56 protein-coding genes, 2 tRNA genes, 1 other RNA gene and 2 pseudogenes (1 of these 61 only partly in view) are annotated in these 55873 nt (G+C 69.7%); 35 read left to right on the forward strand and 26 right to left on the reverse strand.

Translation table 11 applies throughout. The features are described from left to right. Positions 1 to 159 precede the first annotated feature (159 nt). A complete protein-coding gene (locus AC08OO_RS03490) occupies positions 160 to 1593 on the reverse strand; it encodes an FAD-dependent oxidoreductase (protein WP_476608903.1) in 1434 nt (477 codons plus the stop codon). Positions 1594 to 2016: 423 nt separating this feature from the next. Between AC08OO_RS03490 and AC08OO_RS03495 the strand changes: the two genes are divergently transcribed. The 10 genes from AC08OO_RS03495 to AC08OO_RS03540 all read left to right on the forward strand — a co-directional run bounded on the left by AC08OO_RS03495 (position 2017) and on the right by AC08OO_RS03540 (position 9808). Continuing rightward, positions 2017 to 2976 (forward strand): COG4705 family protein, encoded by a 960-nt coding sequence (locus tag AC08OO_RS03495; RefSeq protein ID WP_476608904.1) that lies wholly within the window; start codon positions 2017 to 2019, stop codon positions 2974 to 2976. A gap of 228 nt (positions 2977 to 3204) precedes the next feature. After that, on the forward strand, positions 3205 to 3843 hold the full coding sequence (locus AC08OO_RS03500; RefSeq protein WP_476618231.1) for a hypothetical protein: 639 nt from the start codon (positions 3205 to 3207) through the stop codon (positions 3841 to 3843). A 106-nt stretch (positions 3844 to 3949) separates the two neighbouring features. Then, a complete protein-coding gene (locus AC08OO_RS03505; protein ID WP_476608905.1) occupies positions 3950 to 4663 on the forward strand; it encodes a YcnI family copper-binding membrane protein in 714 nt (237 codons plus the stop codon). Positions 4664 to 4668: 5 nt separating this feature from the next. Continuing rightward, positions 4669 to 6348 carry a copper resistance CopC/CopD family protein gene (locus AC08OO_RS03510; RefSeq protein WP_476608906.1) on the forward strand — a complete coding sequence of 560 codons (1680 nt, stop codon included), beginning with the start codon at positions 4669 to 4671 and terminating at the stop codon, positions 6346 to 6348. Positions 6349 to 6547: 199 nt separating this feature from the next. Beyond that, complete coding sequence (locus AC08OO_RS03515) at positions 6548 to 7360, forward strand: ferritin-like domain-containing protein (protein ID WP_011438535.1); 813 nt, start codon at positions 6548 to 6550, stop codon at positions 7358 to 7360. A 107-nt stretch (positions 7361 to 7467) separates the two neighbouring features. After that, entirely contained in the window at positions 7468 to 8118 is a 651-nt protein-coding gene (locus AC08OO_RS03520) for a PaaI family thioesterase (RefSeq protein WP_476608907.1), read from the forward strand. 53 nt (positions 8119 to 8171) lie between these two features. Next, positions 8172 to 8429 (forward strand): acyl carrier protein, encoded by a 258-nt coding sequence (locus tag AC08OO_RS03525; protein WP_476608908.1) that lies wholly within the window; start codon positions 8172 to 8174, stop codon positions 8427 to 8429. A 16-nt stretch (positions 8430 to 8445) separates the two neighbouring features. Further along, complete coding sequence (locus tag AC08OO_RS03530) at positions 8446 to 9414, forward strand: acyl-ACP desaturase (protein WP_476618232.1); 969 nt, start codon at positions 8446 to 8448, stop codon at positions 9412 to 9414. Between the two features lie 21 nt (positions 9415 to 9435). Then, on the forward strand, positions 9436 to 9555 hold the full coding sequence (locus AC08OO_RS03535) for a type II toxin-antitoxin system Phd/YefM family antitoxin (protein WP_476608136.1): 120 nt from the start codon (positions 9436 to 9438) through the stop codon (positions 9553 to 9555). Positions 9556 to 9676: 121 nt separating this feature from the next. Then, entirely contained in the window at positions 9677 to 9808 is a 132-nt protein-coding gene (locus tag AC08OO_RS03540; RefSeq protein ID WP_476608138.1) for a hypothetical protein, read from the forward strand. Positions 9809 to 9858: 50 nt separating this feature from the next. Here AC08OO_RS03540 and AC08OO_RS03545 read toward each other — a convergent pair whose 3' ends face one another. Continuing rightward, complete coding sequence (locus AC08OO_RS03545; RefSeq protein WP_476608910.1) at positions 9859 to 10584, reverse strand: IS66 family transposase; 726 nt, start codon at positions 10582 to 10584, stop codon at positions 9859 to 9861. Beyond that, positions 10565 to 10987, reverse strand: coding sequence for a hypothetical protein (locus AC08OO_RS03550; RefSeq protein WP_476608911.1), 423 nt, complete (start codon positions 10985 to 10987; stop codon positions 10565 to 10567). Before AC08OO_RS03550 ends, AC08OO_RS03545 begins: the two co-directional genes overlap by 20 nt. 433 nt (positions 10988 to 11420) lie before the next feature. Here AC08OO_RS03550 and AC08OO_RS03555 point away from each other — a divergent pair, with 433 nt between their 5' ends. From AC08OO_RS03555 to tmk, 3 genes and pseudogenes are all read left to right on the forward strand, one after another. Next, positions 11421 to 11633: a hypothetical protein gene (locus AC08OO_RS03555; protein ID WP_476608141.1), complete on the forward strand. Its 213-nt coding sequence runs from the start codon at positions 11421 to 11423 to the stop codon at positions 11631 to 11633. After that, the gene (locus AC08OO_RS03560; protein ID WP_476608912.1) at positions 11630 to 12223 is read left to right on the forward strand and encodes a 3'-5' exonuclease; all 594 of its coding nucleotides are present in this window, start codon (positions 11630 to 11632) and stop codon (positions 12221 to 12223) included. Before AC08OO_RS03555 ends, AC08OO_RS03560 begins: the two co-directional genes overlap by 4 nt. Next, positions 12198 to 12587 (forward strand): annotated as a pseudogene (gene tmk, locus AC08OO_RS03565) (dTMP kinase); the annotation flags it as partial. The gene AC08OO_RS03560 and the pseudogene tmk, both read left to right, overlap by 26 nt. A gap of 34 nt (positions 12588 to 12621) precedes the next feature. Here the strand turns inward: tmk and AC08OO_RS03570 are convergent. Next, positions 12622 to 12951 carry a hypothetical protein gene (locus AC08OO_RS03570; RefSeq protein WP_476608147.1) on the reverse strand — a complete coding sequence of 110 codons (330 nt, stop codon included), beginning with the start codon at positions 12949 to 12951 and terminating at the stop codon, positions 12622 to 12624. Between the two features lie 71 nt (positions 12952 to 13022). On the opposite strand from AC08OO_RS03570, the gene AC08OO_RS03575 reads away from it, so the two are divergent. The 4 genes from AC08OO_RS03575 to AC08OO_RS03590 all read left to right on the forward strand — a co-directional run bounded on the left by AC08OO_RS03575 (position 13023) and on the right by AC08OO_RS03590 (position 15546). Then, complete coding sequence (locus tag AC08OO_RS03575) at positions 13023 to 13784, forward strand: recombinase family protein (RefSeq protein WP_476608913.1); 762 nt, start codon at positions 13023 to 13025, stop codon at positions 13782 to 13784. A gap of 53 nt (positions 13785 to 13837) precedes the next feature. Further along, positions 13838 to 13981: a hypothetical protein gene (locus AC08OO_RS03580; RefSeq protein WP_476608914.1), complete on the forward strand. Its 144-nt coding sequence runs from the start codon at positions 13838 to 13840 to the stop codon at positions 13979 to 13981. A 62-nt stretch (positions 13982 to 14043) separates the two neighbouring features. Further along, a complete protein-coding gene (locus AC08OO_RS03585; RefSeq protein ID WP_476608945.1) occupies positions 14044 to 14619 on the forward strand; it encodes an HhH-GPD-type base excision DNA repair protein in 576 nt (191 codons plus the stop codon). Between the two features lie 708 nt (positions 14620 to 15327). Continuing rightward, positions 15328 to 15546, forward strand: coding sequence for a hypothetical protein (locus AC08OO_RS03590; protein WP_476608915.1), 219 nt, complete (start codon positions 15328 to 15330; stop codon positions 15544 to 15546). 160 nt (positions 15547 to 15706) lie between these two features. Here AC08OO_RS03590 and AC08OO_RS03595 read toward each other — a convergent pair whose 3' ends face one another. From AC08OO_RS03595 to AC08OO_RS03625, 7 genes are all read right to left on the reverse strand, one after another. Beyond that, entirely contained in the window at positions 15707 to 16612 is a 906-nt protein-coding gene (locus AC08OO_RS03595) for an ABC transporter ATP-binding protein (RefSeq protein WP_476608916.1), read from the reverse strand. Then, positions 16585 to 17427, reverse strand: a complete 843-nt coding sequence (locus AC08OO_RS03600; RefSeq protein ID WP_476608917.1) for an ABC transporter permease — start codon at positions 17425 to 17427, stop codon at positions 16585 to 16587. Before AC08OO_RS03600 ends, AC08OO_RS03595 begins: the two co-directional genes overlap by 28 nt. 42 nt (positions 17428 to 17469) lie before the next feature. Then, on the reverse strand, positions 17470 to 18510 hold the full coding sequence (locus AC08OO_RS03605) for an ABC transporter substrate-binding protein (RefSeq protein ID WP_476608918.1): 1041 nt from the start codon (positions 18508 to 18510) through the stop codon (positions 17470 to 17472). A gap of 223 nt (positions 18511 to 18733) precedes the next feature. Further along, positions 18734 to 19660, reverse strand: coding sequence for a TauD/TfdA dioxygenase family protein (locus tag AC08OO_RS03610; protein ID WP_476608919.1), 927 nt, complete (start codon positions 19658 to 19660; stop codon positions 18734 to 18736). A gap of 310 nt (positions 19661 to 19970) precedes the next feature. Then, on the reverse strand, positions 19971 to 21350 hold the full coding sequence (locus AC08OO_RS03615; RefSeq protein ID WP_476618236.1) for an ROK family transcriptional regulator: 1380 nt from the start codon (positions 21348 to 21350) through the stop codon (positions 19971 to 19973). A 471-nt stretch (positions 21351 to 21821) separates the two neighbouring features. Beyond that, positions 21822 to 23060, reverse strand: coding sequence for a M56 family metallopeptidase (locus tag AC08OO_RS03620; protein ID WP_476608920.1), 1239 nt, complete (start codon positions 23058 to 23060; stop codon positions 21822 to 21824). 13 nt (positions 23061 to 23073) lie between these two features. Then, the gene (locus AC08OO_RS03625) at positions 23074 to 23631 is read right to left on the reverse strand and encodes a BlaI/MecI/CopY family transcriptional regulator (protein WP_476608921.1); all 558 of its coding nucleotides are present in this window, start codon (positions 23629 to 23631) and stop codon (positions 23074 to 23076) included. A 580-nt stretch (positions 23632 to 24211) separates the two neighbouring features. On the opposite strand from AC08OO_RS03625, the gene AC08OO_RS03630 reads away from it, so the two are divergent. From AC08OO_RS03630 to AC08OO_RS03650, 5 genes are all read left to right on the forward strand, one after another. Next, on the forward strand, positions 24212 to 25855 hold the full coding sequence (locus AC08OO_RS03630; protein WP_476608922.1) for a cytochrome ubiquinol oxidase subunit I: 1644 nt from the start codon (positions 24212 to 24214) through the stop codon (positions 25853 to 25855). Beyond that, positions 25855 to 26847: a cytochrome d ubiquinol oxidase subunit II gene (locus AC08OO_RS03635; RefSeq protein ID WP_011434725.1), complete on the forward strand. Its 993-nt coding sequence runs from the start codon at positions 25855 to 25857 to the stop codon at positions 26845 to 26847. Before AC08OO_RS03630 ends, AC08OO_RS03635 begins: the two co-directional genes overlap by 1 nt. Positions 26848 to 26903: 56 nt before the next feature. Next, entirely contained in the window at positions 26904 to 27704 is an 801-nt protein-coding gene (locus AC08OO_RS03640; RefSeq protein WP_476607151.1) for a CPBP family intramembrane glutamic endopeptidase, read from the forward strand. A 186-nt stretch (positions 27705 to 27890) separates the two neighbouring features. Beyond that, positions 27891 to 29453 carry a CYTH and CHAD domain-containing protein gene (locus AC08OO_RS03645; protein ID WP_476608923.1) on the forward strand — a complete coding sequence of 521 codons (1563 nt, stop codon included), beginning with the start codon at positions 27891 to 27893 and terminating at the stop codon, positions 29451 to 29453. Positions 29454 to 29859: 406 nt separating this feature from the next. Next, positions 29860 to 30063 carry a cold-shock protein gene (locus AC08OO_RS03650; protein ID WP_009740954.1) on the forward strand — a complete coding sequence of 68 codons (204 nt, stop codon included), beginning with the start codon at positions 29860 to 29862 and terminating at the stop codon, positions 30061 to 30063. A gap of 209 nt (positions 30064 to 30272) precedes the next feature. Here AC08OO_RS03650 and AC08OO_RS03655 read toward each other — a convergent pair whose 3' ends face one another. Beyond that, positions 30273 to 31352, reverse strand: a complete 1080-nt coding sequence (locus AC08OO_RS03655) for an aspartate-semialdehyde dehydrogenase (protein WP_476608924.1) — start codon at positions 31350 to 31352, stop codon at positions 30273 to 30275. Positions 31353 to 31443: 91 nt separating this feature from the next. After that, entirely contained in the window at positions 31444 to 32712 is a 1269-nt protein-coding gene (locus AC08OO_RS03660) for an aspartate kinase (RefSeq protein ID WP_476608925.1), read from the reverse strand. 265 nt (positions 32713 to 32977) lie between these two features. Between AC08OO_RS03660 and AC08OO_RS03665 the strand changes: the two genes are divergently transcribed. After that, positions 32978 to 33562, forward strand: a complete 585-nt coding sequence (locus AC08OO_RS03665) for a TerD family protein (protein ID WP_011434730.1) — start codon at positions 32978 to 32980, stop codon at positions 33560 to 33562. A gap of 27 nt (positions 33563 to 33589) precedes the next feature. Continuing rightward, a complete protein-coding gene (locus AC08OO_RS03670) occupies positions 33590 to 34588 on the forward strand; it encodes a zinc-dependent alcohol dehydrogenase family protein (protein WP_476608926.1) in 999 nt (332 codons plus the stop codon). A 145-nt stretch (positions 34589 to 34733) separates the two neighbouring features. Here AC08OO_RS03670 and AC08OO_RS03675 read toward each other — a convergent pair whose 3' ends face one another. Next, a complete protein-coding gene (locus tag AC08OO_RS03675) occupies positions 34734 to 35186 on the reverse strand; it encodes a hypothetical protein (protein WP_476608927.1) in 453 nt (150 codons plus the stop codon). Positions 35187 to 35820: 634 nt separating this feature from the next. Here AC08OO_RS03675 and AC08OO_RS03680 point away from each other — a divergent pair. Then, complete coding sequence (locus tag AC08OO_RS03680) at positions 35821 to 36402, forward strand: hypothetical protein (protein ID WP_476618233.1); 582 nt, start codon at positions 35821 to 35823, stop codon at positions 36400 to 36402. Between the two features lie 88 nt (positions 36403 to 36490). On the opposite strand, the gene recR is transcribed toward AC08OO_RS03680, so the two are convergent. The 4 genes from recR to ffs all read right to left on the reverse strand — a co-directional run bounded on the left by recR (position 36491) and on the right by ffs (position 40139). After that, a complete protein-coding gene (gene recR / locus AC08OO_RS03685; protein WP_011434735.1) occupies positions 36491 to 37090 on the reverse strand; it encodes a recombination mediator RecR in 600 nt (199 codons plus the stop codon). Between the two features lie 15 nt (positions 37091 to 37105). Further along, complete coding sequence (locus tag AC08OO_RS03690) at positions 37106 to 37564, reverse strand: YbaB/EbfC family nucleoid-associated protein (RefSeq protein ID WP_476608929.1); 459 nt, start codon at positions 37562 to 37564, stop codon at positions 37106 to 37108. A 58-nt stretch (positions 37565 to 37622) separates the two neighbouring features. After that, positions 37623 to 40004, reverse strand: coding sequence for a DNA polymerase III subunit gamma and tau (locus AC08OO_RS03695; protein WP_476618234.1), 2382 nt, complete (start codon positions 40002 to 40004; stop codon positions 37623 to 37625). 38 nt (positions 40005 to 40042) lie between these two features. Continuing rightward, positions 40043 to 40139: signal recognition particle sRNA small type (ffs, locus tag AC08OO_RS03700), an RNA gene on the reverse strand. Positions 40140 to 40245: 106 nt separating this feature from the next. Here ffs and AC08OO_RS03705 point away from each other — a divergent pair. Continuing rightward, a tRNA-Ser gene (locus AC08OO_RS03705) sits at positions 40246 to 40330 on the forward strand. 411 nt (positions 40331 to 40741) lie between these two features. Here AC08OO_RS03705 and AC08OO_RS03710 read toward each other — a convergent pair. The 4 genes and pseudogenes from AC08OO_RS03710 to AC08OO_RS03725 form a co-directional block, all read right to left on the reverse strand. Continuing rightward, a complete protein-coding gene (locus AC08OO_RS03710; RefSeq protein ID WP_476608932.1) occupies positions 40742 to 40918 on the reverse strand; it encodes a hypothetical protein in 177 nt (58 codons plus the stop codon). Positions 40919 to 41667: 749 nt separating this feature from the next. After that, on the reverse strand, positions 41668 to 41943 hold the full coding sequence (locus AC08OO_RS03715; protein WP_476608934.1) for a hypothetical protein: 276 nt from the start codon (positions 41941 to 41943) through the stop codon (positions 41668 to 41670). Between the two features lie 336 nt (positions 41944 to 42279). Further along, positions 42280 to 42825 carry a hypothetical protein gene (locus AC08OO_RS03720; protein ID WP_476608947.1) on the reverse strand — a complete coding sequence of 182 codons (546 nt, stop codon included), beginning with the start codon at positions 42823 to 42825 and terminating at the stop codon, positions 42280 to 42282. A 279-nt stretch (positions 42826 to 43104) separates the two neighbouring features. Continuing rightward, positions 43105 to 43308 (reverse strand): annotated as a pseudogene (locus AC08OO_RS03725) (hypothetical protein); the annotation flags it as partial. Between the two features lie 245 nt (positions 43309 to 43553). Between AC08OO_RS03725 and AC08OO_RS03730 the strand changes: the two are divergent. The 6 genes from AC08OO_RS03730 to AC08OO_RS03755 all read left to right on the forward strand — a co-directional run bounded on the left by AC08OO_RS03730 (position 43554) and on the right by AC08OO_RS03755 (position 48114). Further along, positions 43554 to 43967: a hypothetical protein gene (locus AC08OO_RS03730; RefSeq protein ID WP_476608935.1), complete on the forward strand. Its 414-nt coding sequence runs from the start codon at positions 43554 to 43556 to the stop codon at positions 43965 to 43967. 31 nt (positions 43968 to 43998) lie between these two features. Next, positions 43999 to 44835 carry a radical SAM/SPASM domain-containing protein gene (locus AC08OO_RS03735; RefSeq protein WP_476607945.1) on the forward strand — a complete coding sequence of 279 codons (837 nt, stop codon included), beginning with the start codon at positions 43999 to 44001 and terminating at the stop codon, positions 44833 to 44835. Next, the gene (locus AC08OO_RS03740) at positions 44835 to 45962 is read left to right on the forward strand and encodes a methyltransferase domain-containing protein (RefSeq protein WP_476608936.1); all 1128 of its coding nucleotides are present in this window, start codon (positions 44835 to 44837) and stop codon (positions 45960 to 45962) included. Before AC08OO_RS03735 ends, AC08OO_RS03740 begins: the two co-directional genes overlap by 1 nt. A 303-nt stretch (positions 45963 to 46265) precedes the next feature. Beyond that, a complete protein-coding gene (locus AC08OO_RS03745; RefSeq protein ID WP_476608937.1) occupies positions 46266 to 46577 on the forward strand; it encodes a glycosyltransferase in 312 nt (103 codons plus the stop codon). A gap of 21 nt (positions 46578 to 46598) precedes the next feature. Then, complete coding sequence (locus AC08OO_RS03750) at positions 46599 to 47000, forward strand: hypothetical protein (RefSeq protein ID WP_476608938.1); 402 nt, start codon at positions 46599 to 46601, stop codon at positions 46998 to 47000. Positions 47001 to 47085: 85 nt separating this feature from the next. Then, complete coding sequence (locus AC08OO_RS03755; RefSeq protein WP_476618235.1) at positions 47086 to 48114, forward strand: hypothetical protein; 1029 nt, start codon at positions 47086 to 47088, stop codon at positions 48112 to 48114. 19 nt (positions 48115 to 48133) lie between these two features. On the opposite strand, the gene AC08OO_RS03760 is transcribed toward AC08OO_RS03755, so the two are convergent. Then, positions 48134 to 51100 carry an nSTAND1 domain-containing NTPase gene (locus tag AC08OO_RS03760; protein WP_476608939.1) on the reverse strand — a complete coding sequence of 989 codons (2967 nt, stop codon included), beginning with the start codon at positions 51098 to 51100 and terminating at the stop codon, positions 48134 to 48136. 631 nt (positions 51101 to 51731) lie between these two features. Here AC08OO_RS03760 and AC08OO_RS03765 point away from each other — a divergent pair. Both AC08OO_RS03765 and AC08OO_RS03770 read left to right on the forward strand, forming a co-directional pair. Further along, the gene (locus AC08OO_RS03765) at positions 51732 to 52067 is read left to right on the forward strand and encodes a DUF4326 domain-containing protein (protein WP_476608940.1); all 336 of its coding nucleotides are present in this window, start codon (positions 51732 to 51734) and stop codon (positions 52065 to 52067) included. 534 nt (positions 52068 to 52601) lie between these two features. Beyond that, complete coding sequence (locus tag AC08OO_RS03770) at positions 52602 to 53987, forward strand: pyridoxal phosphate-dependent decarboxylase family protein (protein ID WP_476608633.1); 1386 nt, start codon at positions 52602 to 52604, stop codon at positions 53985 to 53987. Between the two features lie 188 nt (positions 53988 to 54175). Here the strand turns inward: AC08OO_RS03770 and AC08OO_RS03775 are convergent. From AC08OO_RS03775 to AC08OO_RS03785, 3 genes are all read right to left on the reverse strand, one after another. Continuing rightward, positions 54176 to 54262 (reverse strand) — tRNA-Ser (locus tag AC08OO_RS03775). Between the two features lie 119 nt (positions 54263 to 54381). Beyond that, positions 54382 to 54828, reverse strand: coding sequence for a tRNA adenosine(34) deaminase TadA (tadA, locus tag AC08OO_RS03780; RefSeq protein WP_462187576.1), 447 nt, complete (start codon positions 54826 to 54828; stop codon positions 54382 to 54384). A 126-nt stretch (positions 54829 to 54954) separates the two neighbouring features. Further along, the gene (locus AC08OO_RS03785; RefSeq protein ID WP_476608941.1) at positions 54955 to 55446 is read right to left on the reverse strand and encodes a tRNA adenosine deaminase-associated protein; all 492 of its coding nucleotides are present in this window, start codon (positions 55444 to 55446) and stop codon (positions 54955 to 54957) included. A 420-nt stretch (positions 55447 to 55866) separates the two neighbouring features. On the opposite strand from AC08OO_RS03785, the gene AC08OO_RS03790 reads away from it, so the two are divergent. Then, positions 55867 to 55873 carry the 5' end (the start) of a MurT ligase domain-containing protein gene (locus AC08OO_RS03790; RefSeq protein WP_476608942.1) on the forward strand. It continues 1244 nt past the right edge of the window, so 7 of the gene's 1251 nt are visible here — the first part of the coding sequence; it begins with the start codon at positions 55867 to 55869; its stop codon lies off the right edge, out of view.

Genomic DNA, 55873 nt, shown 5'->3' on the forward strand with positions numbered 1-55873 from the left:
CGCCGGGGCGTAGCCGCCGAGGCGGACCGGAGGGTGGGGTGCCGTCCAACGATGGAAAGCACCCCACCCTCGGGATGCCCGCGGTATGAGGAGTACTCGAAGGCGCCTTCGAGTGGCTGGGGGTGCTCTCCTGCCCGGGATCCGCCGCCCGTCATTACCTCAGTGCCCGACGGCGGCAGTGCCCGACGGCGGCCGACTCCGTATCGGTGGATCGGCATCGGCCCACGCAGGCGGGCGCGACAGGTCGTCGGTCGGAGTCGGCGGGTCCGCCAACCACCGTTCGACTCGGGTGCGGACCTCGTCAGCGAGGAGGAACTCGGGCCGGATCAAGCCCAGCGCCCGGTAGAATTCGCCCGCGACGTAAGCGTCGTCGACGGCGGTGGCGCGCACCATGCCCAGGTATTGTGCGCCCGCCCGCTCTTCGGGTGTCGGGGCGGGCATATTACGGCTTTCCGTCACGGGAAAGACCAGGTCGGATGCGGTCGCGGCCTGCCAGGCGAACGACGTGACGGCCATGACGTCGTCGTGGAGACGCTCGACGGCCGTGTCCAGATCGTCCGTCTGACGCAGGCGGTCGCGCAAGGCCACCGCCTGCAGGACGGCCGCAGTCATGCCTTGGCCGTACACCGGGTTGTATACGGCCACCGCGTCGCCGACCGCGATGAACCCCTGTGGCCGCCGAGCCAGCTCGTTCCAGCGGCGGAGCCGATTCACTGACATCCTCGTCGTCCTGATGTCGCTGACGGGCTCGGCACGTTGCCACATCTCGTGCAGGACTGGGGTGACGGCGGTCCGGAGAAACTTGTCGAAGCCCGCCGGGTCGCCGGGCGGGAAGTCACGGCTGGTCCCGACGGCCATGAGGCCATAGAGGTTGTTCTCCTCCGGCAGGAGGAACGCACCTCTGGTGTTGTGCGGTGCCGGTGGCGCGCACACTGCCCGCAGGTCTCCCGGTAGGGCATCCTCGGGCAAGTAGCAGTGCACGGTGGCGTAACCGAGGAACGGTTGCACCGTCGACTCCGGCGGGGCGTCGAACCCGGCGTCGGCGAGCCAGTGCGGGGAGCGGGATGCGCGGCCGCCGGCGTCCACCACAAGATCGGCCTCGATCAGTCCGCCCAGACCGTCGAGGTCGTCACACACGACCGCGTCTACCCGGTCGCCGCCGGCCCTGCGCAGGCCGATGGTCTCGGCGTGGCGGAACCGGACGTTCGGTAGCCGGCGGGTCAGCGTCCGGATGGTGTGCTCGGTCAGGGCCCGCGTGCCGAACACGGACCGCATGTCGGATGGCGCACGCCGGATCCAGCCTTCGGGAAAGAAGTAGGCGACGTCGCGTTGCGGGTCATACGGCGGCGCGCCCTGGTCGGTCATCGCGACCGTGAAGCCGCCGTGGAGTCCGTCGAGCGCCGATGCGCCGCCGAACAGCAGGCCGTGCAGATGAGGCGCCTGCGGGACGTTGCGCCGTTCTTCGACGGTTGTCGGCAGGGCGTCTCGGTCGAGAATGGTGACCGCGGCGAAGTGTTCGCTCAGCACGCGCGCCGCGGTGAGTTCCGCAATACTTCCGCCGACGATGACGGCATGGTCCCGCTGTACAGGCATTCCTACCTCCACTCCCGATCTTTCGATTGGGAATCGTAACAGGCGAGGGAGGTCCCGGGCGTGGAATTCCGCCCCGGCAGGAAAGATGTGCGTCCACGGCATTGCCGGTTCCGCGACGTCGGAGTTGAGGAAGCCCTCCACCACTCGCAGCGGCACGTGCAGAAGCGGGTCATCTCCGTCTGCCGGTAACCATGGAGATGATCCTGGACCCGGACCAGCCGGCCCCCGTCCAGGCGGGCGGGTCTGGTTGGAGCAGTGGGATCGATCCCGTGTGCCAGTGGCGGGTTCCTGGCGGGAGGTGAGTGGCTTTTTCTGTGCTAGGCGAGACCGCTCGACGTCGGGACACTGCCTCACACCCTCTTCACATCGGCGGGATGGCAGCGTGGGCTCGACGCAGGTCCCCGACGTGTGGCCGGGAGCCCCGTGTCCACCGTGCCTGCTCTAAACTTCCTCGATCCGGCACCCATCGAGTCAGAAAGCATATCGATGCCGCCTTCATCGCACAGTCGGACCCGCGCCCGGGAGCCCCTTGCGCCTAAAGTGCCGGAAATCACGGCGCTGTTCTGGGTGGTGAAGATTCTGACCACCGGCATGGGTGAGGCGACCGCAGACTACCTTGCGCATGTCAACTTGCTACTCGCAGCTGTCATCGGTACCGTCGGGTTCACGGTCGCGCTATGGCTGCAGTTCCGCGTTCGGCGCTATTTCGCCCCCGTCTACTGGTTCGCCGTGATGATGGTGGCGGTCTTCGGCACCATGGCCGCCGACGGCCCGCCCATCGGCCATGTCGGCTCGGCGATCTTCTATACCATGCTCCTCGCAACCGTCTTCTTTCTCTGGCGTCGCGCTGAGGGAACGCTGTCGATTCACAGCATCGTGACCCGCCGCCGGGAGACTTACTACTGGCTGGCGGTGCTCGCGACCTTCGCCCTGGGCACCGCGGCCGGCGATGTGACCGCGACCACCATGCACCTGGGCTTTCTGGCCTCGGGCATCGTGTTCACGGCGATCATCGCGGTGCCCGCGGTTGCCTGGTGGCGGTTCGGGTTGAACGAGGTCGTCGCCTTCTGGCTCGCCTACATCGTCACGCGGCCGCTCGGTGCGTCCTTCGCCGACTGGCTTGGTAAGCCTCACTCGCACAGCGGTGTCGGCTTCGGCGACGGACCGGTCAGTGGTGGCACCACTGTAATGATCGTTATATTGGTCGCCTACCTGGCCGTTACCCGCAGGGACGTCCAGCCCAATACAATTCGGTCCGCCGACCTCCTCGTTCCTGGTATTCAGCGAAGCAACACCGGAAGTAATATCGAGAGCGGCAACGCCCGGTCCGCGACGATCCCAGGTCCTGCCCGTCCGCCGGGCCAGCAGGCCCAGGTCGACTAACCCGCCCCGACCATCCCGGCCCGACCGTCATGGATCGAAGCGATCGGCGTCTCCGCTCTTCGGCCGGCCATGGCTGGCGCCGAGAAGCGACTGAGCGAGCTCTCCATAAGGCCTATTACGACCCGCGGCGTACCCCCGGGGCGAAGTTCATGGTCACCCTGCCCACGAGACGCCCAGGACCGCCAGTCAGATCATCAACCCCAATCGCACGGTTCCGGGGGTGTGGCCATGACCGCGGCGGGCATGGCAAGCTTGCTCGCTGTGGCAGCAGAGTGCGAGGTGGACAGCGGGACGGCCCGGTTGGGCCGAGCCGTCGTGTTCGCCTCGTCCTCGGTGTGTCTGGCCTGGGCCGCGCACGTCTCTGGCGGGGCGCCGCGGCCAGCCGCTGGGATCATGCTGGTTGCGGTCCTCCTCCTCACCCGGGTGGCGTTCGGGCTCGCGGACCGCGAGCGAGGAGTCGCTGCGCTGCTCGCGGGTCTGGGGGTGACGCAGATCGCCCTCCATGTCACCTTCGTACTTGCGCATCCGCACACCCACCTGGCCAGCGGTCCGAGCCTGGATGTTCCGATGACGGCGGCCCATGGCATTGCCGTGGGCTGTGTGGGGCTGATGCTTCGTCACTCCGAGCGGGCTGTGTGGTGCGCGGCCGGACTGAGGCCGCGCACCGTCGTGGCCCTGTTGCTGTATCCGGTGACCGTCGCCGTCGTTCCGCCTGTCCCACCCACCGTGAAGATCAACCTTCGGAAGCGGGTGTCGAGACCGCACGCTCGCCCCCTTGGCCGTGGCGCACGGCGTCGGGGACCACCCGCTTCCCCTTTTCCGGGGTTGACGTCACGGCGAGCGTTGACGTCACGGCGAGCCTGGTAGACGAGTTCCGCTGGCGGGCTCATCTGCCCGACGAACGACCCCGGCGCGAGCAAGGCAAGGCATCTTCAGGTGGTCCCACGCGCCGTGGGACGTTCGAAGGGATCTTATGTACCGCAACGTTCGGCGTGCCGGCATGCTTGCCGGCACTGCCGCGGCAGCGATGTTCCTCCTAGCTGGACCGGCGTCCGCCCATGTCACGGTGCAGCCGCCGACGGCTGCCGCGGGCAGCTACGCCACCTTGTCGTTCAAGGTCCCCACGGAGAAGGACACCGCGTCCACGACCGGGTTGGACGTCCAGCTTCCTACCGACACCCCGATCGCGTCCGTGTCGGTCCAGCCCAAGGCGGGGTGGACATACAAGATCACCAAAGCGGCCCCGTCGAAGCCGCTCATGACGGACGACGGAGAGGTCAAGGAGATCGTTACCAGGATTGCCTGGACGGCGCAGGGGGATGGCGGGATCAAGCCCGGGGAGTTCGACACCTTCACCGTCTCCGCCGGGCCGCTGCCCGAAAACACCGACCACGTTGTGTTCAAGGCATTGCAGACATACTCTGACGGTTCGGTCGTGCGGTGGGTCGATGTCGCAGCCCCAGGCGCCCAGGAGCCTGAGAAGCCGGCGCCGGTCCTCACGCTGACGGCATCCTCCCCGGGGTCCGGTGGGCCTGGCGCGGCCGCGGCGCGGTCGGACGAAGCCTCATCGGCCTCCGACGATTCCGACGGGACGGCGCGTGGCCTGGGGATTGCCGGCCTTGTCCTTGGCGCACTCGGGTTGCTGGCCGGTGGATTCGCGCTGATCTCTTTGCGACGGCGCGCCTAACCGTCGTGCGCCGCATCCTGGTGGTGGCCGTGACGTTCCTGGTCATGGCCACCACCTCCATCGGTTTTGGCCTCGGGGTCCCGCCGGCCTCGGCGCATGCCCTTTTGACGGGTAGCGACCCCGTGGACGGCGCGGCACTTGATGTCGCACCCACACAGGTAACCCTTGACTACAGCGAGTCAGTACGGGTCTCGCGCGATTCGATCCGGGTGCTCGATTCCGCGGGTAGGCGGGTCGATGATGGTCGTGCCGGATCTGGTCCCAAGGCGTCGCAGGCGACGGTCGCGCTCCGGCCGGGGCTGCCGAACGGCACGTACGTGGCGAGCTGGCGTGTCATCTCGGCGGATAGTCATCCTGTTTCCGGTGCGCTCGCCTTCGGTGTGGGCGGGCCGCCGGATGCCGCCGCCGCGGCGGTCTCCGGCACATCGGGCTCCTCGACGGTGGGCGTCGTCTTCGCCATGGCGCGATTTCTCGGATACGCCGCGACGGCCCTGTTGCTGGGCGTCTGTTTCTTTCTGATCGTGCTCTGGCCGACAGGTCTTCGTGCGGCCGGTCCCGGCCGGCTGTTGATGGCAGCGTGGGGATTATCCGTTTTTGCGGCATTCGCGCAGCTGCTGCTGCAAGGCCCCTACGCTGCCGGGCTCGGCCTCGGGGGACTCGGGCAGTGGTCGGTTCTGTCGACCACCCTGGCGGATCGGTTCGGTCACCTGCTGCTGATCCGTCTGCTCGCTCTTGCTTTGATGGTGCCTCTCGTGCGGCGGCTGTTGCGAACCGGGTCGGTGGATCCGCGGGGGAACGGGGAGCTCGCCGGTCTCGGTGTCGTGGTGGCCGTGACGCTTGCCATGATCGGTCATGCCAGTGCCGGCGATCTGGCTTGGCTGGCTACCACCAGCACGACAGCGCATGTGATCGCCATGTCGGTATGGATCGGTGGTCTGGTGATGATTGCCGGTTTCCTGGTGCGCCGCGCATCGGCCACCGAGCTGGCGGAGATCCTTCCCCGGTGGTCGAAGATCGCGGTTGTGGCCGTTGTCGCCGTGATGGTCAGCGGGGTCTTCCAGAGCTGGCGTGAGGTCGGCCCGCCACGGGCCCTGATTGATACCAGCTATGGTCGACTGCTGGTGTACAAGGTGTGGTTGGTCCTTGGAATGATCGCTCTCGGCGCTCTGGCGCGGCGGTGGGTCCGCCGGCAGTACAGTACGAACAGAAATCAGCCGGCCGGCCGGCCGGACCGCTCGTCGCATGCCGTTCTGCTTGCCGGGCTGCGCCGGGGTGTCATGGCGGAAATCGTGCTCGGGGCTGTCGTGCTGGGGATCACGGCTGGGTTGGTGAACATGGTACCGGGACGTACCAGCTATTCACCGCCGTTCTCCGACACCACCTTCGCGGGTCCGATGACGGTGAAGGTGAGGGTCTCGCCGACGCGAGTGGGCGCCCAGACCCTGGACGTCCAGGCCACGGACCCGAGCGGCAAACCGCAGAAACTGGTGGAGGCCAGTGCGGCGTTGTCGTTGCCGGCCGCCGATCTCGGCCCCTTCACTGTTCCGCTGAGCCTGGCCGCGCCGGGCCATGCGCGGAGCGACGGGATCCGGGCGCCGTTGCCCGGTGAATGGCAACTTCGGCTCACGCTCCGAGTGAACGACTTCGACCAGTACGTGACAACCGTGTTCTACCAGGTCCGATGAAGGGACTCGTGAACGATGAAGGGCTGGTGAACGCTGGGCGGCGGTACGTGGACCGTCCCGCACGGAGGCAGTAAGCGCTTCCGTGATAGCTGATCGGAATGGTTCGATTGGCGTGTGATATCAGGGTTGTAATGATCGGCCAGGCAACCCATGGTAGAGCGGAAAAGGCCTGCGAGGGAAGCTCAGAAGGAGTCCATCCATGCCGACCGCCACCGCTGACAAGTCCCATAGCTTCGATGTTTTCCAGCACTACGAGCGCCTCCAGTGGAAGGTTTCCGACCTCGGGCTGGAAAACGTCCGGAGTGACCTCGTTCATCCCGTCTACATCTCGCTTGTCAAGGGCGTTGTCATGGGCGAGGCGACGTCTCTCCCCGGGCTGCACGGTTTTCTCAGCGAGTTCCACGACGACTACGACTGCTCGGCCTTCGTGGCCATCTGGGCCTACCAGGAGCTTCAGCATCACTACGCCTTCCGGGCCTGGCTCAAGGCGGTGGGCGTCCACATCGACCAGGACAAGATCGAGGCTTTGCGTGAGCCGTACGAAGCCGGTATCACGCCGAGTGCGACCCTGACCACGAACGTGATCTCTGAGATCATCGTCAACACGGTCTACCGGGCGATGTCGGAGTGGGTGGAGGAGCCCGTGCTGGCCGACCTGTTTCTCCGCGCGAGCCGCGACGAAGCAGGGCACGCCCGCGAGTTCCTCTTCTACTTGAAGCGTCGCCTGGAACTCCACCCGCACGAGCTGAGGTCAGTCCTGGAAAGGATTCATTTCTACGTTACGAGTCCGCGGCTCAACCACCCGGTCGGTGTCTACAAGCATCAGCGCGTCGAGGAGATGCAGGGGCACGAGACCGTCGACGACGTGATCGATGTCTATCTCCAGTTCTCTCCGCCGGATGCGCTGGAAAAGCTCCAGGCCAAGCTCCGGCGCATGCTCGGAACAGCGGTCGGCCGGGACCTGAGCCGAAACTCCGGAATCCGCCACGCGATGGCCGAAATAGTGGCCTGAGGCATCGAATCTGAGAACGTCGTTCCCAGACCCGATCGGATGCGGGGGCGACGCGCGACGACGGCGGCGCCCCGGATCACGTGTGACGCCGTCGGCAGGGGCGCGCCGTGACCAATTCCCTGCCGGAGGAACCGATGCACATTCACCCGACCGCTCCCTCCCAATCCTCGGCCGACGAGGAATATCTGCCGGTGCCTTGGGCGGTCCTGGAGAGCTACCGCTGCTTCGGCTGCTCACCGCACAACGCAAACGGCCTGCGCCTCCGCTTCACCTTCCGTCCCGACGGGATCGCCACCCGCTTCAGGCTGGACCGCACTCACGAGTCGTACCCGGGGGTCGTGCACGGCGGTCTCATCGGAGTCATCTGCGACGAAACCATGGGAAACCTGATCGTTCTGCGAACAGGCCTCACCTCCTTCACCACCGGGATGCGGCTGCGGTACGTCACCGCGATGCGGGTGAACACCGACTACCAGTGCGTCGCCCGCCTACAGGCCGACGCGGCTGAGCCGGTCTCCAACCCGACGGGCGGTCCGACGGGTGCGGGCGGCCTGGTGCGTGCCGAGGCCGAGATCCTCGACGCCGCGGACGGTCTGGTGGCTGCGGCGAGCGCGACCTACCGCCCGACATCGATGAACATCGCGCGGCAACGCCTGGACCTGCGACCGGACGAGTTCGACCGCGTCGCGGAAGCCATCACCGCGGCCCAGGCTGCCCAGGCTGCTAACGCGGCCCAGGCCGTCGGCGGCCAGGGCTGAATAGTCCCTCTCACGCGCCTCAACCGACACGGCGAATGACCGAAGGAGTCATGATGACACCCTCCCGCGCCGAGATTGTCAGTACTGTCACCGCCATCCTCGCTCGCGAGCTCGGGATGTCAGCCGACGCGCTCACTCCCGACCTCGACCTGCGGGCCGTCGAAGGCGCGGACTCGGTGAAGGTTCTGGTCATGATCTCCCACATAGAGCGCACGTACGATATCGAGATCGAGGATGAGGACGTCTTCGCCCTGAGCTCTATCAACGACGTCGTTCGTATCGTGCTCGCGGCGCTCGAGACGGCGGTCTGACAACAGGAGAATCATCGTGACCGTATCGAACACCGTTACGTCAGCTACCTCTGCTCCGGAAGCGGGGCAACGCCGCCCTGTCCGGTCCGACCGCTCTTTTGCCCGTCCGGTGCTGCCGCCGCTGCTGCCCGCCTCCGACCTGGCGGCGGCGGTCACCGCGTTTCACTCTGCCGGGTCCGCCGCCCGCCGCTGGGACGTCGAATCGGCCTTCCGGTGGGACGAGGCCGAGGCCGACCGGCTCACCGAAGGCCAGCGCTCAGCGGTCCGCTTCATCACCCTGATCGAGGACCATCTCCCCGGCTATTTCGATCTCTACGAGCGTGCGTTCCCGCTCAACTCCGACGTTGACCTGGAAACCTTTATCCATAACCGTGAGCTCTACCATTTCACGGTACGGTGGGCCCAGGAAGAGGACAGTCACGCCCGGGCCCTGTTCCGCTACCAGGTCGCCGCCGGTATCGCCGAACCGGAGGAACTGCGTCGGGAACTGGCGGCCGAGGGCCGCAAGAAATTCGATCTGCCACTTGACCACGCGGTCTCGTTGTTCGCCTACGCACTCGTGCAGGAGAAGGCGACGCAGCTCTATTATCAGCAGCTACGCACCGTGGCCGGCGATCCGGTCCTGGCCGGCGTCCTCACTCGACTCGCCCGCGACGAGTCGCGCCACTTCGCGTTCATGGCGGATGTGGTCGAGCGGTACCTGCGCCGGGAGGGCGACGCCGTGGTGGAGCCAATCCGCGAGGTCATTGCGACCTTCCGGATGCCACTGGCCGACACCATCCGCGGCTACTGGCGATGGGCACTGCGGATCAGGGAAGTCGCCCACTACGATCACACGGATGCCTACGCTCACCTTATCCGGGTCGTGAACCGCGCCGTCAACGCCCGGTCCGACCGGGTGAATGAACTGGTCACCTTTATCGACGCATGCCGGACCGCCCCCGGGCCACCCGACCCGGCTCATCTTCGCGACGGCCGAGAGTAGCACAAGTGCTACTCTCGGGGGGTGGCCGGGATAGGGCTTCGAGAGGTCCGGCAGAACGCCAGCGACCTGGTACGCCGCGCTCAGGCCGGTGAACGGTTCACCATCACCGTGGCCGGCCAGCAGCCGTCCTCGGCCCGGTGAGTCCGCGTACGTGGCGGCGCTGGGACGATCTGGCTGATCTCTTCGCGCAGCCGGAGGACACCGACTGGCCGCAGGACCGCAACCTCGTCGACGGTTCCCTCACGGATCCCTGGGAAGGCCGATGAATCGCGGCGTCCTCGACACCAGTGTCCTGGTCGCCACAGACGTCACCCCCATCTCCGGCGAGTTGGCAGTCAGTGTCATCAGCATCGCCGAACTGCAGTTCGGTGGTATGTATTCGGAAGTGGTGTGAGGGCACGGCGGCGGGTGGCGTGACGGTGTGTCACGCCGTGCCGGGGTGGGTTAGTGGAGGGGTTGTTTCCACGCTTCGAGGTCGTCGGGGTTGGCGCGCCAGGGCAGGAACCGGTCGAGGTCGGCGCCGTCTGGGGGTTTGCCGCCGCGCCGGCCGCAGGTGTCGAGGTAGTCGGTGAGGTAGGTCAGGGCGTTGAGGCCGTGTTTCTCGGCGGTGCCGATGACGGTCCAGAACGCGGCGGCGCGTTCGGCGGCGGTCTCGGTGCGCGAGCCGTAGGCGTTCTTGCGGGTCACGACCGGCCGGCGTAGCGCGCGTTCGGCCGCGCTACTGTCAAGATCCAGAAGTGGGTGGTCCCGGTGGGCGAGGATGCCCGGCCATCGGCGTTCGAGCGTGGCGAGGGCGTCCTTCGCCTTCGGCTGCAGTCCCACGGACTTCTGCTGGGTGCGGCGGGCGGGGTCGATCGCGCCGGCGGCGTCATCCCAGGCGGTGTAGGCCGCGGCCAGCGTCTGCTCGGTGGTGGGACCGGGGGTCTCCTGGGCGGCGGTGAAGGCGGTGCGTAGCTGGCCGTGGGCGAGGTAGAGCGCGGTGAACAGCTTCGCCCAAGCCTTCCACCAGTACTCCGACTGGGTCGGGTTGGACAGCGCCGCGCGGATGAAGTGCCTTCTGAGATGAGCGACACACCAGAGGTTCACGAGACCGTCGCAGCGGCGGCCGGCCGAGACGTAGACGGCGTAGAAGTCCGAGGACAGGACCCGTTCACGCTGGTCGGCGCGCATGGTCAGGGAGAACAGCAGCAGGGCCAGGCCGACGAGGTGGAGCAGGCCGTGGATCCGCTGGTTGTTCTCGACGTAGGGGGGCGACGGCGAGCGGGTCCTTGAACGCGCTGTAGCGCCGCTCGGAGGCCTCCTGGCCCTTGTAGTCGAGGAAGACCCCGGCGGCGTCTTTCTCCTCGATGCTCTGGTTCGTCAGCAGCGCGAACCAGCCGTCGGCCTTCTGGGCGAGGTCGAGCGCGTCGGGGTCGAAGAACCAGGTCAGGTGTGGTCTGCCGGTGCCGGGGTCGGTGTCGACGTGCGTGCGCAGCCACGCCCCGACCCGACACTCTGCGGTGATCTTCTCGACGCGGGCACGGACCGCTGCCTCGTCGGGGTAGTAGCGGGTCCCAAGGTTGCGGTGCAGCACGACGAGCGCCGCGCGCCTTGTCGATCTGTTTCGTGCGGGTGGTCGCGGACGTCTCGGCGCGCCGCGCCGAGTGGGAGAAGACCGTGCGCACGGGGAACGGCGGGTCGGCGGCCTTCGGCCCGCGTAGGGTCGTGGTCCCCTCGACGACCCGGTGGACGTCGCGCTCGTGGAACAGCTTGTCCTGGTCGTGTGTTGGGCCGCCTGACGAGTGTCAAGCTGACCGTGCTGTTCACCTACTCCGGCGTTGAGGACCGGCGCATCGAGCCCCACCCCTCCGAGGTCGCGGCGGCCTCCCTGCGGCTGGCAACCGCCGTCCGGCCCCGCCGCTACCGCACGATCTTCTACTGGCGTCCGGGAACTGTGCGACATCTGCCCGGTGGGTCAGATCCGCCGGTGCCACGAGGCCCACCAGGTCCCTACGCGAGCGCAGCTGGTGGCCCTCGCGAGCACGGTGCCCGACACGGACGGCCTTGAGGTCGTGGACATCACCGACCGGGCCGCCGTGGTCGCGGGCCTCCCGCACGAGCAGCCCCGTTACTTCCTCCAGCACGCCCTCGGCTTCCAGGTCCACGACGTGCGCCATCCTCACCACGCGCGGCGCCACGGCCGCGCCGACATCGGATGGAAGGAGCCGGTCGCCTCATGACGGACTGGACGAGCCTGGACTACGCCGTGGTGGATGTGGAGGGCAACGGCCACCAGCCGCCGGACCTGGTGGAGCTGGCGGTCGTGCCCATCACCGGCGGCGTGATCGGGGAGCCGACCGCCTGGCTCCTGCGGCCCGAGCGCCCGATCACCGGATTCGCCCGCCGCATCCACGGCATCACGAGCGACATGGTCGCAGGCGCGCCGGTCCTGGCCGACGTGGAAAAGGAGATCCGCGCGGCCCTGGAGGGCGTGGCAATCGTCGCCCACAACGCGCACGTTGACCTCGGCGTCCTGCGGCGCAGCCTTCCAGGTTGGGAACCGCGGGACGTCTTCGGCACGCTCAGGCTCGCGCGGCGGCTCCGGCCCGAGCGCGTCAGCTACCGGCTCGGCTCGTTGGTGGAGGCCTTCAACCTGGCCGACGGCTTGGACCCACAGCACCGGCCCCACCGAGCCACCTACGACGCGTTGGTCACGGCCCGGTTGTTCGCGCTGCTGGCAACAAGCCCGGCCGGCCGCCCCCTGTCCCTTGACGAACTCCGCGACCTTCCCCCTGGAGGCGACGATGACCCGGCTGCGACCCTTTTCTGACCACCGCCGAGGACTGTTCATCAGCGTGGACGGACCGAGCGGGGCAGGCAAGTCCACGCTCGTGCGCCACCTCGCCCAACTGCTCGTCGCGGCGGGCGAGGACGTCCACGTCACGGCCGAACCGTCCGCCGGCCCCATCGGTGTACTGGCCCGCGAGTTGACCGAAACCGTCACGGGACACGCCCTGGCCTGCCTGTATGCGGCGGGCCGCTACCACCACGTCGAGACCGAGATCCGGCCGCATCTGGAGCTGGGCCAGACCATCATCTCCGACCGCTACGTGCCGTCGGGGCTGGTCATGCAGCGCTTCGACGGCCTGGACCCGGCCTTCCTCTGGGCACTCAACGCCGAAGCCGCCCGCCCCGACCTGTGCGTCATCCTCGAGGCCGACCCCGACATCATCGCCCGGCGCCGCCGAAGAGGTGCCGGAGCTGGCGAAGGAGCTCGCCGACCTGGGCCAGGTCGGGCGTCTGCGCAACCCGTCCTTGTGGGAGGCGCTGGGCGTTGCCATCCTGCGCCAGGTCATCCGGGCGGGGCAGTCCAAGAAGCTCTACCGGACCTTGTGCGCGGCTCACGGCCAGCAGGTGGAGCTGCCAGACGGTGGCACGTTGGCTCTCTTTCCCACCGCTGAAACGGTCCTCGGCCTGACCGGCGTGCAGTTCACCGAAATCGGTCTGGCCTTCAAGCGGCCGGCGTTGCAGGCTGCCGCGATCGCCTACCTGGAGCACGGCACCGCCTGGAGCCGTCTGTCTTGGCCCGCCCTGGTTGACGAGCTGCAAAACGTGCGGCGCATTGGCCCGTGGACGGCCGGCGCGGCAGTGGCCGACTATTGGCTGGCCGACAAGGAAACCAAGGACGAACCGCGGCGGCGGCGCTCCTGGTCGCGGGAGCGGATCAGGTCCTGGCCGGCGTCGGCCTCCACACCATCTGCCGCCAGTGGAACGATCTTGGCATCGCCAGCGCCACCGGCAAGAAGTGGCAAAAACCCGTCCTGCGCAACATCTACCTGTCCCCGCGCATCGTCGGCTACCGGGTGTACGGCCCCACCTCCGTCCCGCTGGAGAAGCACTACGTGGTGGACGCGGAGGGTCAGCCGGTCAAGGGCCAGCAGCAGCCCATCCTGGACCTGGAGGTCTGGGAGGCGGTGGCGGCGAAGCGCCGCGACCCCAGCAGGGTTTCCAAGCATGTCCACATCGGCGGACGGAAGTACCTGCTGTCCGGGATCATCTGCTGCGGCTTCTGCGGCCGGCACCTGATGGGCGGCTACGACCGGCGGTGGGAGAAGCACCATTACGCCTGCAAGGCCGTTACCGCGGGCGGGTGCGGCAAGGTCGGCGTCACCGGCCACCATGTTGATGACCTTGTTTCCGAGCTGGTCCTGGCCTACCTGGCAGGCCGCGACGTCGAGGCCGGTGCCGGCCAATGGCCAAGGGCGGGAGAGCCTGGCCAAGGCGGAGGCCAAGATCGCGGAACTCATGGGTGCCTACGACCGGGACGAGCTGCCCGGCCCGTACGTCTTCCCCCCGTGTGCGCGAGCAGGAGCAAGCAATCCTCCACCTGAGGGCAGAGCAAGCCGAGTGGATACGCGCCCACACCGTCCCCAAGGTCACGAACGTGGCCGAGGCATGGCCTTCCCCGGAGCTGGAGCAGCGCCGGGAGATCATCAGTACCGTCATCGAGGCCGTCGTACTCAAGGCGGCTGACGGCCCAAAGAACCGCTTCGACCCCGAGCGGGTGGAAGTGGTCTGGCGTCCCTGACGCCTCCGCCCCGCCGGACGCACCAGTCCGGCGGGGTACTCGTCGTGGGTACCCTGACGGGCATGGGCCTGCACCTGTCCGGCGATCCAGAGGCGGACGCCTTCATCACCGAGTACCCCCTGGCGCTCCTGGTGGGTATGGTCCTAGATCAACAAATTCCTCTGGAGAGGGCGTTCGCTGCTCCCCATGAGCTGACCCGGCGGCTCGGACGGCCGTTGGACGCGGAGGAGCTGGCGAAGTACGACCCCGACGCGCTGGGTGTGATCTTCTCGCGGGTGCCGGCGCTGCACCGCTTCCCGGGTTCGATGGCCAAGCGGGTGCAGGCCATGTGCCAGCTGATCGTGGACACCTACAACGGGGACGCGGCCCGGGTGTGGACGACCGCGGCTGACGGCAGGGAACTGCTGGAGCGGGTGGCGGCGCTGCCGGGGTTCGGCCAGCAGAAGGCCAGGATTTTTGTGGCGCTGCTGGGTAAGCAGCTTGGCGTGACCCCGCCGGGGTGGCGGGAGGCGTCCGCGCCGTTCGGGGACGAGGGCACCTTCCGCTCCATCGCGGACATCACCGACGTCTCCACCCGTGACCAGGTCCGGGAGTACAAGAAGGCGATGAAGGCCGCCGCCAAGGTAGCCTCCGCATAACCATGAGAGGATGTGACTGTCACGTTATATCCACGCTCCGACGGTAGGCTAGTGGCTGATCAGGCGCCTGCGGTGACTTTAGACCGTGTGGTGGTTTGTTGGAATCATTTTTTGCGAGGGCTCGGCCGAGCGCTCTCAGGCGATCTGTCGCGACCGGGCCGTCACCTGCGTGAGTCATGTCCGCGGCCGATGATCGATGGCGATGTCTGGTGGCCGGCAGATGCCGGTTCTGGGTACGCGGATCGGTATCACTCCCAGTCCCTCCGAGGCCTGTGGAAATCGGCGGACTCCGCTTGAGCGTGCGTTCGCCGCTTCCGACGAGCTGACCGTGGGCCGGGTCGGCTGTTGGACGTGGAGGAGTTTGCGAATTGCGGCCCGGACGCCCTGGGTGCGGTGTTCTCCCTGCGCGGGTTCCCGGCTTGATGGCCGAGCGGGTGCAATTCATATTGCGGATCATCCTGGACACCTGCGACGGGGACGCGGCCCGCGCGGCGTACGGCGGCGGCAAGGAGCAGACGGGCATTGGTCTCGTACCACCGCCGAGCGCGTCTAATATCAGGACAGCGTCCGCGAGTCGAAGCGCCGTTCTCGTCTCTGAACGAGTCCTCAAGGCTGAGCACCTTCTACTGCCCACGGTGGTGCGGAATCTTGCTCTCCGGGCAGTCCTGTCTTCCGCACACGGTGCCGTGACCTGCGACGACGCATCGCATGATCAAATCGGTCAGCACCCTGACCTGGGACGACGCGCGCATGTGCGGAGAACGGGGGCAGTCGGTCGACAGCTGCGGATGGAGCAAGGCGAGCATTGTTCATCCCTATCGCGGCTGGCAAGGTCAAATCGATCCGACTGATCAAGCCGGGATCACCGCAGGGAAGGCCCGGGGAGCGGCCTTCGATTACCTGGAGGGAGTAGGCGACAATGACTGATCCGTCCAGACGTGCCCGGCGGGAGGCGATCCGAGCCGAGCACGCGGCCGAGGATGCCGAAGCCGCTGAGGCGGAGGCGGTGGAGTCCGAGCAGGCCGTCCTCGGTACGGGTGCCCACATCGTCGGCGGACGGGCTGCGCGTCCGCGAGGCGGCGGCAGGTCAATGATCACCTTCGGCGAGTTCGTCGACGCCGAGCTCGGCCAGCAGCGTGGAACGCAGCCGGTCGAAGGCGGGGTCGGTCCGTCGCCGAGGGGACGCCACATCGACCGGAACGTCGAGGGAGAGCCGTCCCTCGGTGAGGACAAGCACCCGGTCCGCGAGCAGGATCGCCTCGTCAACGTCGTGCGTGACGAACAGTACCGCCGGCCGGTGGCGACGGCACAGCTGCTGGAGCAGGGCGTGCATCCTGATCCGGGTCAGGGCGTCGAGGGGCCCGAACGGTTCGTCGAGCATGACAAGGTCCGGCTCCCGAACCAGCGCCCGGGCGAGCGCGACCCGCTGTGCCTCACCGCCGGACAGTGCCACCGGCCAGGACCGTTCCCGCCCGGCCAGCCCGACCTCCGCGAGCGCCGCCCGTCCGCGTTCGGCGACGTCGCGGCCGGACAGACCGATCGTCACGTTGGCCAGGGTCCGCGTCCATGGAAGCAGCCGGGCCTCCTGGAAGACGACCGAACGCTGCCGGGTGGCCAGAACCTCGCCGGAGATGTCGCCGTCGAAGCCGCCGAGGATGCGGATCAGCGTGCTCTTCCCTGACCCGCTGCGGCCCAGCAGGGCGACGAACTCCCCGGAGGCGACCGTGAGGTCGAGGCCGTCGAGGACCGTGTGCTCCCCGAAGGTGCGACGCAGGCCGCGGATCCGGATGGCGGCGCCGTCGGCACCGCGGGTTTCGGCGGTTTCGGCGGTTTCGGCGGTGTGCTGAGCGTCGGCGGTGTGCTGAGCGTCGGCGGTGGCCGGGCGCTCCAGGGTGGCGACGGCCGTGGCCGCCGCCGTGGCCGCCGCCGTGGCCGCCGCCGTGGTGTTGGTGTTGGTGTTGGTGCTCAGGTTCCGTCGAAGCCGCGGCGCCATGACAGCAGCGTCCTTTCCAGGATGCGGACCATTCCGTCGCTGACGAGTCCCAGGATTCCGTAGATGACCAGGCAGAGGACCATGATGTCGGTCCGGTTCCAGGACTGCGCGCTGTTGAGCAGGTAGCCGATGCCCTTGTCGGTGTTGACCTGCTCGGCGAAGACCAGCAGTAGCCAGGCGACTCCCAGAGCCCAGCGCAGACCGACGAGGAAGCCCGGGAGCGCGCCGGGAATGATGACTCGCCGGATGAGCCCGAACCGGCCGAGGCCGAAGGTCTGGCCGGCCTCCACCAGTTTGATGTCGACCCCGCGGATGGCGGAGTAGGTGTTCATATAGATGGGGAAGGAGACCCCCACGGTAATCAGGAATATTTTTGCCTCCTCGCCGATGCCGATCCATACGATGATGAGCGGCAGCAACGCGATGACGGGGATCGTCCGTAGGAAGTTCATCGCGGAGTCGACGACGTCCTGGCCTGCGCGGAAGAAACCGGCGATCACCGCTAGAGTCAGCCCGATGGTGACTCCGAGGATCAGGCCGACCCCGCACCGGTAGAGCGAGATGCCGAGGCTGTCCAGCAGCTCGCCGCTGTTCCACAGCTCCCGTCCCGCGCCGAACACCGCGGCCGGGGAGGCCAAGGACTGGTCGCTGACGAGGCCGAATCCCGTGACCGTCCACCAGGCGGCGAACAACAGCGCGGGACCGGTGAACCGGCGGACCTCCGACGGAATCCACCGGCGCCCGCCGGAGCCGCACGGCCCGGCCTCGGTCCGGCCGTCAGCGATGACGCCGCCGGGTAAGATGAGTTCGGTCACGTTTGTCATCCCCTCGGATGGAACGTCCTGGTGCCCTGAGGTTCAGGTGGCCAGCGAGGCCTTGGTGAACGCGGCGGTCAGCTCAGCATTGAAACCCTTGTCGATCTCGTCGTCGACGTTCAGGGTCTTCGGCAGTTGGTCGACGTCGATCAACAGTCGGGCCTGCACGCGCTGGCTCTCGATGAAGCTTTCGGAGACCGGCTTGTAGAGTGCCCGCGGCAGCGAGTCGAAGTACTTCCTCGCAGCCTGCGGGTTCTGCTTGAGCTGGCCCACGTAGTACTTCTTGATCCACTCGTCCTCATGGGCCTTCGGCCAGGCGGACGCCCGGGACAGGCGGATCAGGAAGTCCTGTACCGCCGTGCGCTTCGCCGGATCCTTGAGGGCGTTCTTCGATGCCAGCACGACCGAGAAGACCGGGAGCGGCTTGGTCTCGATCTCATAGGAACCGGGAGCCTGCTGGCCGACCGCTGCGACGTACTGCTTGGCGTACACGATGGCGTCGACCTGACCGGAGGCGAGTGTCGCTCCGAGGCTCGTGATGGGCACGTTCACCGGGGTGATGTCGCTCTGCTTCAGACCGGCGGGCGCGAGCTGGTTGAGCAGATAACCGTGCAGGGAGGTACCGAGGGTGAGGGCGATACGCCTGCCCTTGAGGTCGGCTGGCTTGTGGATCCCGGAGCCGGCCTTGACGATGATCGTCTGGGTGTTCACCGGGTTCTCCGCGACGGCGACCGCGGTCACGCCGGCGTGCGCCCCGTTCGCGAACAGCACCGGTGTATCGCCCATGAAGCCCACGTCAATCTTGCTCGCGCTGAACGCGGCGTTCATGTGCGGACCGTCGGCGAAGGTGTTCCAGCTCAACCCGTAGGAAGTGCCCCGCGCCTCGCCGGAGAGCGTGAGCGGCAGTTCCAAATACTTGCCCTGGTCGCCGATCCGCAGCGTCACCTGGCCACTCGTAGCGGCCGAACCCGCCCTGCTGCTGCCGCCGTCGCTCCCACAGGCGGCCAGGGTCACCGCGACGGCTGCGGCAAGTCCGGCGGCCAAAAGGGAAAGACGCCGTCTGCGCGGTCGTCGATGCTGCATCGGAAATCTCCCTATCGGGTCGTTCGGTCGTGATCCGACGGACAGACGGTGGCCGTTCGGGGTGGATCGTTGGTCGGGGTGGCTTGTCGTTCGGGGTGGCTTGTCGTTCGGGGTGGCTTGTTTGGCGGTGTGCCGACAGCCGCGAGGGACTTGGCCCTCGCGGCTGTCAGCGGATTGCCGGCTCCGGTATTCGTGGTGTCCGCGGATATCGGCGGACAGCGGATCAGGAGCCGAGGAACGGTTCCCCGGCGACCAGTTCGGATTCCTTGCCGTCGACGCCGACCGGAATGTCGCCCTCGATGGTCACCCGATACAGCACCCGGTCGAAGTCGAGGTGACCCAGGTCCGACGGGCCGAGGTGGGAGGTCGCGCGGTTGTCCCAGAAGGCGATGTCACCGGGGTTCCACTTGAACCGCACCGTGAACTCGGGCCGGGAGATCTGCTCGTAGAACAGGTCGAGGATCCGGCGGCTCTGCTTCGGCGAGAAACCGATGATCTCGCTGTCCTTGGAGGTGAAGCTCGGGCTGACGAACAGCGCCCGCTCGCCGGTCTCCGGATGGACGCGCACCACCGGGTGGATCGCGACCAGCGGGTTTGCGGCGACCTTCCGCCCGTACTCGCTCTCGCTGGGGAAGTTTCCGAAGCTATGCCGGGCGCGCAGGCCGTTGGCCAGGTCCCGAAGCTGCTCGGGCAGCTCCTGGTAGGCGGCGACCAGGTTGGTCCACGCAGTGTCGCCGCCGTATGGCGGGACGATGTCGGCCCGCAGGATCGACGCGGCGGGCGGGTTCACCAGCGCGGTGACGTCGGTGTGCCAGCCATTGTCGTAGGTGACCTTCTTCTTCGTTCCGAAGAACCTGGCGTACCGCCGGCTGTCGATCGGCAGGATCTCCGGGAAGCCCGCCGGCGGCGCGTCCTCGTGCGGGTGGGCCGGGGTCAGCTTGCCGAAGCGCCGGCCGAAGGCGACCTGCTGGGCGTGGTCGATGTTCTGGCCGGGGAAGAAGACAACCTTCCACTGGTGCAGCGTGGAGCGGATCTCGGCGATGGTCGCGTCGTCCAGGTTCTCGCGCAGGTCCACTCCGTGAATCTCGGCCCCGATATAGCCGGAAAGCGGGCGGACGTCGAGTCCCAGAACAGGGGTCGTGGTTGTCATCCTGTGTTTCTCCAGAGGTTGGGAAAAGATGCGAAGACGGCGGGGAGGGCAGCCGGAATTCCGGGTGACAGACCGGTGGGACGCGTTCTCGGGGCGTGCCGGGAACGCCTGCGCTGCCGTGATCGGCACTATTGCGATCGACTACGGATTCTGTCGCGACGGACAGCGGCACGTGACGCCGGGCGTCAACATCGGCGACAACGAGCGCTGGCCGCGGGAAATCTTCCCGTACCGCCGTTCCTGGAGTCGCTCACCGGTCAATCTTCGGTCTCGCCCTTCCGGGCCGTCAACGTTTTGTGTTCTGGTGGAATTAATACCTCCGGCGGGTGGCTGCGGCGACTGTCGGTGTCGGTGATGGTGTCCGCGACGGCATCGGGGCGGGCATCGGAGCGGGCAGACTGTGCGGGCGGCGGTGGACCGGGTCGAGGACGGTCGCTCCCGCCGCGACGGCCAGCACATTCATGCCGAAGCTGCTCGGCAGCACCATCCGCTCGGGATCGGTGCACACGCGTGAGTGCGCGGCGATCTCCTCGTGCAGGTCGACCAACAGATCCGGCAGGCAGAGCGCGGCGGCCTCGGTGAGAACGACGATTTCCGGGTCCATCATGTCCACGAGCAGGCTGATCATCCGACCCACCAGCCGGAGCCTGGCGCGCAACAGCGACAGCGCGCGCGGGTCGCCGGCGAGCCCGGCGTGCAGCAGCACCTGCAGGTCCGGACGGGAGATGATCCCGTCCTGGGCCGCCTGCAGCAGCATGGTCCGTTCCGACAGCGCCGCCTGCGCGCAGCCCGACCGGCCGCAGCGGCACGGGGCGTCGCTGTCAGCGAGCCGCAGGTGAGCGATGCCGCCCGCGGCGGAATGCGGTCCGATGTGCACCGATCCGTCGGTGGCGAACGCGGCGTCGACCACGTTGCCGACGAACAGCTTCAGCAGGCTGCGCCGGGCGCGCGGGTCGCCGAAGAGGATCTCCGCCTGGGCCAGGGCGCGGGCGTGCCCGTCGACGTGCACCGGCATGCCCGTGGCCGCCGCCAGCACCTCCCGGACCGGCACGTCATGCCAGTCCAGGGGCTCGTGTTCGATCACCACGCCGAGGTCGGGGTCGACCCGGCCGCCGGTGACGACGCCGAGGCCGAGGACACGGTTGCCCCGGGCGCGCCGGGCGAGGAAGCCGGGCAGATGTCGGGCGATCATCCGAAGGACGTCCGCCGGGCCGCCCTCCCGCGGCAACTGCTCCCGCGTCACCACCTGTCCACGCAGGTCGACAAGGCTGAAGGTGACGAACGGGACGGCGATGTGCACCCCGCAGGCCAGATGAAGGTCGGTGTCCACGTCCAGGGGCACGTGTGGCCGCCCGGCCCGGGGAGCCAGCGAGGAGGCGGGAAGCTCTCGGAGCAGACCCAGGGAGATCAGCCCGGCTGTCTGCCGGGAGACCGCAGCCGGGCTGAGCCCTGTTGCCCTCCCGATGGCGGTGCGGGCGACCGGACCGTGGTCGAGGACCGCCCGCAGGATCGCCGCCGCGGAGCCGTCCGGGGCACAGTAACCACTGGAGCCGCCTGGGCCGCCTGGGCCGCCTGGGCCGCCTGGGCCGCCTGGGCCGCCGGCAGCGGTTCTCCCGGCTCCAAGCCTGGAGACGACCCCCGCCGCGGCCCGCGGCCTTCCCTGCGCCGGCAGCGTTTCCCGCGCCGACATCTTGTCGCGTACTGGCGCCTTGTCTCGTACGGGCACGGAGAACCTCCTCGCGATGCGACCACGCGGCCGACGGGGCCTCTCGTCGCCGCGCACGCGCAAGGCGTGCAAACACAGGGCAGGTGGAACGCACGGAAAAGTCAGGACCGGGGGCACGGCTGACCACAGGGACGGTGGATCGGAGGGAGGGGGCCACCCTTCGCTGACATCAGGTCGGCTGCCGTTGGCCGGCTCGGGTACGAGGCGGCAGGTGCCGTCACCGGGCGCCGGGGGGCTTACGGTGACGGATGCCAGTCGGCGGAACGGGGCCTGATGATCAGAGGGATCGATGGTAAGGGTGACAGAGCGCGCTCGCGACGCGATGAAAGTCAATGTGTGCACGGCAGACCAGAAGCGGGCGCCGGCTCATGACGCTGACAGTAGATATCATTCCGCCGCTTGTCAATAAAAAAAGTAGAGATTATCGCCTTCCGCTCAGCCGACCAGGAGAATAAGCGGGGGCGCGGCGAGCACGATGATCGCCCCGAAGTAGGCGCACGGCGGCATCCACCATGGCACTTCCGGCGGGTCGAGGAGCCGGGCGATCCGCGAGATGACCGGATTGGCCGTGCCGCGCCGAGGGCCGCCGCCGATCGGTCGTGTCTGGCCGGGCGCCGCATCGCCGGGGTCTGGCCCGCCGGGGTCTGGCCCGCCGGCGTCTGGGTTGCCCGGGCCGGGCGGGCCGGAGTCGCGGACGCCGACCGCCGTAGGATCGTGGGAGCCGAGTGCGGGCAGCACAGCGGCCGGAGAATCGATGATCCCCAGCGCCCCGGCGGGGACCGGTGCCCTTGCCCCGCCCAGCCGGGCCAAGGCCCGCGCGAGCGATCGGCGGCTTGTCTGCCGGGCCGCCGCGTCGTCGGCGAGCATCTCGACGAGGAGCGAGACGGCCGCGGTCGCCTCCCTGGCCGGATCCAGGAACGGGAAGGTCCGCTCCCACGCGACGAACGGCTGGATGACGAGGTCGTGACGACCGGCGACGTGGGCCGCCTCGTGGGCGAGCACGGCGTCCAGCTCGGTGGCGTCGAGGGTGTTCAGCAGCCCGCGGGAGACCACAACCCGGGCGTGCCGCACCCCCGGCACGCAGTAGGCGACCGCGACGGGATGATCAAGGATGCGCAGTAGAATGCCGGCCCGGTCCCGGTGTTCGCACAGGCAGCAGCCGGTTGCGCCCCCGCCGTCGGCGGTTGTGCCAGGGTCGGTGGCCGCACCAGAGTCCGCGGCTGTGCCGGAATGATGGGACGCATGGCCGGGCGGGACGCAGGTCTCATGCCGGCGATGCCGACGGCCAGCCAGATCGACCAGGTCGCGGTGTCGGTGACGCTCGCGAAGGGTGGCGGCGCTGGAGGTGCCGAGCACCCCGAACAGCCGGGAGGCCAAGGCCGCCGCCACAGCGAGGCCGATGAGGTTGATCAGGCCCAGGCCCGTCAGCGGCGCGCCGGCCGCGATGTTGTCGAGATGGTCGGCGATGGCGGTCGGGGTGTCGCCGGACAGTGGTGAGACGGTGAACGCGATCGCCGCGAGCAGCGCCGACACTCCGCCGGCCAGACCGACCGCCTGCCAGAGCACGATCGCCGCCCGTGGACATCGGTAGGGCCAGCGCGCGGCGGCCAGCAGGCGTGGGACCGGCCAGGCCAACACGCCCGCGAACAGGGCGAGAAGTGCCGCGGTCGTCATGTCCCGGCTAACGCTACCGGTGGTCGGGCGGAATCTGGGCCGTTCGATCCGGGTCGGTGGCTACCGTGACGATCTGCTCCGGGTCGTCGCGGGGCGGGTCTCCGATCGCCGGACCGCGCCGGGCCTCGGCGTGCCGGACCTCCGTGTGCGGATCCTCGGCCTGCGGATCCTCGGCGCGCGGGGCCTCTCCGCCAGGCACGAAGATGCCGGGTTCCCCGGGACCGACGGGTTCCAGGGCACGGCGAAGGATCTCGGCCTCCTCCGCGGACACCGACCCCACGAAGCGGACCAGGGCGGAACCACGATCGTCCGCCGTGCCGAGCGCCTCCATCATCGCCTCGGCCACGACGGCCTCGCGACTGTCGCTGGCCGCGTAGCGATGCGCGCGCGCCGAACGCTGACGCCGCACGAATCCCTTCCGTTCCAACCGTTCGAGCACGGTCAGCACGGTGGTGTACGCGAGATCGCGTTCATGCTGGAGACGGCCGGCGACCTCGCGGGCCGTCAGCCAGTCGTCGCTCGCCCACAACACGTCCATGACCGACCGTTCGAGGTCACCCAGGCGCGCCATGGTGCCAATCCTACGTGGCGTAGAACATTCGTGGAACCGAACGGGGTGCTTCGTTGAGGCCTGTTGCGTCACAGCCACGCGGCAACGGTGCCGGCCGTCGGGGAGGAACCGGGGAGGAGCCGGCCTTCCAGCCCCCGATCTGCCTCCGGGCTCCCGATCAGCGCCCGGCTCCGGACCAGTGCGAACCCGCCGGCTGACTGATCCGCCGCCGTTCACGCGGCCCGAATTCCTTTACAAGGAAGCATCTTCATGACCTAGAGGACTATCTATCCACCGAACGGGCTATCCACCGAACGGGCTATCCGCCGAACGGGCTATCCGCCGAACGGGCTATCCATCAAACAGGATGACGGCCGCAATGGAGGTATCTTTCGGTCCCGCCCCGTGCCGTCGACCGTGGCGCACGTCTCGACAGCGCCGTCGGTGGTGCCGTCGGTCTTGACCGTGTCATCGAGCTCACTGCGCTTTGCTCGTCGCCAGGAGAATTGGCTACATACCGTAGAAACCTCTATACCTCGTAGAGGATCGGTTGGCTCTCGGCCGATTTTTCCCCTCGCGGCCCACCGAAGGAGCTGTGCGCATGGTTCTCGCCGCTGATGCCGTCGACCTTGCCCGCGCCCAGACAGCGTTCTCCCTCGCGTTTCACATCTGTTTCGCCGTGTTCGGGGTCGGCATGCCGTGGCTGCTGATCTACACCGAGGGGCGTTGGGTGCGGACCGGTGACGAGACCTGGCTGGCGCTCACGAAGAAGTGGTCGCGGGCATTCGCCGTGCTGTTCGCGGTCGGGGCCGTCTCGGGAACGGTGCTGTCGTTCGAGTTCGGCCTGCTCTGGCCCGCGTTCATGTCGAAGTACGGCAGTGCGCTCGGGCTGTCGTTCTCCCTGGAGGGCTTCGCGTTCTTCACCGAGGCGATCTTTGTCGGGATGTACCTGTACGGCTGGAAGCGCCTGTCGCCGCGCGCGCACTGGCTCACGCTATGGCCGATCGCGATCTCCGGCACCCTGTCGACGTTGTTCATCATCACGGTGAACGCCTGGATGAACGTGCCACGAGGGATCACCGAGGTGAACGGCAAGGTCGTCGCCGCCGAGCCGTTCGCGCCCTTTCTGAGTCCGGGGACTCCGCCCCAGGTGGTCCACATGCTGCTGGCCGCGCTGATGTGCACCGGCGGGGCCGTCGCCAGCATTTACGCGGTCGGCATGCTGCGCGGTCGCCGCGACGCCTACCACCAGCGCGGGCTGCGGATCGGCCTGGCGGTGGTGCTGGTCTGTGCGCCGCTTCAGCTGATCGTGGGGGACTGGGCGGCCCGGATCGCCGGGGCCAACCAGCCGTTCAAGCTGGCCGCGATGGAAGGGCTCTACCACACCAGGTCGCACGCGCCGCTGACCCTCGGCGGGTTCTACGACGACAAGAGCGGCGAGGTCCGCTACGGGCTGGAGATCCCGGGTCTGCTCTCGCTGATGGAGGGATTCAGTACAGATCACGTGATCACCGGTCTGGACGCCGCGCCGCCGGACGAGCGCCCGAACGGTCTGCTGGTGCACGGGTCGTTCGCGACGATGGTCGGGTTCGGTTCCGCGCTGATCGGACTGTCCGCCCTGACTGGTGCCGCCGTCGTCCGCCGGCGCCGTCGCGGCGAGAAGACGCTGCTGCCCACCGGGCGGCCGTGGCTGTTCGCCGCGACGGCCACGGGACCGGCGTCCGCGCTGTCGATGATGGCCGGCTGGGAGGTCACCGAGGGTGGTCGTCAACCGTGGATCGTGGGCGGTCACATGCGGGTCCACGACGCGGTGACGGGCGCCGACGGGGTCGCGCCGATGTTCGCTGGCTCCCTGGTCTTGTACCTGGGGCTCGCGGGTGCGCTGATCCTCATCCTGCGCCGGATGGCCACCGGCGGCCCGGCCGTCGCGGAGATCCGGTCCGGGCAGCCCGCTGCGGGCGTCCACCGCACGGCCGTCCACCGCACGGCCGTCCACGGCGCGGGGCAGGCGAGCCCGGCCAGGCCCGGACGGACAACCGATTCTGATTCGCCATCCATCCCGAAGCCGCGACCCGAACCGGCGGCGGTTGAACCGGCGGTCGAACTGCCGGTCGAACCGCCGGTGTCCGGCAGGCGGCGCACCGGCGGCGGTCCCGAGGGATCCCGCGGTTCGGCGCACCCGGGTGAGACAACGGGAACGGGATCCGACGGCAGCACCGGTTTCGGCGGGCGGGGAGAAGACTGATGACCAGCGCTGACCTCCTTCTGATCATCATGGTGGTAGGGCTCACCGCCTACGCGCTGCTCGGTGGCGCGGACTTTGGTGGCGGGGTGTGGGACCTGCTGGCACGCGGCCGGCACGCTGGCGACCAGCGGAAACTGATCTCGGCGTCACTCGGCCCGGTGTGGGAGGCCAACCATGTCTGGCTGATCTTCATCGTGGTGGCGATGTTCAGCGGGTTTCCCGAGGCCTACGGGGTGATCGGCTCCTCTCTGGAGGTGCCGCTGTCCGTGGCCCTCGTCGGCATCGTGCTGCGTGGCGCCGCGTACGTGTACCGGTCCTACGGGGCGGGTGGGGCCGGTCCCGACCACTGGTGGGGGCACGTCTTCGCGGTCTCCTCGACGATCGCCCCGTTCGCGCTCGGGGTGGCCGGTGCGGCTCTGGCCAGCGGTGATCTGTCGACCGACGACCCGTTCGCGCCGGTGCGCAGCCCGTTCGGGCTCGTCTGCGGGGCCTTCGCGGTCGCCGCGACGGCCTTCCTCGCCGCCGTCTACCTCTGCCGGGACGCCGCCTCTTCCCCGGCCACCGCGCACCTGGTGGCCGACTTCCGCCGGCGGGCCATCGGCGGCGCCGTGCTCTGCGGTGCACTCGCCGCGATCCTGCTGCCCCTGCTGTGGGCGGACGCCCCGCAGGTCGCCGGCCGGTTCAGGGACCGCTCGCTTCCCCTGGTAGCCCTGTCCACCCTCGGCGGGATCGGCGCCCTCGTCGCGCTCTGGCGCGAGCAGTTCGGTGCCGCCCGCATCGCGGCCGGTCTCGCCGTCGGCGCGATGCTCTGGGGCTGGGCGGTGGCCCAGTACCCGGACCTGGTGGTCGGGCAGGCCACGGTGGACACGGCCGCGGCGCCGACGACGAACATCCGGGCCATGCTGTTCGCCATCGCCGGCGGTCTGGTGGTGCTTGTGCCGTCCCTGATGATGCTGTTCCGGCTGTTCTCCCGGCCGGAACCGGCGGAGTGATCGGGCCGGCGCAGTGATCGGGCCGGCCCGCCGCGGCGGTGGGCTACGGTCATCGCGTGACCTCTGCCCCCGCTCAGGCGCCGGTCATCGCGGGTGAGTCGCTCACCCGCCGGCAGCTCGTCGTCGAGGTCTGGCTCGTGCTCGGGGTCTCCTTCGCCACCTCGGCGCTGTTCGCGGTCATCCGCTACGTCGGGGTGCTGACCCGGCCGGGCCCCGTCCGTTCCCAGGTGGCCCGGCTGAACACCTCGGCGGCGCCGGGACGGCCCTGGCTCGACCTCGCGCTCCAACTCGCCGACCTGGTCACCGGGCTGGTGCCGGCGCTGCTCGCCGTATACCTGCTGACGAGGCACGGAGGCGGACCGCGGGCGATCGGCCTGGACGGTCGGCACACCGGTCGCGACGCCGGCCGGGGAGCGGCGATCGCGGCCGGGGTCGGCGGGCTTGGCCTGGGCCTCTACCTGCTGGCGTGGCACAGCGGGGCGAACCTCACCGTCGCGCCCTCGGGCCTGCCGGACGTGTGGTGGCGCGTACCGGTCCTGGTCCTCAGCGCGGCGCAGAACGGCCTCGCCGAGGAGGTCATCGTCGCCGGGTACCTGCTGGTGCGGCTGCGTGAACTTGGTGTCGCGGCCAACCGGGCGCTGGCGGCCAGCGCCCTGCTCCGCGGTTCCTATCACCTCTACCAGGGGCTCGGTGGGTTCACCGGTAACCTCGCGATGGGCCTGCTGTTCGGCCGGCTGTTCCAGCGGACCGGCCGGGTGCTGCCGCTCGTCATCGCCCACGCACTCATCGACACCGTCGCGTTCGTCGGATACGTAGCGTTGGTCGGAAAGATCTCCTGGATTCCGGCGCCGCGCTAAGGTTACGGGTGGGGAAATAGACATCGTCTGATGGGCATACGATGCGTATCTCAACGGTGTATCGCGGAGGCGGTGGATCGTTCGAGGACGTCAACATCGGCGGGTTCGGGGCGCCGGAAGGCCATGGGGCGCCGGAAGGCGTAGCCGTCGAGTGCCTGCCGCGGTACGGCTGGTCGGGGAGGACCGATGGTCAACGGAATCCGCGAGATCGAGCGCAAGTTCTCGGTCGAACCGACCTTTGTGCTCCCGAAGTTGGGGGAGGTTGCGGGCGTCGCCACCGCGCGCACCCGCAAGACCGTCAGTCTGGAGGCCGTCTACTACGACAGCGACGATCTCCGGCTGGCCCGCAACAATATCACGCTGCGGCGTCGGACCGGTGGGTCGGACGCCGGATGGCACCTCAAGCTGCCCGTCCGGGTGGGGGAGCGGGACGAGCTCCAGCTCCCGCTCGACGTGGGCGTGGGCGTGGGGGCGGAGGGCCCGCGGTACAGCCCTCCCGCGGAGTTCGTCGATCTGGTGTCGGTCCATCTGCGCGGTGCCGAGCCGCGGCCGGTCGCCAGGCTGCGGACACTGCGGACAGCGCGCCGACTGCGGGACACGGTCGGAGTCGACCTGGCCGAGGTCGTCGATGACCAGGTCTCCGCGCAGACCCTGGGGGAGAGGACGGCACTGAGCAGCTGGCGGGAGATCGAGGTCGAACTCGTCAACGGCGGGCCCGAGGTGCTCGACGAGGTCGCCGGTCTGCTCACGGCCGCGGGCGCCACCCCGGCGGCGGACTCCTCGAAGCTCGCGCGGGTCCTGGGTGGGGCGCTGGCCGCCGGCCCCGGGCCGGACGTCCCTGCGCCGCCGCGCAAGCCACGACGCGGGACGCCGGCGGGCGAGGTGGTACGGGCCTATCTGATCGAACAGGCACGTGCCCTGCTCGCGGCCGATCCGCGGGTGCGGCTCGACGAGCCCGAGGCGGTCCACAAGATGCGCGTCGCCTGCCGTCGGGCCCGCAGCACCCTGCGGACGTTCGCGCCGCTGTTCCCGCCCGAGAGAGCGCTCTTCCTGGACGGCGAGCTGCGGGACCTCGCCGGCGCGCTCTCCGGCGCCCGCGACGCCGAGGTCCAGGCCGCCTATTTCGAGACCCGCCTGGCGGAGCTGCCCACCGAGCTGGTTGCGGGGCCCGTGCGCAAGACGGTCACCGCGCACCTCGGCGCCGGCACGGCCAACGGCCGGGCGGAGGCGTTGGCCATGTTGCGCAGTGACCGGTACTTCGCGCTCGTCTCCAACCTGCTCACCCTGCTGCGGGGCCCGCTCACCCCCGCGGCGGCCCGTCCGGCCGGCAAGGCCCTCCCCGATCTGCTGCTCGGCGCCGACCGGAAGCTGGCGAAGAAGGTCCGCGCCGCGGCTGCCCTGAAGGTCGGCTCGGAACGGGACGAAATGCTGCATTCCGCCCGCAAGCAGGCCAAGCGGTTACGGTACGCGGCGGAGGCCGTCGCGCCGCTGTACGGGAATGACGCGGCGCGGCTGGTAGAGCAGGCTCAGATCGCGCAGGAGCTGCTCGGAACCCATCAGGACGCCACCATCGCGCGCAGGCTGCTGGAGGACTGGGGGACGGCAGCGCAGGCCCAGGGCGCCCCCACCGCGTTTACTCTGGGTGTCCTGCTGGGCTTGGAGGAGTGCCGGGCACGCATGGCGGAACGAGACTTCTTCGATGCGTGGCCCGCGATCTCGGCGGCCCGGCACCGTCGCTGGATCCGCTGACCTGGGGCCGTGCCGGGTGGGCTCTGCCGTGGTCTGACCGATTACCTCCTCCGCGTCACCCATTCGTGCGCCACATCCGGGCCATCGGGCGCACTACCATCCGCCACGGGTCGGCGCGCTCGGGAAATCCCTGTCAGCTCGACGGATTGCGGGACGGGACGGGTGGAGCCGCTGGCGGCCGGACCTGCTGCGTTGTTCTGTGACCGGGGTATGAAGTGGACTTCCTTGCCCGGAGGACTCCCGCGAAGGCCTCCGTCCGTGTAGCGTCGTCCCTGGCCGGAGTTCGGCGGTTCGCGTCTCAACCGAGGCGCGGCGGAACAACGTCAGGCGCTCTTGCAGCTTCCTGACGTTCGGCCCGGGGCCCGCGCGGTGCGGGTCCTGACTGCACCAGCAGGGAGAACGGCACGTGGCTCAGGGCACGGTGAAGTGGTTCAACTCGGAGAAGGGCTTCGGCTTCATCTCCGTGGACGGCGGCGGTTCCGACGTCTTCGTTCATTACAGCGCGATTCAGATGGACGGTTACAAGGCACTTGAGGAGGGCCAGCGGGTCGAGTTCCAGGTGACCCAGGGTCAGAAGGGTCCGCAGGCCGACGCCGTCCGCGTCGTCTGAGCCACGAGAGACTTCAACGGTCAGCCCGCCCAAGGGTCCTCCTGGGGCGGGCTGACCGCTTCTCGACTTCTCGATCAGTTCGATATCCGACAGTTCGGTGGAAGGTATGTTTTTTCCGGCTGATCTCGATCGTTTTCTCGGGCCGGAAAGCGCGGGGCGTTCATCGGTTCCCGGATGGCGTGGTTCGCGGCCAAAAGCTTAACGCCTGATTAAAGGCACAGCCAATCCTGCACGAGAAGTTCGGCGATCTGCAGGGTGTTCAACGCGGCGCCCTTGCGCAGGTTGTCCCCGCAGAGGAACAGTGCGACCTCGCGCGGGTCGTCCGGCGACTGCCGGATTCGGCCGACCCAGGTCGGGTCCGTTCCGACGACGTCGGCCGGGGTCGGGAACTCGCCGGCTGACGGATCGTCGACGACGGCGACGCCGGGAGCGTTCAGCAGCACCGTGCGCGCCTCGTCCGCCGTCACCGGCCGGGTGAAGCGGGCGTGCACCGCGACCGCGTGCGTGGTGATGACCGGCACCCGCACACAGGTAGCCGACACCCGCAGATCCGGGATACCCAGGATCTTGCGGGACTCGTTGCGGACCTTGAACTCTTCCGAGGACCAGCCGCCGTCCTTCAGTGAACCGGCCCAGGGCACGACGTTGAGCGCCAGCGGCGCCGGGAAGGGGCCGAGGCCGTCCTCACCGATGGCCTTACGCACGTCACCGGCGGTCCGCCCCAGCTCGCGGGTGCCACCGACGACGGTGAGCTGGTCGTAGAGGGCGTCGATGCCGGCCTGCCCGGCGCCGCTCGCGGCCTGGTAGGAGGCCGCGAACATCGACTCCAGCCCGAACGCCCGGTGCAGAGCGCCGACCGCGACGATCATCGACAGGGTGGTGCAGTTCGGGTTCGCGATGATGCCCCGCGGCCGCGCGGGGATCTGGTCGGCGTTCACCTCCGGCACGACCAGCGGCACGTCGGCGTCCATCCGGAACGCGCCGGAGTTGTCGACCGCGACCGCGCCGTGGGCCGCCGCTACCGGTGCCCACCGGGCGGAGACCTCGTCGGGAACGTCGAACACGGCCACGTCCACGCCGTCGAAGACCTCCGGTGCCAGGGCCTGGACGACGACGTCCGCGCCGCGCACCCGTACCGTCCGTCCCGCGGATCGGGCCGAGGCGATCGGCCGGATCTCTCCCCAGATGCCGGGGCGTTCGTCGAGCAGCGACAGCATCACCGTGCCGACCGCGCCGGTCGCCCCCACCACGGCGAGCGTCGGTCGCCGGCCCGCCCCGTTGCTCGTCACGATCCATCCTCCTGATTCGCCACCGTGCCGCCGCGGTGTGTCCAGCTGCCGCGGCGTGCCGCCGTCTCGAGGACCCACGACGTCGCCAACGTCATCGTCCGGTTCCCGCGTACACGATCGCCCCGCCGTTCGGGTCACCCAGGTCGAAGGCGCCGTGCACGGCCCGCACGGCGAGCGGGAGGTCGGTGTCGCGCACCACCACTGAGATGCGAATCTCAGAGGTGGAGATGATCTCGACGTTGACCCCCGCGTCGGCGAGGGAGCCGAAGAACCGGGCGGACACCCCCGGGTGCGACTTCATCCCCGCGCCGATCAGCGACAGCTTGCCGATGTGGTCGTCGTAGAGGGTGCGCTCGAAGCCGATCTCGCTTTGGACCTTCGTGAGCGCGGTGAGCGCGGTACGTCCATCCGTCTTGGGCAGGGTGAACGAGATGTCCGTCCGCCCCGACCCGGCGACCGAGCCGACCTGAACGATCATGTCCAGGTTGACGTCGGTGTCCGCCACGGCCCGGAACACCGCCGCCGCCACCCCGGGCTTGTCCGGGCATCCGACGACCGTCACCTTCGCCTCGCTGAGGTCGTGCGCGACCCCACGGATGATGGCCTGTTCCACGAGCTGTTCCTCCGGAATCTCGGTGACCCACGTGCCCGGCTTCGCCGAGAAGGACGATCGGACATGCACGGGGACGCTGTAACGGCGGGCGTACTCGACGCACCTCAGCATGAGGACCTTCGCGCCGCACGCCGCCATTTCCAGCATCTCCTCATAAGAGATCGTGTCGATGCGGCGGGCGTCGGGGACGATGCGCGGGTCGGCGGTGAACACGCCGTCTACATCGGTGTAGATCTCGCAGGCGTCCGCTCCCAGCGCGGCAGCGAGCGCCACCGCGGTCGTGTCCGAGCCGCCTCGACCGAGCGTGGTGATGTCCTTTGTATCCTGGCTCACACCCTGGAAGCCCGCGACGATCGCGATCGCGCCGGAGTCCAGGGCGGCGCGGATCCGCCCGGGGGTAACGTCGATGATGCGCGCCTTGCCGTGCACCGAGTCGGTGATGACTCCGGCCTGGGAGCCGGTGAACGAGCGGGCTTCGGCGCCGAGGGTGGTGATCGCCATGGCCAGCAGCGCCATCGAGATTCGCTCACCGGCGGTGAGCAGCATGTCGAGCTCCCGGGCGGGCGGAAGCGGCGAGACCTGTTCGGCCAGATCGAGAAGTTCGTCGGTGGTGTCACCCATCGCGCTGACCACCACGACGACGTCGTTGCCGGCCCGCCGGTTCTCCACGATTCGCTCAGCGACTCGTTTGATGCGGTCCGCGTCGGCAACGGAGGACCCACCGAACTTCGCGACCAAGAGCGCCATGGCAGCCAGGTTACCGAGCGCGGCCGCTGACCGAGCGCGGCCGCCCGTCGCCCTTGCTCGGTGGCCTTGCCCGGATCTGGTCCGGTGTCCCTTTTCCGCCGCCGGGACGATGTCGCCCCGGCGACGGGGTGCTGGGCGTATTCCTTCCGGTGTGCCAGGGTGATGACATCCGCACGACCGGCTCACCCGTATGACCGACTGCGACGCACGCGGTCCACGCGATGGTCCCCGACGCCGAGGACCAGCTCAGGAAGGACGATCCTCAATGGCAGTCAGCCTTGCCAAGGGCGGCAACGTCAGCCTCACGAAGCAGGCCGCCGAGGCCGGCACCCCCCAGCTCACCGCGTTGAACGTCGGGCTCGGATGGGACGCCCGCACGACCACCGGGACCGATTTCGACCTGGACGCCTCTGCCATCGGCGTCCGGGCGGACGGCAAGGTCCTCAACGACGGCTACTTCGTCTTCTTCAACAACCTCGCGTCCCCCGAGGGGGCGATCACGCTCACCGGTGACAACCTGACCGGGCAGGGCGAGGGGGACGACGAGTCCGTTATCATCAACCTTGCACTGGTTCCAGTCGACATTGACCGGATTATCGTTCCGGTTTCCATCTACGACGCGGTGAACCGGAACCAGAACTTCGGCCAGGTGCGCAACGCCTACATCCGGGTGGTCGACCAGGGCGGAAACGAGCTGGTCCGCTACGATTTGTCCGAGGACTACTCCACCGAAACCGTCGTCATCTTCGGTGAGGTCTACCGCAACGGCGCCGACTGGAAGTTCCGCGCCGTCGGCCAGGGCCACAATGACCTCGGTGGTCTGGCTCGTGATCATGGCGTCAACATCTGAGCTACCCGAGCGGATGCGTGCCTGGCAATGCGTGCCTGGCAAGTAGTCGCTCCCGGGCCGATGAGCACCCGCCCGCTGCGCCCGGCCGAGCTGCCCGTGCCCCGGCCAGGGCCGGGCCAGGTTCGGGTCCACGTCGACGCCTGCGGAGTCTGCCGTACCGATCTGCACCTCGCCGAGGGTGATCTCCCGCCGCACCGACCGCGCACCGTGCCCGGACATGAGGTCGTCGGACGGGTCGACGCGGTTGGCGAGGGGGTGAGCGGCGTGCGCACCGGGGACCGGCTGGGCATCGCCTGGCTGGCCTCGACCGACGGGACCTGCGGGTACTGTCGGCGCGGAGCGGAGAACCTCTGCCCGGCCTCGACCTACACCGGATGGGATGTCGACGGCGGATACGCCGAGTACGCCTGCGTGCGCGCCGACTATGCCTACCGGCTGCCCGACGGCTACAGCGATGCGGAGCTTGCCCCGCTGCTGTGCGCCGGCATCGTCGGCTACCGGGCGCTGCGCCGGGCGGAGCTGCCGCCCGGCGGGAGGCTCGGCATCTACGGGTTCGGCGCGTCCGCCCATCTCGCCGCCCAGGTGGCGATCGCGCAGGGCGCCACCGTCCACGTGATGACGCGCTCGGCGCGGGCCCGCGAGCTTGCTCTGGGACTCGGCGCCGCCTCGGCGGGCGAGGCGTATGCCGCACCGCCCGAGCCGCTGGACGCGGCCGTGCTCTTCGCCCCGGTGGGTGACCTGGTGCCGGTGGCGCTCGCCGCGCTCGACCGTGGCGGCACGCTGTCCATCGCGGGCATCCACCTCAGCGACATCCCGCCGCTCGTTTACTCCGACCATCTGTTCCAGGAACGGTCCGTACGCAGCACGACCGCCAACACTCGCGCCGACGGTGAGGAGTTCCTGGCGATCGCCGCCGAGCACCGGCTCGCGGTGACCGTGTCGCCCTACCCGCTGTCCGCGGCCGACCGGGCCCTCGCCGACCTCGCCGCCGACCGGGTCACCGGCGCGGCCGTGCTGCTGCCCTGACCGTTTTGCCTGTCCTGTCGGTGCCGGGCCTTCCTGCCGATGCCGGACCTTCCGGATCTGGTTCGTAGATCCGGAAGGGCCCGGGATCCGGAAGGGCCCGGAGGTTTGGCGACCTTGCCGGGGGATGCGCGCTGAACTTCCGCGTTCAGTCGCCGCGGGCCGCGAGTCGGCGCAGGAGCAGGGTGCCCGCGGTGGTCAGTACGGCGGCCGTCGCAATCTCGCGTGGCAGGCGGTGCCGGGCCTCGTTCTGGATCGCTTCGTGGAAACGGTCGAACCGGCTCGGCCAGGGACTCACCCCGACGAAGTACCGGCCCACCTTGTCGGTGTCCGGTAGGCAGGCACCGGTCATGCCGGCGAGGACGGCGAGTCGGCGCCCGGCGGGGGCGGACGCCGTCAACAAGGCCATGGCCGCGAGCCCCGCCACGCCGTCCTTGCGTGCGACCGGCAGCCATTCCGGCTCGGTGTTCGGACCCGTTCCCCAGTGGGGCAACGCGTCCATGACCAGGTGTGAGACGAAGCCGGCGGCGAGGGCGGGCACCGGGTGTCGGATCGCCATGCCCACGAAAGCGCCCGCCCCGACATGTGAGCTGATGATCATGCTTCAGGACCTCCTGGTGGCAGACGGACGGCAGAGCGTTCGCCGGGTACCCCCTACCCTGACGTCCCGATTGGAGGATGCGTACCGCGGGGTGATGGTGGGGCCCTCCGGCGGTCACCATCAGTGGTCGCCCGGTGGTCTCCGTGTTTGGGGGCGCGGGTACCACCGCTCCCGGGATCGGATCCGGGTGTCCGATGCTCGGCGCGAAGGTGCGCGCGGAAGCCGTCCCACCTTTCTCTGAATGCTCTTGCTGCCGCCCGTCTCGATGCGTTCGTCGATGCTCCGGCCGATTCCCACGCCGACGCGCGAGCCGACGAATTCGTCGAATGCCCGCGCAGATGCTCGGGCGAATGCGCATCATGGGTAGATCGGCGCGCCTCGTAGCATCTGGGCGCGTAGCGGAGCGACTCGGCGGCAATCCATGGATGAAGGGCTGCCGTAGCATGAAGGAGATAGCTCAGAGTGATCAATTTTGAGGCTTGGGTGGCGTGGGTGCGGGAAGCTGGCGGGATGTCCTCCGGTGAGGATGGCGGTTCGCCGGGCGATCCGGGGCACCGCGGCGGCGTGGGTCCGGGGCACCGCGGCGCCGGAGACCTGAGCGGTGTGGATGGATAGGCGCGTCCGCGATCTACGCATGTGCCACCTACCAGCCGTCTGCGACCTGGCCACGCCGGTGCCGTCGGGGGTGGTCGTCTCCGTCGCGTGGCGGCTGGAAGGGGCCGGGCGGATCATCGGCGGCATGGTGCCCCGCGGCCATCCGGGGGCTGGCCCGCAGGGTAAACGGGTCCTGCACGGTGAGGGGATCTGGGCGGCCGAGATGTATCCGCGGGACCGGGAGATCTCGGCGGAAGCCGACCTCGTCGAGCCGGGTTCGGCGGCCCGGCCGGTCCGGCTGGTGGTGCACGGCTCCGACCGGGACATCATCGGCTATCTGGATCAGCCTTGCCTGCCGGCCACCCGACTCGCCCGGCTCACGACCGGGCTGCGCCGGGACGCCCGTCAGGTCAGGGTCCGGGCGGCCGGGCGGGTCTGGTGGCTACGGGCGACGAACGTCTTCGGAGTACAGGTCGTCCGGGATCCCGAGGTACGGATCTACCGCACCAGAGGATTACACGCCGTGTTCAGCGCCGAGGCCGACCATCTTGACGTCAGCGTGGTCCTGCTGACCCTGGCCTCGATTCCCAGCTCGGCTTATGCCCCCATCCTGGGGTTCTAGCGGCTGCAGCGGCCCCGGCGGACCCGGTGGCGGACCGGTGGAGCCGGGGTGGCTTCGGGGTGGGACCGGGTGACAGCAGGCCGGGGTGTCAGGCGCTGACGACGCGGCGTCCCTCGAAGGCGCGTCCCAGGGTCACTTCGTCCGCCCATTCGAGGTCACCGCCCATGGGCAGGCCGCTGGCGAGGCGGGTGACCTTCAGGCCCATCGGAGCGATCTGCCGGGCCAGGTAGGATGCGGTGACCTCACCCTCGGTATTCGGATCGGTGGCGAGGATCAGTTCGGTCACCGTGCCGTCCGCCAGGCGGGCGACGAGTTCCCGGATGTGCAGGTCGTCGGGACCGACACCGCCGATGGGATTGATCGCGCCCCCGAGCACGTGGTATCGCCCCCGGAACTCGCGGGTGCGTTCGATCGCCACGACGTCCTTGGGCTCCTCGACCACACAGATCGAGCTCGGATCGCGGCGGGGATCGGAGCAGATCCGACACAGTTCCGACTGCGCCACGTTGAAGCAACTCCGACAGAACTGGACCTTCTCCTTGACCTCGGTCAGGGCGGTGGCCAGCCTGCGGACATCCACGGGGTCGGCGGCCAGCAGATGAAACGCGATCCGCTGGGCACTTTTGGGACCGATGCCGGGCAGCCGCCCGAGCTCGTCGATCAGATCCTGGACGATGCCCTCGTACACCGGTGCCGCCGGTTGTCAGCCGAGCCCGGGAAGGCCCGGGCCACCCGGAAGGGGGCCTCCGAGGCCGCCACCGGACAGCAGTCCACCGAGTCCACCGAGTCCGTCGGCGCCACCCGGACCTGCCGGGCCGCCCGCGCCGAGGCCGCCGGTGATCGAGTCCATCCGGTCGGCGGCGAGCTTGTGGGCATTCGTGGTCGCGTCACGGACCGCCGCGAGGATCAGATCCGCGAGCGTCTCGGTGTCCTCGGGGTCGACCGCCTCGGGGCTGATCGTCAGATCGACCAGTTCCCCGCCGCCGTTGACGGTGGCGCGGACCAGGCCGCCGCCGGCCGTCCCGTCCACCCGGGCGGTGGCGAGGTCCTCCTGGGTGGCGAGGATCGCGGCCTGCATCTTCTGCGCCTGTTCGAAGAGCTGCCCCAGCGCCCCGCCCCCGACGGAGGCCCCACTCCCGGCGCGGTTCTGTGGGTTAGACATGTCGATGAGCCTACGTCTCCTTCAACCGGACGAGATCTGTTCCTTCAGCCGGACGAGATCAGCCGGACGAGATCTGTTCGATGATCGTGGCACCCAGTCCGCTCCGTAGCAGGGACACGGCGGCCTCCTCGCCCCCGCGGGCCCCGCCGGGACCGGACGGGACGGCCTCGTCGTCGAGGGACGGCTCGTCCTCGCGCCGCGGACCCGGCTCGTCCCCGGCGGGGGGTGCACTGGCAGCGGCGGCGACCCCGTTCGCCGGTCCGGGCCACGAGCCGTCCCGGCCCGTGGCGGACCAGGGCCTGCCGCCCTCGGGGCCGGGGGCCGGGCCGGTGGAACCGTGCCCGGCGCCGTGGGAGTCGCGGGGGTCGCCGTAGCCGTCCGGGCCGCGGCCGGGGTCTGTCGTGCCGCCTTCGGTTCCGTCGGTGGAGCCGCCGTAGCCGTTCCCGGTGTCGGGGGACAACCCCGCCGGTCCGCGCATCTGGCCGGGCATGGCTCGGGGGGATCCCGGCGAGACGGCGCGGTTCTCGGCGCCGACGGGCGGATCCAGCCGCGGGCCCCAGGAGGAGCCGGAGGATTGTCCTGCCGGGCCGGCGGGCCGTGCCGGTGCTGGTGCCGGTGCCGGTGCCGGTGAGCGGGATGCTCCCGCCTGGCCGGTGGGCCCGGGGGCTCCGCCCGAGCCGGCGAACCCCGAGGCCTTGGAGGGACCGGGCGGGCCGGAGTAGCCACCGCCGCCCGGACCGGGACCCGCTGCGGGCCGCCCGCTGCCGCGACCAGATCCGCCCGCGGGAGCGACGGTGACCCGCCAGGCCCCGCCGAGTCTCTCCGCCAGCACCGTACAGAACAGCTCGGCGTTGTTCCCCTGCCCGAACATCCGGCCCATCGTCGGGGTGGCGAAGGCCAGCACGACCTCGTCGCCTCGAACGTCGGCAACGGTCGCGTGATCCTTCAGGATCGCATGCGTCTTCCGGCTGTGGCGGCCGGCGAGCACGAGAAGCTCGTCCCACAGCATCCGCAGGCCGGCGGCGTCGATCCGCCCGGTCCCGGGCGTGCCGGCCGTGCCCGGAACACCTGCCGGGCCCGAGGGGCGATCACCCGGCGTGAACGCGGGACCCGGCGAACCAGGCTGGGGGCCCGCCGCCGGTCGAGACACCGGTCCGGTCCGAGCGGGTGCCCGGACTGCCAGCGGCATGGGCTCCGGGTCCGCGGCGGGCGGGTGGACCGGCGCGGGAGCCCGGCCGACCGGCAGCGGGGACGGGGGGCCCGGCTCCGGTTCTTCCCCGCCGAGCACGGCCCGCCGTTCCAGCCGCTCCAACCGGGTGAGCAGCGCGGCCGGGTCGGTCGACGCCGTGGGCAGCAACGCACGGGCCATGATCAGTTCCAGCATCAGCCGTGGGCTTGCCGTCCCCCGCATCTCGACCAGGCCGTTGTGCAGGACGTCCGCCGTCCGGGACAGCTCGGCGGGGCCCATCCGGGTGGTCTGCGCCCGCATCCGGTCGATCTGGTCGGGGGAGAAGGATTCCAGCAGGCCGCGGGCGTCCGCGTCCGGAACGGCAGCCATCACGATCAGGTCACGGAACCGGTCGAGGAGATCGGTCGCGAACCGGCGCGGGTCGTGACCGGCGGAGACGACCTTGTCGACCACGGTGAACAGGGCCGCGCCGTCGCGGTCGGCCAGCGCGTCGACGGTCTCGTCCAGCAGGACGCCGTCGGTCATGCCGAGCAGCGCCACCGCCCGGTCGTAGCGCAGGCCGTCGTCGTCCGCGCCGGCCAGCAGCTGGTCGAGAACGGACAGCGAGTCGCGAACCGATCCGGCGCCCGCCCGCACGATCAGCGGCAACACGGCCGGATCGACGACGACCCCCTCCCGGGCGCAGACCGACGCCAGATGTTCGCGCAGCACGCCCGGCGGAACCAGCCGGAAGGCATAGTGGTGCGTCCGGGACCGGATGGTCGGGATGACCTTGTCCGGTTCGGTGGTGGCGAAGACGAACTTGAGGTACGGCGGGGGCTCCTCGACGACCTTCAGCAGCGCGTTGAACGCCGCCGCGGTCACCATGTGCGCCTCGTCCACCACGAAGACCTTGAACCGGGCCGACGCAGGGGCGAAGAACGCCCGCTCGCGCAGGTCGCGGGCGTCGTCGACGAGACCGTGCGACGCAGCGTCGATCTCCGTGACGTCCATCGAGGCGCCCGTCCGGATGCCCACGCACTCGTCGCACACCCCGCAGGGTTCAGGGGTCGGGCCCTGGACGCAGTTCAGCGAGGCGGCGAGGATCCGGGCGGAGGAGGTCTTGCCGCAACCCCGGGGGCCGCTGAAGAGATAGGCGTGGTGCAGCCGACCGGTGCGCAGGGCCTTGCGCAGCGCACCGGTCACGTGCTCCTGGCCGACGACCTGAGCGAATGTCGCGGGACGGTACCGGTTGTACAACGCTGTGCTCACTGACCTGCTCCGCGTGCTCGACGAGACGATCGGCGAAACGAGAGGACCCCCCGCACACCCGCCAGAGCCCGCTTACCCTTGCTGCCTTCCGGCCCTGGGGGGGTTCACGAGGGTAACGCCGCACGAGGGGTCTGCTGTGCAGTCTAGCCCGTGATGGACGATCATGAATTCCGAGGTCTGCCGGGCGGCACGGCGGCAGGCCCGGCGCCCGGCCCCGCAACGATCAGATAGTCTCATCCACGGAGGATTCGCCTAGTGGCCTAGGGCGCACGCTTGGAAAGCGTGTTGGGGGCAACCCCTCGCGAGTTCGAATCTCGCATCCTCCGCAACGATCTTCGCGGCCTTCCCGCCTCGTACAGCCTTCTGACCAGGCTTGACGCGATGGGCCCCGATCTCTCTCGACGCCTCTCCCGTCTCGGTGAGGACATGGTGCGGACGCCGCGTCGTGCGAGGCACCGCCGCCGCCACCGTCTCGGCCGCCTTCTGCCCGGCCGAACGCAGCAGATGCGTGTAGAGCGTCCCCGTGATCGCTGTCGAAGAGTGACCGAGGCGCTTGGACACCATCATGATGTCGACACCGTTGCATATGAGCGTCCAATGGCGCTCTCATGCCGCCTTACCTCTCGGCGAGGCGCCCCGAGTCTGACCGGCCGAAGCCGCGCTCGGTTCCCGCTCAGCGGTACAACCGGGCCTGGCACCCCGTCTACGCCCTCGCTGGACACCGCGCCGGCTGACGGTCACCGCTGCCGTGACACCCTCTGAGCTCGCGGTGCCGGATATGCCCGTCCGTAGGCTCTGAGGAGGGCTTCCCGCTTCGCCGGAGTCGCGCCGCGAAGCGCCACGATCAGCCCCAGCAGCCAGACACCGCGGTACAGCGCCTCGGGTACCGCGGTCATCAGAACGATCAGAAACACGGGGTTCCTCCCTTTAGCCAGACCACTCCCTTGTGGAGCGGACCGACCGAGGGCGACCCACATCCGTTCATATCGACGATCATCCGGCTACGGCAAATTATTGATCTTGAAACATCAAGATCGATGATCTTCTATTGATTGACCAGCTATGTGACTGAGATCACGCGATTGGGGTCGGGGCTGCGGGTTCCGGGCCGGAATCCGGTTCAGGACGGAGCGGCGAATACGCCTTCCCGTCCGTGTCCATCGCAGCGAACACGTTGACCTTGTGACGGATCAGCCCGGCGCGGGCGTACAGGTCATCCATGGCTGTTGCCTTCCCTGGCCGTCGTCGGCGTCGGTGTCGGCATGGCCATCGGTACGGCTGTGACGAACGCCGACCGGCTTAACCGCGCCGAGGTGACGGTCGCCGGCTGCCGCCGGGACGGCGTCTTCGGTGCCCCAGCAGCCGATCTTCAGGTACAGAACAGCTCCCGCACCACCACGAGCTACACCGTCACCGTGTCGTTTCAGGGCCCGGAAGGGTGGGGCCAGCGCAGCACCGGGCTCACCACCGCGCTGCTGGTTGCCCCCGGACAGGTCACGACGGCGACCGCCCGCGGCGTCATGACGATGCCGGCGGGAGAGGTTCCGGTGTGCAAGGTGATCGGCGTGACGAGGACACGCGCCTACCAGCGACGCCTGCCACCGCGGACCGGACTGACGGGGCCGCCCCTCGCAGCGGGCGCTGCGGCGGTAGAGGTGCGAGTTCAGTCCTGTCCGGGCAGGATCGGGAAGAGTAGGTCGCCCGTGGCGGCTTCGGCCTCAGCAGTCTGGAGGCGTTGTTCCAGGTCTGCGGGAAGGTCCGGATGGATGGTCGTGCCGTCGGGTGCGGGCTCCCAGTAGCCGTGGCCGTGGGCGAGGAACGAGCCCTTGAGGAAGATCGACCAGTAGCCGTCTTCGTTGACGACGGCGACCGCTTCGGTTTTCGGCCCAGTGGCGATCATCTGGGCCTCGCCGTCGACTCCGATCACTTGCAATGGCATTGCTTGCTCACCGGCTACTCGTCCTCGGCTTCGGCCACGGCGGCCAGGAGCGCGCGGCCTTCCGGAGTGTTCTCCCAGTCCAGGGGCCCGATGACCGGCTCAGGGACTGGGGTGCCCGGCGGGAGCGGGCGGAGCTCGCCTGGTTGCCACACGAACCGGTCCGCCCAGTGGGGGTCTGGCTGCTGCTGTGTCCCAGGCGTCGTCGTTCTCCTCCACTACTGCATCTGCGCGTCGTACACCGACGCCGTGACGCTGCCCGCCCGCTATGGGCAGAACGGGCGCCGCCGCGGTCCCTATGGCCGCGGAGCACGCGGTAGGCATGCAGAAAGGCGCGGCTCAGACGTTCGTTCCGGACGTCAGTGCCGGGCGTTGCGCTGCCGCGACCAGTTCGCCGAGCTCCCGGACCGCCGGCATCGTTCCCCAGCGGGCATCCAGGGTGCGCCAGGTCTTCGCGGCTGGTCCGACGACCCACGAAGTCCGCTGGTCTCCGACCGCCTCCAACGCACTGCGCGTCGCCGCGGCGGCCCGTTCCGGGTCCGGTTCGGCTCGGTGCAGGTAGCTGCGGGCGAGGGCGTTGTAGGAGCCGCCGAGGTTCGCCGACCGGCCGCTTCCGAGGTAGGCGTCGACGGCGCGCTGCGCGAACTTCTCGGAGGCCGGGTCCCGAAGGGTGGCGAGGATCGCCGCTGTCTGGGCCACGGCCTGGCCTTCATCGATGCGGACCTCGCCGGGCATGACGGGTCCGTTCCACAGGCGGTCCCACATGTCGTCTAGCGCGGCTCGCGCGGTCGGCTCGTCGCACCCGCGGGCGGCGGAGCGCGATTCGCAGGCGGCCAGCATGGGCCGCGCGTAGGGGTGCGCGTCACGGCGCCGCTCCGCGGCCACGCTCTGCGCGCGATGCGGTTGATGTTCGCCTCGATCTCCCGCAGCGTCGGGGGGCGATGGCGGCGGCGGCCGCGATCCGTCCGGAGATCTGGGCGGCAACGGCAGCGGCTCCGAGCAGGCCGAACTCTCTGCGGTCCGTCGGACCCACCTCCTCGTCCGTGGGGGGCACCGGCAGGCCGGCGCGCATGGCGTGGATCCGTCTTTTCCAGCGTGAGATCTCCCCCCGGTGGCGCAATAGTCATCGAGGCGGGTGGCTACCCGATCCGTCGGGAGGATTTCTCCCTGCTCGATGCGAGTGAGGTCCCCACGGTCGATACGGGCCCGGTTGGCGAATGCCCGTTTCGACTCGGCGCCTCGTAGTTCGGTGATGCGTCGAGCGAGTCGCGCCTGCCCAGTTTCCACGGGTCCACGGCGTTCCCCTCGCTCGCAGGGTGTGGTGTGGTCCCACCCACACCCACACCCACACCCACACCACACACACATTGTGGTGGCCCTAGTGCGCAGTGTGTCATGAGTTCACCGGCAGGTCAGCCGGCCGAAATACCCGCTGGAGGTGGAGCCGTGCAACCGGACTCACCCCCGGGGCGGCCGAGCGATGCCGAAGGTGGGGGCACCCCGATCCCGAATGTCGGGGCGCCACAACCGCCGACCCGCCACGCCCTCGTGCTTCCGCTCAGACGCCCGATAGTCGCGTGGCAGGACGCCCCCACACCCTCCCTGGAGAAGCCGTGACGAACCCGCCGCCGTTCACTGCCGCGTTCACCCTCGCGCCACACGACCTGTTCGGCCAGGACGTCAAGCACCACAAGGCCCTGAACCTCAGCGACGAGCAGGTGAAGATCCTCACCGAGGAGTGCACCCGCTACCAGGGCACCGCCGACACCAACGTCCGCCAGATGGCGCGGACCGTCGCGCTCGTCCACCACCTCCTGTACGGCGGCACGCTGCCCACGACCGAGCAGACGGAGGAGATCGACCGCCAGCTCGTCCAGTGGGCGGCGCTCGCGCTCGAACTCGCCCGCGCCCAGGCCGCCGGCACCTACCACGGGATGAAGGCCCTCACCCCCGACCAGCTCACGCAGCGCGCCGCCCTCCACCAGGGCGGCGAGCTCCATCCCCCGCGAGCCCTCACCGCCCACTGATCCCCACCGCATCCACCCGCAAGGAGAACAAGTGACCACCACCCTTGCCCCACCGCCGATCGACCGGCTGTCGCTGGAGCTCACCGGCCGCTGCCAGCTTTCCTGTTCCCACTGCTACGCCGACTCGGGCCCGGCCGGCGGGCACGGGCCGATGACCGCGGCCGACTGGGCGGAGGTCATCGACGCTGCCGCCGAGCTCGGGGTCCGCCTGGTGTCGATGATCGGCGGTGAGCCGACGTTGCACCCGGCGCTGCCCGAGCTTGTCGGCCGGGCGCTCGATACCGGCATGACGGTGGAGATCTTCACCAATCTGGTCCGGATCCCGGATGGCCTCTGGCCGACACTGACGCGGCCTGGGGTACGGATGTCCACCAGCTACTACACCGCGGACCAGGCCGAGCACGACCGGGTCACGGGCCGGCGCGGAGCCCATGCGCCCACCCACGCGAACATCGTCGAGGTGCTGCGCCGCGGCATCCCGCTGCGCGTCAACATCGTCGGTGACGGTGAGGCCGCGGACCGGGCGCACGCGGAGCTGCTCGGGCTCGGGGTGCCCGCCATCACCCGTGATCCGGTCCGCGGGTTCGGCCGTGCCGCGGGCGACGGCGTCGCGCCGGGCGGCTGCGGACGCTGCGGGCTGGGCCGAGCGGCGGTCCTTCCCGACGGCCGGATCACCCCGTGCGTGATGAACCGCACGCAGGACGGCGGCAGCGTGCTGACCGCCTCGCTGCGCGAGCTGCTGTGTGGCGAGCAGTGGCAGGAAGCGGTGAACGCCGTGCCGCGACCGCGAGCGCCCTACGCGGCGTGCGGCCCGGACGACGACACCAAACCGTGCGGCCCGGTCCACCCCGAACCCGACCCGAACTGATGACCGAGACCTGGCGGGACCATGCCCGCACCCTGGCCGACGAGATCACCCACCCCGGCTCCCGCTGGCACCCGGTCGTCGCGGACATACCGCGGCACGAACTGGTGCCCGCCTGGTGGACGCGCACCACCGAAGGGTGGGCGCCGCGCCGCGGCCCGATCGGCGACGCGTACGCCGCCCATCGGTCGCTCGTCACCCGCGTCGGCGCCCACCACGCAGACCGGGCCACCGACAGCGACGTGCCCGTGGGCCGGCCGGCGTCCTCGGCGACCATGCCGGCCCTGGCGCTCACCATGTACCGGCACGGCCGGCTCGGTGAGGGCCTGGACATCCTCGACGTCGGTACCGGCTCCGGCTACGGCACGGCCCTGCTCGCCCGCAGGTACGGCAGCGACCATGTCACCACCGTCGACGTCGATCCGTACCTGGTCGCCGCCGCCACGGACCGCCTCGCAGCCCTCGACCTGCACCCCACCGCCCTGGCCGTCGACGCGACCGGCCCCCTACCCGGCCGCTACGACCGGATCATCTCCATGGTGTCCGTGGCCAGCATTCCGCCGAGCTGGCTGGATGCACTGCGCCCCGGCGGCCGGCTCGTCACCACGATCAGCGGCACGCACATGGTCGTCACCGCGACCCGCACCCCACGCGGCCTGGTGGGCATGGTCGAGTTCGAGCCCGCCGGGTTCATGAACACCCGCACCGGCGACGACTACCCACCCGCGCCGGTCGAGGCCGAAGACCTGGACGTGCGCGACGGCGAGCACGTCAGCACCGGCCGTTACCCGGTTCTCGACGTCGCCGAAGGGTGGGAGCTGTCCACGCTGTTAACTCTCGCCGCGCCAGGCGTGCGGCACCACTACCGGCGGGAACCCGACGGCCAGCACACCGCGATCATGGCCCATGCGGACGGCTCCTGGGCACGGGCCACCGCCATCGGTACCGAGCAGCCCACAGTCCATCAGGGCGGGCCGCGTCGCCTCTGGGATGCGCTCGACGAGGTCCGCGACGACTGGACCCGCCGCGGATTCGCCCCGTTCCTCGGCGCCAACGTCCGCATCCACGACGACGGCAGCATCCGGCTCACCTACGGCGATTGGACCGCGACTATCCCGGCCGTGACCTGACCTACCAGCATCCACCGCACGGGGGAGATCACATGTCCTGGCAGGCCACCAGCCCGGTCGCCTCGGACGCGCCGACGGTCCGCGTCGCCCGATCGGGCGCCGACGTCGTCATCCGTCACCACACCGCCGATATCCGGCATGACCTTCATCTGCCGTTGGTCGTTTGGTTCGGCGTCGTTCGGGCGATCCGCTCCGGCCGTCTCGACGATCTTGACGCGGCGTGGACGTCGCTCTACTTCCGGTCCGGCCTGGACGGCCTCGCCATAGCCGGTTGCCGCCCGGCGGCGAGGTGCCCGGCGCACGGTGACGTCCAGGTCGGCAGCCTCCGCGGCTTCCCGGCGCCGCCGGTTCTCCGACCGAGACAAGGTGGAGATCGTGACCTGCGGGGAGCCAGGGGTGCTGCGGCTGCTACGAGCGCGGGGCGGCGCCGTCGAGGTGCACCGGGGGCGGATGTGGCGGGGCATGGCGGAGCAGCGCCAGTTCCTGCTCGACGCGTCCCGCGGCCGATATGTGCTGTACCTCGACGACGATGTGCTCTGCGAGCCGGCCCTCGTGGACCGGCTGCTCGCCGCCATCCGCATCCTGCGCTGCGGCTTCGTCGGCACCCCACCGTAGGAGCTGAGCCACGTCACGGACGTGCGGTCGCACGAGCAGAAACCCTTCGAGACCGTCACCGACGCCGCGGACGTCCGGCTGGAGCGGGTGCGCGAGGGCACTCCCGGCTGGGAACGCTGGCGGTTGCACAACGCGGCGAACCTCACCCACATCACCGCCGACCTCGCCCGTCGCGGCCGGCTGCCGGCGGGCGGCTGCCACGACCGCACCGAGGCTCCGCCGGTGCAGAAGTCACGGCTAGTGACCTGCGCCGGGTCGATCGGTGCCGCCGTGGGCCGCCGTGGGCCGCCGTGGGCCGCAGGCCGCGGGAGACCACGTTGTGCTGGGTGTTTCCGCTTCCGGCGGGCGGTCGCCCCGGCTAGCGTCCAGCGGGTGTGCAGTCGGACCGGCAGACGGGCCATGATCATGGCAGACGGGGCGTGACCATGGACGATGACCCGTTTCTCGACTGCCCACAGACGGATCATGGTCATGGGAGGCGGGCGACATCCCGAAGCGCAGGTGCGGCATGGGCGACGAGTCCGATCGACGGCGGTTCCTCCGGCTGGCGGCGGGGGCATCCCTGCCACCCGGGCTGTTCATGGCCCGGAGCGGGCGAGTGATCCCGAGAGTGATCGCGTCCGAGGACGTCCTGAACCACATCGACGCCCGCATCGAGCAGATCACCGGGGCGTACGAGCGGACTCCGATCGGCGCGACGAGCGTGTACCTACGCCGGCATCTGCCGGCCGTCCGCTCCCTGCTCGCCGAGGGCGGGCACCCGACCGCCGTCGACGCCCGCCTGCACCGTGCCGCCGGCCGCCTGGCCGCCCTGTGGGCCACCACCCGCCACGACCTCGGTGACATCCCCGGGGCGACGGCCGCGTTCGCCGAGGCGTTCGGCCACGCCGAGGAGGCGCGGGACCGGACACTCCAGTGCTGGGTTCGGCTGTGGCAGAGCTCCCTGGCCCGCAAGTCCGGCAGCCTGACCTCCGCCCTCGCGCTGGCCCGCGCCGCCACGTCCCACGTCGGTGCGGGCTCGCCGGCCGCCAGCCGCGCCGCGGCGATAGAGGCCCGTACCCTGGGCGCGCTCGGTGAACGGGCGGGCGTGCACGAAGCGATCAATCGTGCCTGGCGCATCCAGGGGACGCTGAGTCGCGCGCAGTCGGGTAACCCCGGGTTCTCGATCGACACCCTGCACATGCTGACGCTCGCCGAACTGTCCGCGGCGGCGTACGTCGAACTCGGCCAGCCGGACGCGGCATCGGTCTATACCGACGCCTCGGTGCACCATCTCGATGTCGCCGGGGCGACCGGCCTGCGGTCGATGGCGAGGATCGCCGCGGCTACAGCGGCCCTGCACCGCCACCACGTCGACGAGGCCGAAGCGCTCGTCACCGAGGCACTGGACATCTCCGAGCACCGGCCGAACGCCGTGATGGTCACGCGGACCCACCGGTTCCTCGCGGACGCCCGGCGGATCGCCGGGCGGCGCCAGGGCACGAACAACATCGCCGAACGCCTCGACACCTGGACGTTGCCGTCGTTGCCGAGGTAGCCGCCGGTGCCGCCGGCGGTCACCCCGCGCAGGTGTCCTGGTAGGGCAGGCCGGGAATGTGGAAGCTCCACGCCGACCGGTCGAGCCCGCCCTGGGCCTCGTGGCAGGCGTACTCGACGACGCCGTTGCGGCGGAACGCGTCGACCGCGGTGAGCCGCCACAGCCGGACGGTGCCATCGTTGCCGCCGGAGGCCAGCGTCCCGCCGTCCGGGGAAAACGCCAGCGACAGGACGGAGCGGGTGTGCCCGGTCAGCGGCTGCCCGATCTGCCGCGGCGGGGTGACGCTGGTGTCCCAGAGCCATACCCTCCGGCCAGATCCGACCGCGGCCAGGACCTGCCCGTGCGGGGAGAAGGCCACGGCCCGGACCGGTCCGGGGTCGGCGAGAAGGATGCTGGGCGGCCGGGGCCGATCCGGGGCGGTGACATCCGCCAGCATGATTGATCCGTCCTGGCCGGTGGCTCTGAGGCGCCCGTCCTGGGAGAACGCATCCCACGGCGTGGGGAGGGCTGCGGCGGCGTTCACACGCCCCCGCAATTGTGGCCGGTCTGGGTCGGTGACGTCCCACCGCAGCACCGTCCCGTCGACGCCGGTCGCGTCGAGGTTCCGGCTGTCCGGCGAGAACGTCACCGACGTGATCCCGCTGCGCTGGCCGGTGAGGGGCGGGTCGATCCGACGATGTTGACCCTCCGTCACATCCCACAGCACGACCGTTGCGTTCGCGCCGCCGACGGCCAGGATGCGTCCATCCGGGGAAAACGCCACCGAGGTGACGGGATCGCCGCGGCTGGCGAGTGGGTTCGGGTCCTCGGCGAGGGTTTGCAGCAGGTTCGCCCGGCTGTCGGCGCCCCTGTCGGCCTTACCGCCGGCCGCACCACCGGTACCGGGGTCGATGTTCTCGGCGGCGATGGCGAGTCGTAACGCGCGCACCTGGTCCGTCGCCCGCGCGGCGTCGGCGCCGGCGAGCAGGGTGTGAGTGATCAGGGCATGCCGCGCCCGTTCGGTGGCGCGCTGCGCCCGTTCCGCGGTGCGCTGCGCCTGCCGGGCGGTGAGGGACTGCCAGGTGGCGACCGCGGCCCCGACGACAGTGAAGACGAGGAGCACGGAAAGGACAGCGATGACCTGCTGGCGGCGTTGACGTTCGTGACGTTCCCGGCGGCGGGCCGCCTCGACGCGCGTACGTTCCTGACGACGGGCTTCCTCGATCCGCTGGTCGCACGCGTCAATGAACCTCCGCCCGGCCGGTTTGAGATGGACCACCGGCTCCTCACCGGCGCGGAAACGCTCATAGGACTGCCACAGCGTCGTGATGGCGGTGGTCAGCCGGTCCTCGTCCCAGAGCGGGCCGTCGTTGTGCTCCCACTCGGCGGCGGCGCGCTCGACCTTGCCCTCACTGAGCAGGGCGGCTTCCCGTTCCCGGATGACGGCATCCAGTGGCTTCCAGGCGGTCAGCAACGCCTCGTGGACGACCCCGACGGCGGTCCCCAGGCTGTCGCTGGGGGTGGACAGCAGCCATTGGTTCACGAAGACCTGGAAGGTTCTCCGCAACGCGTCGGACGGCAGGTCCTTGAGGTCGATGCGTCGGCGGGCCCGCCGACCGGCCTCGTCGAGCGTGGCGAGCTCGGCCATGCCGACCAGGATCTCCTCCCGGCCCAGCCCGCTCGTCTCCACGGCGTCGTCGAGGACGGCGTCGGCGCGGCGGGCCAGCGCCCCCCGCACGCCACCCAGCTCGTGGTACCGGTCCATCGACAGGGTGCCGCCGCGGGTCTGGTCCTTGGCCAGCTCATGGAGCGTGAACGCCAGCAGCGGCAGCGCCTCGCCGTCCTCGGTGTCCGCCACCATCCTGGCGACCAGCTCCGGCTCCACGTGCAGGCCGGCTACCCGGGCCGGCTCGGTGATGACGACCGGCAGCATGTCCCGGGCCAGCGGGCGGAGGGGGAAGACGTGCAGGTTGACCCCGCCCTGTTCGGGGGGGCCGCTCAGTTCGGGCAGGGCGAAGACCTGGTCCTGGAACTCGGAGCGAAGCGCCATGACCACCCGCACGGGACCGGTGACCCCATGCCGCAACAGGGTCGCCAACCGGGCCCGTTCCTCTTCGTCCGATCGGGTGAACAGCTCCTCGCCCTGATCGATGATCAGTAGCAGCAGGCTGTCCCGCACCGGGCCGGAGCCGGCCGTCAGAAGTTCCTCGGCCAGCCCCATGAGGGCCAGGTCGTCCTCCCTGAGCTGCCGGTCGATGTCGGTGACCACCCACTGCTGGCCGACGCGCCTCGCAGCCTGGGTCAGGGTGTGGGCGAGCTTGCGGACCGGGTCCCGGCCCGGCCAGAAGGGGTCGGCCACCTCCCAGCCGGGCTCGCCCGCCAGCTGGGCCGGCAGGCCGGCGGTGACCAGCGACGACTTGCCGCACCCGGAGGCGCCGACCACCAGTAGCAGACGCTGTTCACCGAGGGAGCGTAGCCGGTGGGTGAGCCGCCGCAGCTCGTTGCCGCGCCCACAGAACACCTTGGCCATGTCCCGGGTGAACGGCCGCAGACCCGGGAACGGGGACCGGTCGTCCGCCCAGCCCAGCCCGCCGCCGGCCTCGACGCGCCGCAGCCCAATGTTCAGGTTGTCGGCCCACCCCGGATTCTCGTGCAGGTGAACGTGCTGCCGGTCCTCCAGAAGCGGGGAGGTGACCGTCGGCTCCACGCGCAGCGGCAGCAGCAGGCTGCCGACCTCGTAGGCGATTCCCAGTTCGTAGGAGCACCACGGGGAGGCGTTGTAGGCGTTGGTGATGACACAGACCACGGCGTCGGCGGCTCGCAGCTCGCGGTGCAACCGATCCTTCCACATGTCGCCGGGCTGGACGCCCACCCGGATGTTCTGAGCGAGGAACACCCGGTGGCCAAGAAGGGTCAGCGTCTGATGAACCCTGTCGGCCAGCTCCGCGTCGGAGCCCGCATGGCTGACGAAGACTCGTGCCACCATCGCCCCCAGGACTCGCCGCATTTGCCGCGCACATTCTCGCGGAGATTCTATGCGCCGCTTGTCCTACCTCCGGCAGGCGGCATGGATACTCGTCGGCGCCCGGTCGCAACCGGTCCCGTCGGCGCCCTGGAACGATCCCGCCGCATCGCCGCGAGATATCACCAGAAGGGCCGGGACGGCAACCTCGTCGCGTCGAAAAACTGTACTTCACCCGTTATCAAATTTCCGGTGTACGGAAAGTAAAGGGGGAATGGCTGGATGGTTGTGGCTGCCCCCTTCTGTGCTGTTCCCGTGCCTCCGGCACGTTTCTTACTGTAACGATCACACGATTAACGATCGTACGGTTATTGCGTGCTTATTGCAGAGGGATTGCTTGTTTATTGTGGTGATGTTGAATCGGGTCCGCCGAACGTGGACCGTCCACTGGTTCCCGGGCCCGATGTGGCTCCTCTGGTACGTGGATCGGCGGTGAGGTGGCCCGATCGGCACGGACAGCCGGCCCGGTCCGCGCCGATCGGTTGCGAACCCCGTGCGGGGGGATGGTGGTGTCCGTACCGTCCATGCACGCCATTCTCACCGACGATCCGGATCTCACCGACGATCCGGGCGAGTTGGGCGGCGCCAGGGATGTCGTCGAGCTGGGAGGCCTCCGATGATGACCGTCGCACAGTCCCATGTCCGGCTCTCCCGCGCCGCCGGGTGGCGCAGGCCCGACGACGTGGTCGTGGTCGCCCGGCCGACCCGATGGGGCAATCCCTTCGACCAGCGCGAGTGGGGGCGGTCCGCGGCGGTAGAGCTGTACGCGGCGTGGATGACTGGCAATGGGCCGGATGTCCGGTACGACCGGTCCGGTCGCCGCTACTCGCGGTCGGAGCGGCTCGCCGAGTTGCCCGACCTGGCTGGTAAGCGGTTGGCCTGCTGGTGCCCGCCGGGCGAGCCCTGCCATGCCGACGTCCTCGCCGCCCTTGTCGCCGAACGGGTGCGATGAGGGCGACTGTGAAAGCACCGTCCAAACGCCGGGCCGCGTGAAGATTGCCCCGCGATACGACACGTGTCCATCGTGCTGTCGTAGGACGCGTCGGCTTGTCCGGTGGTCCGGTCGCACGCCTGGGACCACTTCATGGCATGCTCGGTTTCGATGGCATGAGGATGTGTCAGCCGTCCGTCCCCCGGGACGGCGGGTCTGGGCACCTTCCGCGGCGTCCATGGGGTATATGGATGGACGCCCGGGCATGTCGTCCCGTAGGCCGGGTCCTCATCGTGGAGGTTTGTTGTGAAGCGTGTCGGAGCGATTGTTCTGTTGGTTGCCCTGGTTGGTGGCGGGTTCCTCTTCCGTCGTCAGCGCGGCAAGCAGGACGCGTAGCCTCGGGTCGTCCCTCGGGTCGCGGGAGATCATCCGACCCGGGCGGCTTGTGACGGTCCGCGACGAGCCGGTGTGAACTCGGGGCTGACCCGGAAACGCCGGTGTTGCGGCGGGGCGAGCTGCCCGATGTCCGGGCATGGCCGAACCTAGACTCCGCCTGTGCATCGGTTTGACGCGCAGACTGCCGATCTCGTCCGCGCGATATGTGACTTTGCCCGCGTCCGGCTCGGATTCGATCCGGTACCGCTGGACGCGCCATTGTCATGGGACGAGTTGGCGGCGGCGGTGGGATCCACGATCACCGCCGAGGGCATCGGTGGCCGTCGCGCCCTCGAGGTGTTCGACGAGGAGCTGTCCCGCGCCTGCATCTCGACGGATCATCCCCGCAATCTCGCCTTCATCCCGGCCGCCCCGACTAAGGCGGCTGTATTGTTCGATCTGGCGGTCGGGGCGTCATCCATCTACGCGGGCAGCTGGATGGAGGGCGCGGGCGCGGTCTTCGCGGAGAACGAGGCGCTGCGATGGCTGTCGGACCTCGCGGGCTTCCCCGCCTGCGCCGGTGGGCTGTTCGTACCGGGGGGCACCGTCGGCAACCTGTCGGCGCTGGCCGCCGCCCGGCATGCCGCCCGGAGCCGGTTGACCGCCGCCGGTCGGCCGACTCCACCGCGATGGCGGTTCGTCTGTGGGGCCGAAGCGCACTCCTCCCTCTACCAGGCCGCCACGGTGCTCGACACCGAGGTCGTCGTCGTGCCGACGGATGACGCCGGACGACTGACCGGCCAGCTGTTGGCCGAGGCGCTGGACCGGCTCGCCGAGCAGGACGGCGCCCAGGCCGTCGACGGCGTGTTCGCGGTGGTGGCGACCGCAGGGACCACCCAGTTCGGCACCGTCGACGACATCCGCGGGGTGGTGGACGTCTGTCAGGCCCGCGGGTTGTGGGTACATGTGGACGGCGCCTACGGGCTGGCCGCGCTCGCCGCCGCATCGACCCGCTCTCTCTTCGACGGGATCGCCGAGACCGACTCGTTCATCGTCGATCCGCACAAGTGGCTGTTCGCGCCGTTCGATGCCTGCGCGCTGGTGTATCGTGATCCGGCGCTGGCCCGGGCGGCGCACGGCCCGCAGCGGGCCGGCTACCTTGAGGTCCTGGATTCGGCGGGGGCCTGGAACCCGTCGGACTACGCCATCGGGCTGTCCCGGCGGGCCCGCGGGCTGCCGTTCTGGTTCTCGCTGGCGACGCATGGCACCTTGGCCTACGGCCGGGCCATCGAGTCCACGCTGGCGACCGCCCGGGCGGCCGCGCTCCAGATCGCCGCGCTGCCTTACGTCGAGCTGGTGCGGGAACCGCAGCTGTCGATTGTGGTGTTCCGTCGGCTGGGTTGGCAGGCCGCGGACTACCAGCGGTGGAGCGAGAACCTGCTGCGGGACGGTTTCGCGTTTGTTCCGCCCACCGTGCACGAGGGCGAGACCGTCGCCCGGTTCGCCATCGTCAACCCGCGGACCACCGTTGACGACATCGGCGCGATCCTCGCCACGATGGCCTGATCCTCGCCGCGATGGGCTCCCTCTCCCCGCCGTCCCGGCGCCCGGGCTTGATCCTCCGGGACCGCTGTGCGGGCCCGGCCAGCCGCTACTAGAGCCGGCGTTCCAGGCGCGGGAGGAGCCGGGCGCGGGAGCATCGCGGCTGGTTGGCCGGCTGGGCAGCACGCGAAGAGCGAGACGTGCCGCTAGGGCGGTGGAGGTGGGATTTGAACCCACGGAGGGGTTGCCCCCTCACACGCTTTCGAGGCGTGCGCCCTCGGCCACTAGGCGACTCCACCGCAGATTAGCCTACCGGACGTCGCGAGAGTCCGGTAGGCCGGGGTGTGTAGGGGTCCGACGGCGCCGAGAGGCCGCCACGCTCGCCCCGAACCGGGCGAGCGTGGCGGCGGTGTGCCGGCTAGCGCCCCGCCGGGCGCCGGCGCGCGGCGAAGAACTCCGCCAGGAGTGCGCCACACTCGCCGGCGCGGATCCCGGCGACCACTTCGGGTCGATGATTGAGCCGCCGGTCCCGCACCACGTCCCAGAGCGAGCCGACCGCCCCGGCCTTCTCGTCAACCGCACCGTAGACGAGGCGGTCCACCCGGGCGAGCACGAGGGCCCCCGCGCACATGGTGCAGGGCTCCAGCGTGACCACGAGGGTGGCTCCCGGCAGCCGCCAGGAACCCGTCCGGCGCGCGGCCGCCCGCAGGGCGATCATCTCGGCGTGGGCGGTGGGATCGGCGCCGCGTTCCCGCTCGTTGTGCCCGAGCCCGAGCACAGTGCCGTCCTCGGTCACCACCAGGGCACCCACCGGGACGTCGGCGTGGTCCGGGGCCAGGCGGGCCTCGCGCAGGGCGAGCCCCATCGCCTCGTGGAAGCGGTCCGGTCCGGGCGGACCGCTCAGCCGGGCGGGAGCGCCCGCCCGGGGGTACTCGTCGGGATCGGTCATCCCGGATCAGCGGGCCGGCGGCGCGGGACCGGACCGGTGGGCTCAGCCACGTGCGTCATCGAGGATCTCCCCGGCCCCGGCCCGTTCGCTGAGCGCGCTGATCACATCGCCTGGCAGCAGCCCCTCCTCGCCGATCAGTTCCAACAATGCCTCCGCGGGGGTGCCCAGATCGCCGAGTAGATCGAGATCGCCCACGGGGGCGGCATGGGTGACGGCGGACGCGTCATCCTCGTCGTCCGGGGTGGTCAGCCCCGCCATCGAGGGCAGCGCGTCGGCGAACAGGCGTTCGGCGAGGTCGGAGGTCACCAGGACCCGGCGATCGGAGAGGAAGACCTGCGGATCCGGGTCGTCGGGACGCACCCGGACCACCGCGAGGTACTCGTCGTCCTCCTCGAGGAAGGCGACGACGGGGCCATCACCCAGATCCCGCATCATGTCGGTGAGGGCGTCGAGGTCGTCGGCGTCGGCCGGGTCGAGATCGTGCACCGACCAGTGGCCGTGTACCCGCGCGATCGCGATTGCCTTCGTGGTCACTGTGCGCCCTCACGTCCCTTCTGCAACCGTGCGGCGGACCCGGGCCGGCCGTGCCGGCCCGGGATGCCCGCCCGGCGCGGCCCCCGGTGGCCAAACCGGCGCACCCGCGCCGACCAGCCGTGTTCCGCCTGTGATTCTCACCTGTGGGGGCGGCCGTGGGTATTCCGGTTCACCCTGTCAGGTGAGTTCTACCGCGATGCCGCGTCGATTCCGCGGCGGTGGTCCGGTCGACACCTTCCCCAACGGACTATGGGTAACGCCAGCTCACGTGAGGTAATGTCCGGGCTGGAACAAACCCCCGTCCGGGGGCGCTACCGGGTGGTACCGGGCCGATGACCGGGGACTGGACCGGGATCTATCGGAACAGAAGACGGGGCGGGCTTCGCAGTCCGGTGCCGTCGTGGCACTGTAGAAACCGCGATGACGA

The sequence above is a fragment of the Frankia sp. CeCAU1 genome, from assembly GCF_977971845.1.

What these genes read in the sequence shown, in the direction of transcription:
- AC08OO_RS03490 (WP_476608903.1), bottom strand. Translation starts at nt 1,593, where the DNA reads ATGCCTGTACAGCGGGACCATGCCGTCATCGTCGGCGGAAGTATTGCG.
- AC08OO_RS03500 (WP_476618231.1), top strand. Translation starts at nt 3,205, where the DNA reads ATGACCGCGGCGGGCATGGCAAGCTTGCTCGCTGTGGCAGCAGAGTGC.
- AC08OO_RS03505 (WP_476608905.1), top strand. Translation starts at nt 3,950, where the DNA reads ATGTACCGCAACGTTCGGCGTGCCGGCATGCTTGCCGGCACTGCCGCG.
- AC08OO_RS03515 (WP_011438535.1), top strand. Translation starts at nt 6,548, where the DNA reads ATGCCGACCGCCACCGCTGACAAGTCCCATAGCTTCGATGTTTTCCAG.
- AC08OO_RS03525 (WP_476608908.1), top strand. Translation starts at nt 8,172, where the DNA reads ATGACACCCTCCCGCGCCGAGATTGTCAGTACTGTCACCGCCATCCTC.
- AC08OO_RS03540 (WP_476608138.1), top strand. Translation starts at nt 9,677, where the DNA reads ATGAATCGCGGCGTCCTCGACACCAGTGTCCTGGTCGCCACAGACGTC.
- AC08OO_RS03545 (WP_476608910.1), bottom strand. Translation starts at nt 10,584, where the DNA reads ATGCGCGCCGACCAGCGTGAACGGGTCCTGTCCTCGGACTTCTACGCC.
- AC08OO_RS03560 (WP_476608912.1), top strand. Translation starts at nt 11,630, where the DNA reads ATGACGGACTGGACGAGCCTGGACTACGCCGTGGTGGATGTGGAGGGC.
- AC08OO_RS03585 (WP_476608945.1), top strand. Translation starts at nt 14,044, where the DNA reads ATGGGCCTGCACCTGTCCGGCGATCCAGAGGCGGACGCCTTCATCACC.
- AC08OO_RS03590 (WP_476608915.1), top strand. Translation starts at nt 15,328, where the DNA reads ATGATCAAATCGGTCAGCACCCTGACCTGGGACGACGCGCGCATGTGC.
- AC08OO_RS03595 (WP_476608916.1), bottom strand. Translation starts at nt 16,612, where the DNA reads ATGGCGCCGCGGCTTCGACGGAACCTGAGCACCAACACCAACACCAAC.
- AC08OO_RS03605 (WP_476608918.1), bottom strand. Translation starts at nt 18,510, where the DNA reads ATGCAGCATCGACGACCGCGCAGACGGCGTCTTTCCCTTTTGGCCGCC.
- AC08OO_RS03610 (WP_476608919.1), bottom strand. Translation starts at nt 19,660, where the DNA reads ATGACAACCACGACCCCTGTTCTGGGACTCGACGTCCGCCCGCTTTCC.
- AC08OO_RS03615 (WP_476618236.1), bottom strand. Translation starts at nt 21,350, where the DNA reads ATGTCGGCGCGGGAAACGCTGCCGGCGCAGGGAAGGCCGCGGGCCGCG.
- AC08OO_RS03620 (WP_476608920.1), bottom strand. Translation starts at nt 23,060, where the DNA reads ATGACGACCGCGGCACTTCTCGCCCTGTTCGCGGGCGTGTTGGCCTGG.
- AC08OO_RS03625 (WP_476608921.1), bottom strand. Translation starts at nt 23,631, where the DNA reads ATGGCGCGCCTGGGTGACCTCGAACGGTCGGTCATGGACGTGTTGTGG.
- AC08OO_RS03630 (WP_476608922.1), top strand. Translation starts at nt 24,212, where the DNA reads ATGGTTCTCGCCGCTGATGCCGTCGACCTTGCCCGCGCCCAGACAGCG.
- AC08OO_RS03635 (WP_011434725.1), top strand. Translation starts at nt 25,855, where the DNA reads ATGACCAGCGCTGACCTCCTTCTGATCATCATGGTGGTAGGGCTCACC.
- AC08OO_RS03645 (WP_476608923.1), top strand. Translation starts at nt 27,891, where the DNA reads ATGGTCAACGGAATCCGCGAGATCGAGCGCAAGTTCTCGGTCGAACCG.
- AC08OO_RS03660 (WP_476608925.1), bottom strand. Translation starts at nt 32,712, where the DNA reads ATGGCGCTCTTGGTCGCGAAGTTCGGTGGGTCCTCCGTTGCCGACGCG.
- AC08OO_RS03665 (WP_011434730.1), top strand. Translation starts at nt 32,978, where the DNA reads ATGGCAGTCAGCCTTGCCAAGGGCGGCAACGTCAGCCTCACGAAGCAG.
- AC08OO_RS03670 (WP_476608926.1), top strand. Translation starts at nt 33,590, where the DNA reads ATGCGTGCCTGGCAAGTAGTCGCTCCCGGGCCGATGAGCACCCGCCCG.
- AC08OO_RS03675 (WP_476608927.1), bottom strand. Translation starts at nt 35,186, where the DNA reads ATGATCATCAGCTCACATGTCGGGGCGGGCGCTTTCGTGGGCATGGCG.
- AC08OO_RS03680 (WP_476618233.1), top strand. Translation starts at nt 35,821, where the DNA reads ATGTGCCACCTACCAGCCGTCTGCGACCTGGCCACGCCGGTGCCGTCG.
- AC08OO_RS03690 (WP_476608929.1), bottom strand. Translation starts at nt 37,564, where the DNA reads ATGTCTAACCCACAGAACCGCGCCGGGAGTGGGGCCTCCGTCGGGGGC.
- AC08OO_RS03715 (WP_476608934.1), bottom strand. Translation starts at nt 41,943, where the DNA reads ATGCCATTGCAAGTGATCGGAGTCGACGGCGAGGCCCAGATGATCGCC.
- AC08OO_RS03740 (WP_476608936.1), top strand. Translation starts at nt 44,835, where the DNA reads ATGACCGAGACCTGGCGGGACCATGCCCGCACCCTGGCCGACGAGATC.
- AC08OO_RS03755 (WP_476618235.1), top strand. Translation starts at nt 47,086, where the DNA reads ATGGGCGACGAGTCCGATCGACGGCGGTTCCTCCGGCTGGCGGCGGGG.
- AC08OO_RS03760 (WP_476608939.1), bottom strand. Translation starts at nt 51,100, where the DNA reads ATGCGGCGAGTCCTGGGGGCGATGGTGGCACGAGTCTTCGTCAGCCAT.
- AC08OO_RS03765 (WP_476608940.1), top strand. Translation starts at nt 51,732, where the DNA reads ATGATGACCGTCGCACAGTCCCATGTCCGGCTCTCCCGCGCCGCCGGG.
- tadA (WP_462187576.1), bottom strand. Translation starts at nt 54,828, where the DNA reads ATGGGGCTCGCCCTGCGCGAGGCCCGCCTGGCCCCGGACCACGCCGAC.